A 57,671-nucleotide genomic window follows, 5' to 3' on the forward strand; every position below is an offset into this window, starting at 1 on the left:
ACATCGATATCAAGGTTTGCGTAATCTTCACGAATACGTTCGCCCAGCTTTTTACCCATTTCAACGCGAGCACTGTATACCGAAATTTTATCGATGAACGAATCTGGACGAGCAAAGTACACGAACTCGAAAATACAAGGGTTCAGCTTAGGATTATCTGCACACTGCTTCGTGTAAAGCTCACCGTCAAACGTTGCGTAAATCGCTTCACCAGGTGCAACATCACGGACGAAATCAAAACCGACCGCATCCAATGCCACCGATTCAGACGCAACCATGTACTCTGCTCTGCCGTTAACTTCACGCTTACCTAAACAGAGCGGGCGAATACCGTGTGGGTCACGAAATGCAATCATACCATGACCAATGATCATGGCGGTCACAGCATAAGCACCGCGAATTGTGCGATGAACATTGGTAACTGCGCGGAATACGTCTTCGGTCGTGACATTTCCTTTTACTGAGTCAATTTCGTGCGCCAGTACATTTAGTAATACTTCAGAGTCTGAAGTGGTATTGATATGACGGCGATCTTTTTCAAACAGCTTCTGACGAACTTCGTTAGCGTTAGTCAAGTTACCGTTGTGGGCAAGTGTAATACCGAAAGGAGAGTTTACGTAGAAAGGTTGAGCTTCTGAAGCGCTTGAACTGCCTGCTGTAGGGTAACGAACATGACCAATTCCGACCTCGCCTTGCAGGCGTTGCATGTGTCTTGCTTCAAATACATCCTTGACTAAACCGTTCGCCTTACGCAGACGAAAACGATTGCTTTCTATGGTACAAATACCAGCGGCATCTTGGCCACGATGCTGTAACACCGTTAACGCGTCATAAATAGACTGGTTTACAGGCGTTGTGCCCACGATTCCAACAATACCACACATGTCCTAATCCTCGATTTGCGACAGTAGCTGGCACTACTAGATAGTGCCAGACAGAAAACTTGATGTTGCTTGTAAATGCTCGAAGAATGGGGCGATGATACGGCTGAACTCAGGGATCAACTGTGAATCTTTCCACCAATCCGAGCTTGGGAATGCAGTAAACGCATCCATAAAAAACAGCACCGCAGAAACAATTAAGACTCCGCGTAGACCACCAAATACAATCCCGAGAATTCGGTCCGTACCTGATAGCCCTGTTTTTTGTACCAGTTGACCAATGACGTAATTCACCACTGCACCAACTACCAAGGTTGCGACAAATAACGCCGCGATCGCCGCTCCGTTACGAAACATATCATCTTCGATGTTGGTGAAGTACACCGCCAATTTGGCATAGTAATTACTGGAGATAAAAAACGCTCCGAACCAAATCACCAAAGACAAAGCTTCTTTAGCAAAACCGCGAACTAAACTGATCAGAGCTGAAAATCCGATCACACCTAAAATGATAAAATCTATCCAATTCATCTTTTCTTCATCTTAAGTTGGCGCGCATTTTAACAGAAAAAATGCTGACGCAAACGTTTTCTTATGGATTTAATGGCTTAAATTTAAGCAATTGACCTTTTGAACCTGTAATTTTTTGTAATTCTTGAACTTGTCGTTCAAGTTTACTTTTTGACACATCAGGGCCAACAATCACTCTCGTAAACTCGTTTTCTTTCTTTGTGTGAGCTTGATAACCACGCTTTTGCAAATCCGCGACAAGCGCGACAGCATTTTCGTGATTCTTAAGTGCCATCAACTGAATGATCCAAGCTGAATCTTCATATTGATTTTTCTCTTGAACAGGACGAGTGACGACCTCAACTTGCTCTGGTTGTTTGATGACCTCAGGTTTAGATGTTGGCACTGGCTCGGGCTCAGAAACGGCTACTTGAGCATCCTCACGTTCTTGCACTACAGCTTCAACCGGAGAATCCGGTAACGTAATGTCGTCTTCCACTGGCTCTAGTATTTCGAAGTTTTCCACATCACTATCAAGTTCTGGTTTGATAGGAATACTGGCAAATTCTTCTTTGTAGTGCAGTTTCTTACCATCTAGCACATCGGGAAGAACAATGACTCCGACTGCGACTAGAATGATGGTGCCGACTAAACGACTTTGGAATTTACTTGCCATCAAAATACCTTTACTTATTTATTATTTGATTGCCAATGTTCCAATACCTCTCCGACGGTATGGAATGAGCCAACCACCAGAATAACGTCTCCTGTCTTTGCGTGGCTTCTCGCACTCTCGAAGGCGTCAACAGGGTTTTCAAAATGAACTTGCCCATCAGGTAAGTATTGGCACAATTCATCAGCGGTCGCCGCTCTCGGTCCAGTAAGCGACGCTGGATACCATTGTGTTGCAACTGGAGTTAGAGCTTCAATGGTTGCTTTAATGTCCTTGTCATGCAGCATTGCAACCACAATATGGATATTCTTACCCAGATATTGTTGCTTCACTCTCTCTACCAAATACTCAGCAGAGTGCGGGTTATGAGCGACATCAAGGACTATTTCAGGTTCGTGATGCAGTACTTGCATACGCCCCGCCAAACGCGCATTATTCAAGCCATTGACAATATTTATGTCAGTGATTTGCAATTCCGAAGCCCCTAGTGCCATCAGTGCAGTGGCTGCATTTTGTAATGGTAGCGATGGGATTGGTAAATCCTCTAACTCAAATGCCCCACTGCTCCATTTCCAACCATTATCAGTTAGTTGGTAATCGTACTGAATACCTACTTGGAAGAACTCAGAACCAATATCGTCAGCATGAGCCGCCACGGTCGCTGGTGGCGTCGGTTGACCACAAATTGCTGGCTTCCCTGAACGGTAAATGCCCGCTTTTTCAAAACCAATAACATTGATGTCATCACCAAGCCAATCCACATGATCGATCGCTAAGCTCGTAATAACAGAAACATCATGGTCAACAACGTTAGTGGCGTCTAGACGGCCGCCAAGTCCTACTTCAAGTAAGACAACATCAACTTTCTCTACTTGGAAAATACGTAGCGCAGCAAGCGTACCGAATTCAAAGAGGCTAAGGCTAACATCACCACGCTGCTTTTCTACATAATCGAATGCTTTACAGTGCTTTGCATCTACAACGTCAACGCCATTAATGCGTACACGCTCGTTGTAACGAATCAGGTGCGGAGAACTGTAAACACCGACTGAATAGCCAGCATCAAGTAAAATGGCTTCCATTAACGCACACGTTGAGCCTTTGCCATTGGTTCCGGCAACGGTGATTACGGTTGGAGCTGGTTTGGTAAGATTGGCTTTGTTTGCTACCGCTTGGACACGGTCTAAGCCTAGATCAATTGCTGAGGAATGAATATTTGCTAAATAATCAAGCCACATCTCTAATGAAGATGTGGCTTGAGGAGTTGGGTTTTGGGTCATCTAACTTTAACCATTAAATTCTTTGGTTTTTATGTTAGTTGATACTTTACCCTTTTTCGTCCGCTTCTGGTACAGAATATGGCTCTTCATTTGGAGATTCGTTAACCGAAACCACCAAAGGAGACTTGTGGTTAGTCATCTTAGCGATAAGACCACCCACACGCTGACGCATTTCACGACGGTCAACGATCATATCAATAGCACCGTGATCAAGTAGGAACTCACTACGCTGGAAACCTTCAGGAAGATCTTCACGTACAGTTTGCTCGATTACACGACGACCAGCAAAGCCAATGAGGGCCTTAGGTTCACCGATGTTGATATCACCCAACATAGCCAAACTTGCTGATACACCACCCATTGTAGGGTCAGTTAGAACAGAAATAAACGGCAGACCTTTTTCTGATAAACGCTCAAGCGCAGCACTGGTTTTTGCCATTTGCATAAGAGACATTAAAGCCTCTTGCATACGAGCACCACCACTTGCTGAGAAACAAACAAGCGCACAGTTATTTTCAATGGCTGCATCCACTGCTTTCACAAAGCGAGCACCAACGACTGAACCCATTGAACCACCCATGAAGGAGAATTCAAACGCACACGCCACAAGCGGCAGACCAAGCAATTCACCCTGCATCACAACTAGCGCATCTTTCTCACCGCTGTTTTTTTGTGCAGCAGAGATACGCTCTTTGTATCGCTTAGAATCTTTAAATTTCAGTTTATCCTGTGGCTCAAGTTCAGAACCTAATTCAACTCGATTACCTTCATCTAAAAATGTTTCCAAACGACGACGCGCTTTCATACGCATGTGATGGTTACACTTTGGACAAACTTCTAAGTTACGCTCTAGCTCTGCATGGTATAAAACCTGTTCACAAGAGGTACATTTAGTCCACACACCTTCTGGGATAGAAGCTTTGCGTGAACTTACTAGATTGCTTTTCTCTAAAATCTTTTCAAGCCAACTCATGGAAGACCTTTTCTCTCAACTCTTCCGCTTCATTGCGAAAGATATAAATTCGACATAATACCGACGGATTAAACCATATCTTGCAGCTACTGTAGATAAAAAACTGGTTGTACCTATTTTTGATATCGTAAATAGCGTATGTTTTCCGTTCACATTCAATGTAAACACTACCGATATTTTGAAATAAGTTTGTAAAATTAGTTCAAATTATCTGGTAAAAACAGTGGACCGATCGGCACTTCAGGTAACCCAAACTCTTCTGGGTAGTCTACATCTACCAGGTACAGACCTTCCGCTTTCGCTGTCGCACCCGCTAGTTTGCGATCTTTGGCGTCTAATAACCACTTGATCCATTCTGGACTCTCTTCGCCACGTCCAACTTTTATCAAGCTACCCGTGATATTACGAACCATATGATGCACGAACGCATTGGCTTTAATATCAATAACCACATAGTTTCCATGGCGCGTAACGTTCAGATGCATCAAGTTTCGAAATGGACTGCGAGACTGACAATGCGCCGCGCGAAACGACGTAAAATCATTTTCGCCGAGTAGGAACTGCCCTGCTTCATGCATTTTTTTCTCGTCGAGCTCACCATGATAGTGACTAACCCCCGAGTTTAAGATGCCTGGACGTAAAGCATGATTGAAAATAATGTAACGATAACGGCGCGCTGTCGCTGAGAATCTTGCATGGAAATCATCTGAAACTTCTTGAGCCCAACGAACCGCTATATCGCTCGGCATGTTCGCGTTTGCGCCCATGGTCCAAGCTACCATTTTTCGAGTAACGTTGGTATCAAAGTGCACAACTTGTCCCGTGCCATGCACGCCTGCGTCTGTCCGACCAGCGCACTGAACTTCAACTGGGTGATTAGCGACGACGGACAATGCTTTCTCTAGCTCTTCTTGGACACTTTTCACTTCTCTTTGGCGCTGCCAACCAAAGTAGTTTGTACCGTTGTACTCGATACCTAATGCGATTCTCATCTTAACCTTCGAACTCTAAAATGGGGCGGGAAGTATATACTCAAGTCACCTCAAGTTGCCAGCTTCACCAAGGGTGACATAAAGGTAGCATCATACTAACGGGACACAAAAAGGGTAGCAAACGCTACCCTTTTGTTTCGGTTTATCGGCCATTAATGGCGTCAATCAGGCTTTTTGCTTCGCGGCGAATATCATCCTCACCGTAAACAATCGCCTCTTCTAGTAGTTTAATCGCCCCTTGAGAATCGTTCATCTCGAGATAGATTTTAGCCAAATCCAGTTTCCCAGCCGCTTCAGCATTGCTATCTACGTCAATATCGCCGATCTCACCGATAACATCTGGAAACTCGTTCAATCCGACATCGAGCTTAAGGTCTTCTTCTTCGAACTCACCACCTTCTCTGTCGACCTGAGCCATCAATTCATCAATCGTCATAAATTGATTTTTCTTCGGGTCGAAGTCATCCAAGTCGCTTTGCTCTGCCCAGTTTTCTTGCGCGATCTCTGGCTGACTTAGTGCATCACTCGAATTCCAAACATCACGCTGGTCCTCAGGCACTTCTTCAGTAGAACTTACGTTATCAGCAGCGGGTTTAAAGCCATCCCAATCATCTCCAACATCAAGCATGGTTTCAAAATCCATACCTGCACTTGCGATGGTGTCACTGTCTAGTTTACCTTCAAATACTTCTGAGTTTGCGTCTTCCGCAAGAAGGTTAGCCATTGATGATTCATCATCCAAATTACTGAGCGGCTCACCCTCTGTCGCTGTTGGCTGCACTTTTGGGTCAGTATCAAAGCCGTTTTGCTGCGCAAATACTTCAAACAAAGCATCATGATCGTTATCGGCTTGAATAGCTGGTCTCGATGTCTCTGCTTCAACCTTAGGGCTCTCTGGCGCACCCTCGTTCATTGACGCGAGAACATCTTCCTCATTGAACTCTGGAAGATCTTGGTCGTCAAAACTTAACTCTTCATCCTCACCGGAGATTGGTTCTATATCTGCAGTCTCAGAGCTCGGTAATTCTGGCTCTTCTTCCATCGACGCCAAGGCATCTTCTTCGCTGAACTCTGGCAAATCGAGCTCATCAAAATTGAACTCTTCTTCGGACTCAGCTGGCAAGTCGGCTTCAACCTGTTCTGGCTCAACGGACTCGGACGTTTCTAACGCAGGTTCGCCAGCCATAGACGCCAGTGCATCTTCTTCACTGAACTCTGGCAAATCGAGCTCATCAAAATTGAACTCTTCTTCGGACTCAGTTGGCAAGTCGGCTTCAACTTGTTCTGGCTCAACGGACTCGGACGTTTCTAACGCAGGTTCGCCAGCCATAGACGCCAATGCGTCGTCTTCACTAAACTCAGGAAGATCCAGCTCGTCAAAATTGAACTCTTCTTCGGACTCAGCTGACAAGTCGGCTTCAACTTGTTCTGGCTTAACGGACTCGGACGTTTCTAACGTAGGTTCGCCAGCCATAGACGCCAGTGCATCTTCTTCACTGAACTCTGGCAAATCGAGCTCATCAAAATTGAACTCTTTTTCGGACTCGGTTGGTAAGTCAGCTTCGACTTGATCTGGTTTAACGGACTCGGACGTTTCTAACGCAGGTTCGCCAGCCATGGACGCCAGGGCATCTTCTTCACTGAATTCTGGAAGATCCAGCTCGTCAAAATTGAACTCTTCTTCGGACTCAGCTGGCAAGTCGGCTTCAATTTGTTCTGGTTCAACGGACTCGGACGTTTCTAACGCAGGTTCGCCAGCCATAGATGCTAGAGCATCTTCTTCGCTGAATTCTGGAAGATCTAGCTCATCAAAATTGAATTCTTCTTCTGAATCGTTGGTCGACTCAGTTTCCGGCTCCAATTCAGGCTCATCCAGTAGCCAATCTTCTTCTTGTGGAACACCGAATTCATTTTCTATTGTATTTGGTGTCGGCGTGAAGGCTGGAATGTCTTCCTCTTGCTCAACGTGAGGCTGTACCTCAGCACCGGACTCCACGGATGGTTCTTGTGTTGAATCAGTATCGGTAGCCTCTTGTTGTAGTGATGAAGCTTCCTCTATCTCCGTTTGTGTTTTTTCAACTTGCTGCGGTAAATCGTCTTCACTATCAAATAGAGCGTCAAGTTCAGCAGAAAAATCCGCTTTTTCTTGTTCTGTTGGCAGAAGTTCTTCACTGTCTGACTCAAATAGGTCGTCTAGCTCGCTCATTAAAGGATCATTCTCTGGTGAGAGGTCCTCTAAATCACCAAGAAATTCATCGCTGCTAAATGGCTCTGAAGCAGCCTCTGGCTCGGTTAATGGTTGCTCTTTTGCAGCTTGTTGCGTGTCTGGTTGGCTTTCACTTAATAAAGCGTCGATGTCCAATCCAGACTCAATGTCCTGATCTTCATGAGTTTGTTCTGACTCAACTACGGAAGATGGCTTTTCGTCGGCGTCTGGCTCACCAAAACCAAGTGATTTCAGTAACTCTTCCTCTTCCGATTTATTCTGCTCTGGGCTCTCGTCCTCTCGAATCAGATCATCAAACGGATCTAAATCAGCTTCAGTCTCTTCATCAAGTTCAGAGGTAACATCATCAATGAGTTCATCCAGTAAGTCTGTGCTATCTGCGTCTAACTCTTCGATCGAGTCATCACCTTCAAAACCAGAGATTGCTTCTAGCTCGTTTAGTGGATCAAACTCGTCTGTGTCATCTTCATCAAAATCAATGAGTTCATCGAGTAGCTCTGTACTGTTTTCATCTAGAACAGGACCTTCATTGGCGTCAGCTTCTCGAACTTCCGATTCGCTAGCCGGTTGTTCATACTGGGCCAATAGCTTATCGATATCGTCGTCAGATGCCTCTCCTACACTAAAGTCATCATCCGACACAGGCTGTTTTAACTCAGGCTCATCAGTATCTAAATCGAAGTCATCGTTGCCAAGTTCAGCAAACAAGTCATCAAGCATATCCTGGTCGACAGTGTCACTTGGTAACTCTTCTGACGGCTCATCGGCTGCAAGTAACTCGGCAAATGCGTCGTCTGAAAGCGAGTCTGATTTCTCATTCGTATCATCCGAAAGATCGAAGCCAGACTCATCGTCATCGAGCACTTCTAGTTCTGGAGCAACCTCATCTAAGGCTCGCTCCATTTCTTCTAAACCAAGCGCTTTTTCTTCGCCGTTGACTTGGATACCATTGTTCGATGATTCAAACTCATCCAGACCAACATCTAGGTCGCCGTCATCGCCAATATCTGCAAATGGGTCATCGTCCCCTTCCAGATTGAAATCAAGTTCTTCATCGTCGAGGTTAGCAAAGACGTCTTCTTCTAAATCTGACTTCTCTTCTTGTAAAGACTGTGTGTTGATATCTTCATCTGCAAACAATTCATCATCAAGCGTGAGCTCTTCATCAAGCTCATCCGCCGCCGCTAAACCGATTGGCGCCGCAAGAGGATCAACGTTTTGCTGTTCCTGTGCAGCCGCATCTTCCTCTTTCGCTTTAGAGCGTCGACCAAGAAGCATAACAACTAGCAACGCAATCAAAGCACCAGGAATTAATGCCGCAAGACCAACAAGCCAACCATTCGACAAAATTTTGTCCATGGTGCTTGGTTGCATGCGTTGTTGTTCAGCAAGGCGCTGGCGTTCTTCAGCAAGCAGCTTCTCGACTTCTGAGCGAATGCGTTCTTCGTCATTCAGCTCGCTTTTCAAAGTTTCGACTTCGCTTTGCACTTCTGACAGCATCAATCGAAGACGATGGTTCTTCTCTTCTAATGAGTCTAATTCACTTTGTGAGCCTTGAAGTTTGTCCTTTAGCGCACTGACCTGCTTTTCACCCTGCGGAGAGGTGGTTACTGGTGGCGCAGGGATGACGGGTATTGTTTTCGGAGTTGGTTTTGGCTCCTTTGCTGCCACTGTCTCTGGCTTAGTCGCAGGCTTGGGTTCTACTTTAATTTGTGGCTTTGGTTGTTCGGTGACTCGTTGTGCTGGCGTCGCTCTATTTGTCGGCTTCGGCTGTTTTAACTTAGCTTCATGCGCCTTCATAATCGCAACAGCTTGCGCTGTGGTCGCGCTTTGCACTTGCTCTAGAGAAGGTACTCGTAGCCGACTCCCTGGGATCAATTCATGAATGTTTTGGTTCTCAAACGCTTGAGGGTTAATTCGGTAAATGGCAAGAAGCGTTTGTTGAACGGTAACACCGCGTGAAGGTCGTAATTCTGAAGCGATCGACCATAGTGTTTGATTTTCACCAGTCGGACCAAAGAAACGTGCCGGTTGAGTATTCGCAGGAGGAGCAGGTAATGCTCGCTCAATATCTTCAGCATAGCTTGGAGATGATTGCACTTCACCAGACGGTCCAACAAGACGAATTCCTTCGGCTTGAACCACTGATGATGTCTGAGTCGCGCTCATCAACACAAGGGCTGCTAACAAACGCTTATAATTTTGACGCATAGAAGGCTCAGTTTTGTGCTAGATACAATTTGAAATGGTGATCGGTTAAATATATCGGATATCGCATGCAAAACTATAGCGTTGAGAATAAAAAATGTGTGGCTCTCGCCATATTCGTACTAATCTCACACTATTTTGTTTCGTTCGTACAAAAAAGCCTCGCACTGTGCGAGGCTTTGAAATGAACTGTAAGCGACTTAGTAGTAATCGCGGATCAGAACTTCTGCGATTTGCACCGCGTTAGTTGCCGCGCCTTTACGCACGTTATCAGCAACAACCCACAGGTTTACGCCGCTATGATGGCTGATATCGTTACGGATACGGCCAACCATTACATGGTCTTTACCGCCCGCATCGCGAACTTGTGTAGGGAAGTCTTCACCGTGGAACACTTCGATACCGTCTGTTTGCTCAAGCAAGTTAACAACTTCTTGTGCATCGATAGGTGAACGAGTCTCAATGTGAAGTGCTTCTGCGTGACCGTAGAATACAGGAACACGTACACACGTTGGATTGACTGTGATTGATGGATCGTTAAAGATCTTCTGTGTTTCCCACACCATTTTCATTTCTTCTTTGGTGTAGCCGTTTTCCATCATCTGATCGATTTGTGGAATACAGTTAAACGCGATCTGTTGAGAGAATTGCTTCTTGTCAGCTGGCAGACCATTTAGCAACTTAGCGGTTTGACCAGCCAACTCATCAATGCCCGCTTTACCCGCACCTGATACCGATTGATAAGTTGAAACGTTGATACGCTCAATACCGACAGCATCGTGGATTGGTTTAAGTGCGACTAACATTTGGATAGTCGAACAGTTTGGGTTGGCGATGATGTTACGGTTACGGAACTCTGCAATCGCTTCTGGGTTTACTTCTGGCACAACAAGAGGAATGTCGTACTCATAACGGAAGTGTGATGTGTTGTCGATAACAATCACGCCTTCATCAGCGGCAATTGGAGCCCACTTGGCTGATAGCTCACCACCAGCAGAAAACAGTGCGATATGCGCTTGAGACCAATCGAACTCTTCTACGTTTTGAACGCGTACCGTTTTACCATTGAAGCGGTAAGTCTTGCCTTCGCTGCGCTCACTCGCGAGTAGGAAGATTTCGCCTACTGGGAATTTGCGCTCTTGAAGCACATCCAAAATTGTTTCACCGACCGCACCGGTCGCACCTAAAATGGCAACATTATATTGCTGGCTCATTGACTTACCTCAATCTGAAAACCTAGTTCTGCTAATGGAACAAGGTTACATGTTTTGTTACCCACTAGCGTGACAGCGCTGTATTCACGGCGATCCCAGTAGTTTTTACGCATCAGGTCAAAAGCGCCTGGCTTACTGATTTCACGGCGGAAAAGAGCGTCATCTCTACGCACATCATAGATTAACTGCGTGATGTTATGCAGTGTTGCTTCGTCCCAAGCTCTGTCCAATACCATAGTAGGAACAGGCGCGGTTGGCAGTAAATCGCTGGCATGCGCACGTAATTCGTTATTTAAGAACTCACAGTAGCTGTTGAAAATCATCGTTGTACCGCGAGCTTTCCCTTCCAAGCCGTAGCCTGCAACGTGAGGGGTTGCGAATGCTAGCAGAGGCAGAAGCTCCATATCAACCTCTGGTTCAAATTCAAATACGTCGAGTGCCGCTGTAAAGCCATCATTTTTCAAAAGACGTTGTTTCAAAGCAGCGTTGTCAACGATGGGACCTCGAGCCGCGTTAATCAAAATTTGATCGCTGCGGAGACCATTTAATACCTTCTCATCAATCAAATGATGCGTTGGGTATGGGCCACCTTTGGTGATTGGCGTATGTAGTGTAATGATGTCTGAGCTTTCAATCAGTTCTGTCAACGGAGTAAAGCTACGAGGATCACCAGCCTCTTGTTTGAATGGGTCATTGATGAGAACTTCAATACCCATGCCTTTCAAACATTTCTCTAGGTAGCTACCTACTTGGCCTGCACCAATAATACCTACCGTCTTGTCAAATACCGAGAAACCTTGTTGCTGAGCGAGCACCATCATCACGCTGAACGCGTATTCCGCCACACCCACTTTGTTACACCCTGGCGCCGCAGTGAAGAAAATGCCTTTCTCTTTTAAGAGTGCTTGGTCAACATGATCCATGCCTGCCGTGGCCGTACCAACAAACTTCAGCTTGTTTGCTTTGCTGATCAGGTCAGCATTCACTTTGGTGACTGAGCGAATCATTAGGGCATCAACATCCACTAAATCATCGGCGGTCAGTGTACGACCTGGTTTTAGAATTACGTTACCGAGTTGGCTGAATAGTTCTTCAGCATACGGCATATTTTCATCAACAATAATTTTCATAGCGCCAGCGTTCTAACATCCATTTGTAAGAGTTCGTTTATTCGCAAGATGCGAAACTAAAGCGATTGTGCCCTTTTCCCGAAAAATCTCAAGATATAACACCAATAAACCTCAAGGAGGTAACTCCTATAGAATCAATTGACGGGAAGCCTAGAGAAAAGCAGAAACAGAGAAAAGAAAAAGCCCGGCTAAATAGCCGGGCAAAGTTCCAGAACAAAAGGATCCTATCCCGCTCTCCATGGGATAGAGTCTGCGTCTGTTCGATCAGTGTGACTGATCAAGCTCTGGAAACTGGATTGTTGGCGTTTACAGTACTCTCGCAAGGCGCCAACAAATTCAGTTAACCTTGGTACTTTTTAATAACCAAAGTTGCGTTTGTGCCGCCAAAGCCAAAGCTGTTTGACATTACGGTCGTTAGCTCTGCATCACGTGCTTCTGTCACGATGTCCAGACCTTGTGCTGCTTCGTCCAAGTTTGAAATATTGATGCTTGGAGCAATGAAGTTTTTGTCTAGCATAAGTGTTGAGTAAATTGCTTCGTGCACGCCCGCTGCGCCGAGTGCGTGGCCAGTCATTGCTTTTGTTGCAGAGATTGCAGGGCTGTTCTCACCAAACAATTGTTGGATAGCACCAAGCTCTTTCACGTCACCAACTGGTGTCGATGTGCCGTGCGTGTTGATGTAATCCACACCATCAACGTCTTGCATCGCCATCTTCATACAACGAATTGCGCCTTCACCTGATGGCGCTACCATGTCGTAGCCATCTGATGTCGCACCGTAACCTACGATTTCACCGTAGATTTTCGCACCACGTGCCAGTGCGTGCTCTAGTTCTTCAATAACCAGCATGCCGCCGCCGCCCGAGATAACAAAACCGTCACGGTCTGCATCGTATGTACGAGATGCTTTGTCTGGCGTGTCATTGTATTTGGTTGACAGTGCGCCCATCGCATCAAACATCATAGTTTGAGACCAATCTAGCTCTTCGCCGCCACCAGCAAAAACAATATCTTGTTTGCCTAGTTGAATAAGCTCCATAGCATGGCCGATACAGTGTGCAGATGTTGCACATGCAGAGCTCATTGAGTAGTTCACGCCACGAATCTTAAATGGCGTAGCAAGACAGGCAGAAACAGTAGAAGACATAGTACGAGGAACCATGTAAGGACCAACTCGCTTTACGCCTTTGGCGCGCATCGTGTCTGTCGCTACCGTTTGATTGTATGCAGAAGCACCGCCAGAACCTGCAACGATACCGGTACGATCGTTTGAAACCTGTTCTTCTGTAAGACCAGCGTCTGCGATTGCCTGCTCCATTGATAGGTATGCATAAGCAGCCGCATCACCCATAAAGCGCATCTGCTTACGGTCGATGTGTTCCGCCGGGTTGATTTTTAGGTCACCCCATACTTGCGAACGAAGACCGTGTTCTTTGAACTGCTCAGATGCAGTGATGCCAGATTTGCCCGCTTTAAGAGACGCTAGAACTTCTTCGACGTTGTTACCGATACTTGAAACAATACCCATACCGGTGATTACGACTCGTTTCATTATGACATTCCTATAATTCAAAAATCCGCTAGATGATAACTAAGATAGTCAACAAAAGTGGTCAGCTTTCCCATAAATTCGTACAATCGCCCCATTCTTACCGCGCCAAATCACAAATTTGCACCATTATGACTTCAATAAAAAACGCAGAACTTGGTTGGAACGAAGCTGGTACTCCGGTTTCAGACCAATTTGATGATGTTTACTTCTCTAACGTAAACGGTCTTGAAGAGACACGCTACGTTTTCTTAAACCAAAATCATCTCCCAGAAAGATGGCAGGAATTTGACCAAAGACGTTTTGTCATTGGTGAAACAGGATTTGGCACGGGATTAAACTTCTTAGCAGTATGCCAGTGGTTTAGTGAGTTTCGTCGTCAGCATCCGGACGCAACATTGAAAGAGCTGCATTTTATTAGCTTTGAAAAATACCCATTAAGCAAAGCCGATTTAAAGAAGGCGCATGAAGCTTGGCCTGAGCTAGCTGAGTACGCGGAAAAGTTACAAAAGCACTACCCTGCCGCTGTGCCGGAGTGTCATCGCATTGTTTTAGAAGACGGCGCAATCACACTCGACCTTTGGTTTGGTGACATTAAAGACTGCATGCCGCAAGTTCCATACAACGAACAAGGTTTGATTGATGCTTGGTTCTTAGATGGATTCGCGCCAAGCAAAAACCCAGAAATGTGGAACCAAGGCCTGTTCAACAACATGGCAAAGCTAGCCAAGCAAGATTGTACAGTTGCCACGTTTACCGCAGCAGGCTTTGTACGTCGTGGTTTGAACGAAGCTGGCTTTACAATGAAAAAGGTGAAAGGTTTCGGCACTAAGCGAGAAATGATCGCCGGCTCTATGGAGCAACGTGAAAAGCAGTCGAACCATCTCCCTTGGTTCAATCGCTCAGCATCTAGCAATCTTGATTCGATTGCCATCATTGGTGGTGGTATAGCTAGCGCGGCGTTAGCGAAAACGTTAGTTCGTCGTGGCCAAAACGTCACCCTTTACTGTAAAGACAAACAACCAGCCAAAGGAGCTTCAGGCAATCGACAAGGAGCCGTTTATCCACTGCTTAATGGCCCGCACACGGGTGTTTCACGAGTGTTTGCTCCTGCATTTTTGTTCGCACGTCAGTTTGTTGAACAAGCAGCACAAGAGATCGATTTTGATCATGACTGGTGTGGCGTAACTCAGTTGATGTGGGATGACAAATCCACAGACAAACTGGAGAAAATGCTTGCGGGTAACTTCACTCCAGAGCTCATTCACAAGCTGTCCGCCGAGGAGACTGCGAACACTATCGGGTTACCTATTGATATGGCGTCTGTGCACTACCCAATGGGAGGGTGGCTGTGCCCTGCCGAGTTAACTCGCGGGTTAATTAAACAATTGGAGAAGACGTCGTTACTCTCAACGAAGTTTGAACACCATGTTGAGGCATTAGATTGGGATGAAAAGCGTCAGTTCTGGCTACTAACGGCGAGTGGTCAAACATTTGAGCACTCAACGGTTGTAATTGCGAACGGCCATGAGTTCCAGACATTGAGTCAAACCGCTTCCCTACCAATGGGACAAGTGAAAGGACAAGTCAGTCATGCGCCAGCAACAGAAACGCTGAGTCAGCTGAAAACGGTGTTGTGTTACGACGGTTACATGACACCTGTTAACCCAAGTAATCAACACTTGTGTATCGGTGCAAGCTACGACCGCAGTCACCTTGACTACGAATTTGATGAAAACGCCCAAAAAGATAATGCGGAAAAGCTAGTGAAATGTGTACCGAATCAAACATGGGCAAAAGAGGTAGATATCACTGATAATCAATCTCGCCAAGGTATTCGTTGTGTTAGCCGAGATCACTTACCATTTGTCGGGAATGTGGGTGACTTTGAGACGATCAAAACGCAATACGCCAACTTACAAAATCAAAAAGCAGAAGAGGTAGAAACCATTCATCAGTACCCTAACCTATTCTGCTTCTTAGGTTTAGGATCTCGTGGACTGAGCTCTGCACCATTATTAGCTGAAGTGTTGGCCTCCCAGATCTGTGGGGACCCGCTGCCATTACCGGTTGATGTATTGACCGAACTTCACCCAAGTCGAATGTGGGTTCGTAAACTAAGAAAAGGCAAAGCCATTACCGAGCTGTAAGAGTATTCTCTCGTTTTAATTCCCGACACAGATACGTGTCGGGAATCGCTAACTCACTAAGTTGCTCGTACTGAGATTACTTCAGCAGTGCAACTGCCTGTTTCACTTGCTCTGCCACTTCTGGGTTTACAACCTTACCCGATTCCACGTCAAAATTTTCGTAGAAGCTCGGCACAGATAACGATGCCTTTACATCCGCGCCAAAAAATTGAGCAGAACCTGTCGCCGCCGCAAGAACACTTTGTGCACCACCGGGACCTGGGGAAGTTGCTAAATAAACGACAGGTTTGTTTTGAAATACATTACGCTCAATGCGCGTCGCCCAATCGAACAAGTTTTTATAGGCCGCTGGGTACGAACCGTTATGCTCTGCGAAGGAAACAACGAGAGCGTCAGCCTCCGCCAAGTCACGTAAAAACGCGACAGCCCCTTCAGCTTGACCTATTTCTTTCTCTTTGTCCTCGCTAAACATTGGCGCTTGATAATCGTTTAAGTCTAGAACATTCACTTGAGCGCCTTCGACTTGATTTGCTGCGTATGTAGCAAGTAGTTTGTTGATTGAGGTAGAGCTGGTAGATGCACCAAATGCGACAATTTTCATGGTTGTAATCCTTTGTTCACGTTTTATGCTGATCAGAATAAAAGTTGAACAGTTTCGCTACAACCACAAAAATTTTATTGAGAGGTTCGAATTTTTCGAAGTAGTAAATGACTAGGATTAAATAAAGGGAGAACGCTGCTTAGGGATTAAGCCTGAGCCTGGAGCTCTTGCCACAAGTCACTGACAATCACGCGATCGGCCGGGCTTAACTCGGTACGCGAATCTTCTAAGCTGCTCTCAATGCGTGACTTCAGCTCAGCAATATCGCTAATCCCTTCTTCTTCACAAGACGCCGCGGATAAAGAGATGTGACCACGTAAATAACCACCAGCAAACAATTCATCGTCAGATGCTGTTTCAATTCGAGCATCAATCAGTTCCAGTAGTTTTTCTTCAAATTCAATAATCATGGTGTATCTCTGAGGTTATTAGTGGTTATTTAACGCAAAAGTCCGACGCTTCCAGTGGCTTAGTTTGATAAAATGCGCGCAGGGCATCAGAAAGCATTTTCACTCGCAAAGGCAAGCCAACGTCCAAAATACCTAGCACTTCTTTATGCACTTTTTTCATAAAGCCGAGCCTATCTGGTTCAAAATCGCCGTGTAGATTGTCACAACTCACCGTAAAAGGGAAGCCAGCGCTTTGTGCCAGAATCCATTCATAAGCTTGAGGTCGCACTTCAACTTTCTCAAACTCCGCTTGAACTTCTGCTGTTCGCCCATCAGGTTCATACCAATAACCAAAATCTTCCAGCAAACGACGCTCTGGACCAGCCACACACCAATGCGAGATCTCGTGTAAAGCAGAGGCGTAAAAACCCCGAGCAAAAATAATCCGATGATGAGGGTGTTCATCATCAGCAGGAAGATAAATAGGCTCATCACCACCTAACTCTAATTTCGTATTAAATTGTTCTAAAAAGGTGTCATTAAAAATGGTGATTAAGTCTTGGTATTCGTGGGTCATCGTCGAGTTTGTACTTCAGTTTGACATGCGCTGCATATTGTCGCTGTTTTTAGCTATGAGGTAAAGGCAACCCCACATTTTTGGTTATTAGTTGAATTTATCTGAACATCGCTTTCTCCATACAATTTCTCATTCGTCAGCGTACTTATTTACCACTACACTCTCGCCTTATTTTGATGCCGTTCAAACCGCTATTTTTAAGCCGTTTGATTACAAGCATGTTGCTGGTTTTAATCACTTTTTAAGAGAGATAGAACCGTTTGTAAGTGTTGTTACTTCGCCTACGCTGATTCTCGTAGAACGTAGTGACTTTTTACGTTGAGTGTTTCCCTATGTTGCTAAGTGTGTTGTATATCATTGGTATCACGGCTGAAGCCATGACAGGTGCGTTAAGTGCTGGTAGAAGAAAGATGGACTGGTTTGGTGTTATGTTGGTGGCCAGCGCAACGGCCATTGGTGGTGGCACCGTACGTGACATTCTATTAGGCCACTACCCTCTTGGTTGGGTAAAAAACCCAGAGTTCCTTGCAATTACGTGTGTTGCAGGTGTGCTAACAACAGGTTTAGCGAAATGGGTGATTAAGCTGAAAGGTCTGTTCATTCGCCTCGATGCATTAGGTTTAATCGTGTTTAGTATCATCGGAACAAAAATTGCGATGGGCATGGGCTTGCACCCTGGTATTTGTATGGTTTCAGCGTTAGTAACTGGTGTATTCGGTGGGCTACTTCGCGACTTAATCTGTCGCCAAACACCATTGGTACTGCATGAAGAGCTTTACGCTTCTGTCGCGCTTATCGCATCAGGAATGTACTTAGCGCTATTAGAATTCAATGTTCCCGATGTCACTGCCACTATTATTACACTGGTTACTGGTTACATGTTGCGTATGGCTGCGGTACGCTTTAAGTGGCGTCTGCCTTCTTTCCATTTGGAAACCGAAGGCTCGATTCATTAAGCAAAAACTACTTAAACAAAAAAGGTTGCCTGATAAAATTGTGCCACCCGCGATTCAGTGAGTGGCATAATTTTATATTCAGTCATCCTGAACAGCGACGAAGGAGCATGATTCAGGATCTATTATCCGAGCACTCTGTTGTCAGAGATGTTTCTTTCTCTTTTCATCGTGCTGAAATTAGATTCCTAGTCTCGCTATAGCTCGCTGGAATGACACAAAGCTCTTAAATCTTCGGTGTTTCAGTTGTTACGCCATGGTTTTGACCACGGTGGCGTAGTAAATGATCCATCACCACAATAGCCAGCATCGCTTCTGCGATAGGCACAGCACGAATACCCACACATGGGTCATGACGACCTTTGGTGATCAACTGAGTTGGTTCACCTTCTTTTGTGATGGTCTCACCCGGCACAGTGATACTTGATGTTGGCTTAAGCGCAATGTTTGCGACAATGTCTTGACCAGTCGAGATACCACCAAGAATGCCACCCGCATGATTACTACCAAAACCTTCAGGAGCAAGCGTATCACGGTGCTGACTGCCTTTTTGGTTTACCACCTCGAAACCGTCTCCGATTTCTACGCCTTTCACCGCGTTGATGCTCATTAGTGCGTGCGCGATGTCTGCATCCAGACGGTCAAATACGGGTTCCCCGAGACCAACAGGCACGTTAGTTGCCACAACCTGGATTTTTGCGCCAATAGAGTCGCCTTCTTTTTTCAGGTCACGGATAAGTTGGTCAAATGCTTCTACTTTGTCAGCATCAGGGCAGAAGAATGCATTGTTCTCGATTTCGCTCCAATCTACCTTGTCGATAGATACATCACCCATTTGTGACAAGTAAGCACGAATCTCAACACCAAACTCATCTTTTAAGTATTTCTTCGCGATTGCACCAGCCGCCACACGCATTGCGGTTTCACGAGCTGAAGAACGGCCGCCACCGCGATAGTCGCGGATGCCGTATTTTTGGTGGTAAGTGTAATCAGCATGACCCGGTCTGAACTTATCTTTGATGTCAGAGTAGTCTTTTGAGCGCTGATCGGTGTTTTCAATTAGCAAACCGATCGATGTGCCCGTGGTTTTGCCTTCAAAAACGCCAGAAAGAATTTTAACTTCATCCGGTTCACGACGTTGTGTGGTGTAACGTGATGTGCCTGGACGACGGCGGTCGAGATCGATTTGTAGATCTGCTTCTGTAATTTCCAACCCCGGAGGACATCCGTCTACGATACATCCCAGTGCGATACCGTGACTTTCCCCGAATGTCGTCACTCGGAAATGTTGTCCGATACTGTTTCCTGCCATTACTTCCTCAAGTTTTTATCGCCACGCTCTCTCAAAACAGAGCATAGCTGCTTTCCAATTCTTCGTGGATTCATAGTGGCTTTATTACGTTTTGATGTAAAGAGTTAATATCGGCGAGGTATGCATAAAAAAAACACCGAGCATAAAGCTCGGTGTTTTGATGTTTAGTGCAAGACTCTATTAGTCTTTGTACAGTTTAAACTCTTCTGCACACTCAACCAGCTGGTCACGCGTTAGCATAAATACGCCATGACCGCCGTTCTCGAACTCAATCCAAGTAAATGGAATCTCTGGATACTGTTCCATCATATGAATCATTGAGTTGCCGACTTCGCAAATAAGAATGCCGTTATCTGTTAGATAATCTGGCGCGTTAGCAAGAATACGACGCACTAGTTTTAGACCATCCGTACCCGCAGCTAGCCCAAGCTCAGGCTCATGCGTGAACTCATCTGGCAGGCTGTTCATGTCTTCTTCATCCACATATGGTGGGTTGGACACGATTAGATTGTATTTCTCTTTTGGAAGATCACGGAACAAATCAGAGCGAATTGGGAACACTTGCTGCTCCATGCCATGATCTTGTACGTTTTGCTCAGCCACTTGTAGAGCATCTGTAGAGATGTCGATCGCATCCACTTCTGCTTCAGGGAAAGCGTGCGCACAAGCAATCGCGATACAACCAGAACCCGTACATAGGTCCATGATGCGCGTAGGCTCTTCCACCAACCAAGGTTGGAATTCCGCTTGAATCAACTCACCGATTGGAGAGCGTGGTACAAGTACACGCTCATCAACGAAGAACTCAAGACCGCAGAACCATGCTTTGTTGGTTAGGTATGCTGTTGGCGTACGCTCGTTGATGCGTTTTACTACGCGCCCAACAATACGCAGACGCTCGCTTGTCGTTAGGCGAGAGTTCAATACGTGCGGAGGCACATCAATCGGCAAGTATAAGGTTGGCAGGATAAGCTGAACTGCTTCATCCCACGCATTATCAGTACCATGACCGTAAAACAGGTTCGCTGCATTAAAGCGGCTTACCGTCCAACGAATCATATCTTGAAGGGTATGCAGCTCCGATACCGCTTCTTCTACAAAAATCTTATCCAAAATTGCCTCCGAAAAGCGCTACAATACTGCCAATAAAGTTTATTAATGAAATTGTTTACCTAATGAGCAAAAAAGACACCGAGAACGATGACGATTTCGCCTTGTTTCAGGAAGCAGTACAGGGCGTAAAAAAGTTGCGACAGGATACCATAATCCAGCAACCAAAAAAAAATACTAAGCAAAAAGAAATCAAGCGCTCCAACCGTGAAGCGAGTGACTCTGAATTTTACTTTTCAGACGAGTTTGTCCCTCTATTAAACGATGAAGGTCCAACTCGTTATGTACGTGACGACGTCTCCACTTATGAAGTCAAACGTCTACGTCGTGGCGTGTATGTACCGGACGTGTTCCTCGATATGCACGGCATGACACAGCAAGAAGCAAAACGCGAGCTTGGTGCGATGATAGCCTATTGCATCAAAAACGAGATTCATTGTGCGTGTGTGCAACATGGTATTGGGAAACACATCCTGAAACAGAAAGCCCCACTTTGGTTAGCACAGCATCCTGACGTTATGGCTTTTCACCAAGCGCCACTAGAATTTGGTGGTGATGGTGCGTTGTTAGTGTTGCTTTCAATTCCTGAAAAGTAACAAGCTTGCTGTAGACACGACGAAACGAAAAGGCAGGGATCTCCTGCCTTTCTTATTCGGTCTCTAATTTGCAAACGCTTATTTTGGTTTAGACACTTATGGCGTAATATGCCATAGCACTTCACCATTTTGTGTTTGTAAATCATATTCAATACACACTAGGCCTGATGTAGGAAACATCGGAGGTGTCATGTCTTTTACAAACTCTGAAGTCAGATAACCGACCAAAGGCAAATGCGATACGAACAAAAGCGAGTCCAATTGTTCGACTTCGATTAACGCACTTGCGAAATCGAAGACATGCTCGGACTGGCCATAAGGTGTAATATCTTCACAAGTTTCAATGCTTTTTGCAGAGAAATACGCACTGATCTCTTGCCAAGTTTGTTGAGCTCTAATGTACGGACTCACCAACACTTTATCGAATTGCGCAAAACCCTGTTCTTTACAGGCTCTAGCAACCGCTTCTGATTCGACTCTGCCTCTTGGGGTCAATTGTCGTGCTGCGTCTGAATCTGCAAAATGCTCGGCTTCACCGTGACGCATGATGAATATTTTCATGTTATTTCCTAGGGATAGCTAACGCTACCAAAAGGTTGACTGCTATCTTTATTAGATAGACGGGGCTAACTTTAACAATGACGAAACAAAAATACTGATATAATTATCTGTTCATTATACCAATTCGCTTGTTAAAGATAGCGACTTTCTTAACAATCTATTAAAAGAATGTACTCAGTTCATCACACTATTTAACTGTGCAATGAGTTCAGAGCATTCACTCAAACAGTTCTTCCCCATACGCAAACGCGATGGGCCTGTGCAGAAGTCTACGAATAACAAAAATACGGCAAGCAGTATTTGTCGAAACGCAAACTTTGCGCCCCCCGCGAGGGGAGCCTAAATTACTGTAATGCGAAATCTGGAGACGCATCGTGCATCTAAGTCCTAACGATTCAAATCAATACCGCTACATTACCTTGAGCAATGAACTGCGTGTACTGCTGATTCATTCCGATACAGCTCAACAGTCGGCAGCTGCTCTGGCAGTGAACGTTGGACACTTCGACGACCCAAACGATCGCCAAGGTCTGGCACACTATTTAGAACACATGCTTTTTTTGGGTACGGAAAAATACCCTAAAGTGGGCGAGTTTCAAAGCTATATTAGCCAACACGGTGGAACAAACAACGCTTGGACTGGTACAGAGCACACTTGTTTCTTTTTCAATATTGCTCCAAATGCCTTTGAAAGTGCCTTAGATCGGTTTAGCCAATTCTTTACCGCACCTTTGTTTAACGAAGAAGCATTAGACAAAGAGCGACAGGCTGTCGACTCCGAATACAAGCTCAAACTTAATGATGATTCTCGTCGCCTGTATCAAGTTAACAAAGAAGTCATCAATCCAGAGCACCCGTTTTCAAAATTCTCTGTCGGAAACTTAGATACTCTTGGCGACCGAGATGGTAAATCCATCCGCGACGAAATTGTGGAGTTTCACCACTCTCAGTATTCCGCCGATTTGATGACACTGACTCTATTTGGGCCACAGTCGCTCGATGAACAGCAAGCTTGGGTAGAAACCATGTTTGCCGACATCCCAAATCACCACCTTCGTGGAAAATCGATTGATGTACCGATAGGCACTGAGGAAAGCACGGGCATTTTGGTTCAAGTCGAGCCGCTCAAAGAGTTCCGTAAACTGATTCTCACATTCCCCATGCCGGGAATGGATGCGCATTATAGCGTGAAGCCACTCTCCTACTTTGCTCACCTGTTGGGTTATGAAGGAGAAGGCAGTTTGATGCTTCAACTCAAAGAAAAAGGCTGGATTACTTCTCTCTCAGCGGGCGGCGGCGCGAGTGGCAGTAACTACCGAGACTTTACCGTAAGCTGCACCCTGACGCCAAACGGCTTAGATCATGTTGATGATATCGTTCAAGCAGTTTTTCAATACCTCTCGATGATCAAACAAGACGGGTTAGATGAATGGCGCTATCTCGAAAAACAAGCGGTATTAGAATCGGCTTTTCGCTTCCAAGAGCCATCGCGCCCAATGGATCTCGTCAGCCATCTGGTGATCAACATGCAGCACTATCAACCGGAAGACACGGTTTATGGTGACTACAAAATGACGGGCTACGATGAGGAGTTACAGCGTTCATTGCTGCGATACTTAACCATCGATAATGTACGCGTCACTTTGATTGCTAAAGGCCTGGAATACAACCGTACTGCCGAATGGTACTTTACCCCGTACTCCGTCACACCTTTTAGTGAAGACCAACGTCGTTTCTATCAACAAATCGACCCAAGCTGGCAATTCGTCTTACCGGAAAAGAACCCTTATATTTGCTACGACCTCGACCCCATGCCACTCGAAAATGGTGACTCGCTGCCAGAGTTGATTGAGGATCTCGAAGGGTTTCGGCTGTGGCATTTGCAAGATGACGAATTTCGCGTGCCTAAAGGTGTCGTTTATGTCGCTATCGACAGCTCTCATGCCGTTGCATCACCAAAGAACATCGTCAAAACGCGCTTATGTGTAGAGATGTTCCTCGATTCGCTAGCAAAAGAAACCTATCAAGCAGAAATCGCAGGGATGGGTTACAACATGTACGCTCACCAAGGTGGCGTGACCTTAACCCTCTCTGGGTTCAGTCAAAAGCTGCCTCAGTTGCTGGAAATGATTCTGCACCGTTTTGCTTCTCGAGATTTCAGCCCTGCTCGCTTTGAAACCATCAAACAACAACTGTTACGAAACTGGAGAAATGCTTCACAAGATCGCCCTATTTCGCAGCTGTTTAACGCACTTACTGGGTTACTTCAACCCAATAACCCGCCTTTCGCAACCTTAGTCGAAGCGCTAGAAGAAATCGAAGTCGATGAACTCTCGGTATTCGTAGAATCCATTCTTGCAGAACTGCACGTTGAAATGTTTGTTTACGGAGACTGGCAACGCCAGCAAGCCCATGACATGGCTACGACCTTGAAGGATGCTCTAAGAGTTAACGAGCAACGTTATGAAGAGGCACTTCGTCCGCTCATTATGCTAGGTAAAAATGGCAGTTTTCAACGTGAGGTGCATTGTAACCAGCAAGATTCCGCGGTCGTTATTTACCACCAGTGCGAGGATATTGAGCCTCGTAGTATCGCGCTATACTCATTGGCCAATCACCTTATGTCGGCAACGTTTTTCCATGAAATCCGTACCAAGCAGCAATTAGGTTACATGGTAGGCACTGGCAATATGCCGCTAAATCGTCACCCTGGTATTGTACTGTATGTGCAGTCACCTAATGCAGCACCGGCCGAGCTGGTTACCTCAATCGATGAGTTTTTAAATGCCTTTTATATGGTGCTGTTAGAGTTAAACGATTACCAATGGCACAGCAGTAAGCGCGGCTTGTGGAACCAAATAGCAACGCCGGACACCACACTTCGAGGACGGGCTCAACGTCTTTGGGTTGCGATAGGAAATAAGGACACTGAGTTTAACCAACGTGACAAGGTACTGGCGGAGTTGAAGAAGCTGACGCGCGCAGACATGATTCGCTTCGTTGTGAACGAATTGAAACCTCGTACTGCAAATCGTTTGATCATGCACTCTCAAGGTCAAGCGCATTCGGAGGCTCCGCGCATCCATCTAGGACAAGAAATTGGATCAATTGAAGAGTTCCAACTTCGGCCAAAAGATTGCGGCTTGGGGTGATCTAGTTGCGCAGAAATAAAATTGTCGAATACTAAGTATGTACCTAGAGCCCAGTGAGATTGTCGGTCTCATAGATTGAATCGGCACCATAATTAGCAGAAAATTGAAATTACGCCATTACGGCTTATGCTCTAATTCCCCGCACTAAAAATAACTTAATGAGGTAGTCATGAAAAAAGCACTTTTACTTGTGGCTCTTATACTGCCATTGGCATCTGCTCACGCTGAAATCTCAGTCAAAGGCGATGGCTTCGAATTAAGTGACGACTGTGTGCGCCTTAGCGGAGACAATGTATCCATCAAATCAGATGATTGCTCTTCAAAGCAGTGGAATGATAAAGACAAAAAAGGTAACAGCAGCGTTCACGGGGACGACAACCCAGGTAAAGGCCACAATAAAGATAAGAAAGACAAGAAGAAGTAACCATTTCTTCTTTATGAAAAAGGCTTGCCACTGGCAAGCCTTTTTCTCTACCGAAGCAACGTTTAATAGAACGTTGTCCCTTCACCAGCTCGAGTAAGCAAACCATCACATGGCGCGTAACGATCGCCATACTTCGATGCAAACTCATTCATTTTCTCTACGAGCTCTTTAATGCCAAATTGGTCCATGTAACGGAACGGACCACCCAAGAACGGTGGGAAACCAATACCAAATATCGCGCCAATATCACCGTCACGTGGCGAGCGAATGATGCCATCATCCAAACAACGTACCGCTTCATTCAACATTGGCAGCACACAGCGCAACGCAATATCGTTATCGCTTAGCTTAGATTCAGGGTCGAGCTTAAGCAGTTTGTAAACCGATTTGTCGACATCTTTCTTCTTGCCCTTGTAAGTGTAAAACCCCTTACCACTCTTGCGTCCTTTACGTCCATCATTTAACAAGATATCAAACACATCCGGCCCTTTGAATCGGTCACCTAACTCGTTAACCAGAATCGGCATAATTTTCGCGCCAATGTCGACACCAACTTCATCCAACAAGGTAATCGGGCCAACAGGGAAACCAAAATCAAGCAACGCCGTATCAATCTTTTCGATCGGTTCGTTAGCCAGCAGAATATGCGCCGCTTCGTTCATGTATGGCGCAAGAATGCGGTTCACGTAAAAGCCCGCTTTGTCTTTCACTACGATCGGGGTTTTACCTTGCTTTTTAGCAAGTGCAACGACTGTTGAAATGGTTTCATCTGACGTCGTTTCATGCGGAATCACTTCCACCAACGGCATTTTTTCTACCGGGCTGAAGTAATGCAAACCCACTACGTTTTCTGGACGCTCCGCTTTTTCTGCAATTTTGTGGATAGGCAACGAAGAAGTATTGGTCGCAAAGATAGTTTCTGTCTTAGCGTTTGCTTCAATGTCCGCCACCATTTTTTGCTTAAGATCTAAGTCTTCAAAAACGGCTTCAATTACGACATCAATATGATTAAAACTGGTAAAATCGACACCACCAGACAGTTGCAGCATTTTCGCTTGCAGATCGGCCTTGGATAGAATGCGACGTTTGCGCTGTTTCTCAAATAACTTGTAGTTGTAGTTGAGCGCATTTAAAACGCCATCGTTGCTAACGTCTTTGATGCGAACAGGTACTTTTGCTTTTGCAACAGACACATGGCTGATTCCGGCGCCCATCAGACCACCACCAAGCACACCAACTTTATGAACTGGTGCTGGTTTCGCATCCGTGCCATTCTCTTTCTTCATTTCTGTTGTGGCAAAGAAGATCGAACGGAGCGCTTTTGACTCTGAGCTCATTACAAGCTCACCGAAGCGCTTCGCTTCAAGTTCTTGGCCTTTAGCGAAGCCTTTCTCTAAGCCATGTTGAATAACTTCTAGAATTGCAACCGTTGCTGGATAGTTACCACGGGTTTTTTGATTCGTTTTCTTCGCAGCTTGCTCAAATACAAACTTGCGCCCTAGCCCGCTACCAGACATCACCTTTTCTTTCGTCGATAGCTTTTTCGTACCCTTGTTTTTACCTTTGTCGATAAACTGTTTTGCTACGTCGAGCAAAATGGTGTCAGGCACACAGGCGTCCACAACGCCCAGTTTTTTAGCTTTCTTCGCACGAAGTTGTTTACCCGTCAGGATCAAGTCCAACGATGGTAACAGGCCAATCAAACGTGGCAGACGCTGAGTACCACCAGAACCTGGCAATAAACCAAGTTGTACTTCTGGCAGACCTAAACGCGTTTTGTCAGAATCCGTACAAACACGATAATCACATGCAAGAGCCAGTTCTAAACCACCGCCCAAACATGGGCCATGAATAGCCGCAACGACAGGATACGGTAAGTCCGATAGCTGCTGGAACAACTCCTGACCCTGCCTTGCTAAGGCTTCCGCTTCACTTGCTGTGGTGTATGCTTCTAGCATTCTAACATCTGCGCCCGCAACAAAATTGTCCGGTTTTAGGGAGTGGATGATCATCCCTTTAATACCACTGGAGTCTTTTAGCTGAGCAAAAATTTCTTTCATTTCGTCAGCAAAAGCCGCCTGCAGCGTATTCATTTTTTCATTAGGAACATCGATGGCTAACCAAGCAATATTTTGCTCATCAACCTTTAGACTAAATGCTTTTTGCTCGCTCATTACTCAACCTCCAGAATCATTGCCGCACCAAGACCACCAGCAGCACATGCGGTATTCAATGCAATACCACCGCCACGGCGTTTTAGCTCTCGTAGGGTTTGCGTCATCATACGCGCACCAGTCGCAGCAAATGGGTGACCATAAGCAATTGATCCGCCAAGCACGTTGAACTTATCCATGTCAATTTCACCAATCGCTTTTGAGCGACCAAGGTTTTCTTGAGCAAACTTATCGGAAGCAAACATCTTCACATTCGCCAATGCTTGAGCAGCAAAGGCTTCGTGCATGTCGATCAACGTCAGGTCTGACAGTTCCAAGCCTGTATTTTCAAGCACTTTCGCTGTGGCATAAGTCGGCCCCATCAGCATGTCCTTTTCCACACCGATAGCAGAGAATGCATAACCTCGGATGTAACCAAGGATCTCCATTCCGAGCTCTTTCGCTTTACCTTCTCGCATCAACATCACTGCCGCACCACCATCAGTCAATGGCGTACTGTTCGCAGCCGTAACACTGCCATACTGACGATCAAACGCAGGTCGCAATTTCGCGTATCCCTCAACCGTTGAGTCATGACGGATATTGTTGTCTTCCGAAATCCACTTTTTGTATGGTTCAGGGAAAGCCGTCATCACTTCATCTTGGATTTTTCCTTCTTTCCAAGCTTGAGAAGCCAGCGTATGAGAACGATGTGCAAGCGCATCCTGTTCTGCGCGAGAAATACCATGTGTTTTAGCCATTTGCTCTGCAGTTTGTCCCATGGATAAACCCGTAGAGTACTCTGCTACTGCTGGTGGCACTGGCATCAGGTCTTTAAAGCTCAAGTTTTTGAGGATACTAAGCTTCTGACCCATTGTTTTTGTCTTACTAAGAGCAAGCAGATTAGCGGCCAATTTCTTTGATACGCCAATAGGCAGGACGGAAGAAGAGTCTGCACCGCCAGCAATACCAATATCGATGGTTCCCGCCATGATGCTTTCTGCGACATTAACCGCCGCTTGAAAACTCGTTGCACACGCTCGAGTCACACTGTAAGCATCAGTATGGATGTTCATACCGGTGCCTAACACGATTTCTCGTGCGATGTTTGGCGCTTCAGGCATTTGTACTACTTGTCCAAATACCACTTGTTCGATTAGCTTCGGATCAATATCTGTTCGAGCAAGCATTTCGCTTACTACCATTTTCCCTAAATCGACCGCTGGCACTTGGCTAAATTCCGTGCTTTGACGAGCAAAGGGAGTTCGAAGCCCCGCGACAATAGCGACACGCTCACCATTGCGTGTTTTTACTTCCTGCTTGCCCATTGTTTCTCCTTAAATACAAGAGGTCTGACCTGATGCATTGTAATGAATTTGTTAAATTTATCAAACGTGCGTTTAAATAAACGTGAAGCAAGTAGTTCAATTACTCTACTTCTTTGATTCTTATGCGATTACTAATGGTTAACTATAGAGAGTTAAAACGGTAAGAGGTATACGGAAAGTAAAATCGAAGCAAAAAAAAACCACACATAACTGTGTGGTCGGAATATCTATAAAACAATTAACTTACGCCAATTGAAAAGTAATCAGTTTCCTGATTAGGAGAAAGTAAAGTCAGCCTTCAAAAGGAAGTGTCATCTTGCTCAACATGTTAGTCGCAATGACTAACGAGATGACAAGGTGTACTATAACCCCTTCACTGCTTGATATTTTGAAATAGATCAATTTTATAGTGATTTTACGAGTTTTAAGCTCACCTAGAGCGATTATTGATTCAAAACAATTCAAGAATCCACCATCAGAAGTCCCTTTTAATGCTCCATCGAGTGAACTTATCCAAGCCATTGATTACTAATGATGATATTGTTAACAATATATATCAATTCGTGTTCGATGATATCTGACATTTGCGTATACACTTTTAGGTAACCACATGGCTTATTGTGTCAAAGGGGTTGCATGACAAATCCTGCAACCAAAACCGCTAGGCGATGAAGCAAGTAAAGTCATGCTCAGAACAAATAAGAAACTCACAGAGCGAGGATGGAGGCTCCTGTGGCCATATTAAAAATGTTTGGAAAGAAAAATTCCAACAGTCCGGTCAACTCTGATATGGACAAGCAAAGAAAATACGAAGCGCTCGTCCGAGGGTATCATCGTGACTTGTACCGCTACGCATATTGGTTGTGCAAAGATAAAGCGGTCGCGGAAGATCTAGTTCAGGAAACCTGTCTTAGAGCTTGGAAGTCACTCGATAGCCTCCAGGACGAAAAAGCTGCCAAGTCTTGGCTCATCACAATATTGAGACGAGAAAATGCGCGCCGCTTCGAACGTAAACAATTTGATTTAGTTGATATCGATGATTACGGCAATGATGCTAAAGTCAGCGATGACTCACATCATCAGCAAGAATGGCTGCAGGCACAGATCATGAAGCTCGATGTTGAATACCGTGAGCCTTTATTTCTCCAAGTTGTCGGTGGTTTCAGTGGAGAAGAAATTGGCGACATTCTTGATTTAAATAAAAACACAGTGATGACTCGACTATTTCGCGCTCGTAATCAACTTAAAGAGATGTTGGATTCTCAAGATACTAAGAGAGGACAAAAGAATGGATGATTTAGAATTTCGTCGTCGTATTTTGTCGGATCCAAAACAAAAGGATGAAGAGATTCTGCAAGCTTTAGCTGGTAGCGACGCCAACAATAAGTTTGTTGATGACGTTTTGGATCTCGATGTAAAAATTAAACAAGCCATGAATGTGGATGTACCCGAAGATCTCGCAGATAAGATTTTATTTAGCCAGACGTCGAGTGCACTTGATGAAGAGAAGGTCGTAAGACCAAACTTTGTCCGCAAAGCAATGGCACTTGCCGCTTCTATTGCGTTCACCGCAGGGTTATTAGTAGGTCAAGTAAACTGGGGAAATGTTTTGGTGTCTCCAGCACAAGCCAGTTTAGCGGATACCGCGATGAAACACGTTATTCATGAAGAACCGTTTGTTCGTCATCTTGATGAGGATGTACCGAGCTCGCAAATTAATGCGAAAATGTCGCCATTTCATTACCAGTTTAGTGAAAATTTTCCATATCACGTTTACTACCTAAACCACTGCGGTTTTGGCGAATCCAATGCGGTGCATATGGTGTTCCAAGGTCCAAAAGGTAAAGTAACGTTATTTATTACTGGTATTCCAAGCGAACAAAGTACCGACTTTAATAAGGATGGCATGACCGGAATCGTTCAGCCTGTCGGGAGTTCAAGCCTGATTTTAGTCGGGGAAGAAGGTGAAAATATTGATGCGATCGCTACGACTCTTGCATCAATGATTAAGCCGATGTAACAACTTCGACGATTTCCAGCCTTCAAAAGGTTAAATGCCGCTAAATGATCTTATTTAGCGGCATTTTTGTATAAATAGAACACAAAACATTCACCACCCATATCGCATTTAGAGCTTAAACTCTAAATTATGCATTTTAAGTGCAATTTCCCGTCTTTTAGACATCATTTCTGCAATTTTTATTCAATTTTATCCAATGGTCGGATTTGTCCAAGCAACTATTGATACTACTATCTGCGCCACTGAGCAAAAGCTCAATTTATCGTCCAAAGAGACGAATCTAATAAGGAAAAACAAATGACTCAGAACACGCGTCTGTTTAAAAAGACTCTCCTAGCAGTAACGGTAGCTTTTACCTCAGGTCAATCGATGGCAGCGGGTTTCCAAATCAACGCTCAATCAGCAACTGGCATCGGCCGTGCATTTGCTGGTGACGCGGTAATCGCAGATAATGCAGCAGTAATGGCTCGTAACCCAGCAGCAATGGCTCTGTTTGATAAAATGGAACTGTCGCTAGGTTTCGAAAGCATTACTTCAATGATTGAAGTGAAAGATGCGAAATATAACGTTAATACTCCTTTGGGCTCCAGTACTGTAAATGTTGCTGACACTGATGATGTGGGTGATACGTCAATAGCTCCAAACATTCACCTAATCGTTCCAGTAAATGACAAGTTTGCATGGGGCGTAAACGCATACTCTAATTTCGGCACTAAAACTGAATTTTCAGATAACTACACCGCAACCGAGTACGGTGGTCTTACGGATGTAAAAAGCTTCAACTTTGGATTTGCGGGTTCTTACCGTTTAAACGAACAATGGAGCTTTGGTGCAGGTTTAGATTTAATCTACGGCCAAGGCACAATGAAGCGTACAACTAGCTCTTCAGTCCCAGGGGTTGGCGGTCAAAAAATTCTGGACGTAGATAAAGCTGATGGTTGGGCTGTTGGTTTCAACGTTGGTACTGTGTACGAACTAGATGAAAACAACCGTTTTGGTCTAGCGTATCGTTACAGCCCTGAATTTACGGCGAAAGACGACAAAGGTCAGGAAATCACGCTACCTCTACCAGATATGGCCGAGTTTTCCGGTTTCCACAAAATCCAAGACACTAAGTTTGCTGTACACTACAGCATCCAATACATCGGTTGGAAAGATTTCGACCAAATTGATTTTGAGAACCTAAATCAGGGTTTACTTAAAGGTGGTTACTCGAAAGACTATCAATGGCAAGATGGCTGGCACTACGCAATTGGTGGTACTTACTACCTAAACAACAACTGGACACTTCGTGCTGGTTACATGTACGACACAAGCGCTCAAGATAAAGTAACGTCTATCTCGGTACCAGACTCTGATCGCCAGTGGTTCTCCACAGGTTTCTCTTACCATATTGATAATAGCTCAAACATCGATTTTGGCTTCACGTACTTGTTAGGTGAAGATGTAAAAGTTAATGAGAATACTCAATTATCTCCTGTTCTTTCTACCGGTGTAACAGCAACAACTCATGCTGATGCAATTCTATTCGGCTTACAATACAGCCGTAGCTTCTAAACGCTTCGCTGTTAGTTAGTAGAAAAATACTTTATATAAAAGGCTGGATTTCCAGCCTTTTTTCATATCTGCGATTTATTGCCCACTCAATTTGAGTGAACACGTGTATCTAAATCTCACAATTAGGACGCACAGCTGTTCGCTGAATTCCGTTTACAAGCCTTTCACAGTTAGATTATTAAACCGCACAAATAACATTTAAAAGCATAATATTCCAAATGACCACTTACGCTGGATTTTCATTTCTAAAGTAAAAACTCTACCTTTAAACTTTTGTCCCACGTTATAAACAAATCAGCGAACATTCGAATGAAAACCAACAAGACTCTTCTATCAACAGCAGTGGCATTAAGCCTACTTGGCGCAACGGGCATGGCTAACGCAGCAGGTTTCCAACTTGCTGAATATTCTGCAACAGGCCTAGGTCGAGCATATGCTGGTGAAGCTGCAATGGCTGACAACGCAAGTGCACAATGGCGTAACCCAGCAATGCTAACTTATTTGGAAGGCACTCAAGTGTCCGTTGGTGCAATCTATGTGAACCCAAATATTGATATTGAAGGTGATGTAAACTTCCACGGTAGCACTTCTTCTGCATCTTCAGATGACTTCGCACATGATGCAATCATTCCAAACTTCTACCTATCACACCAATATAATGAGAAATTCGCGATTGGTTTGGCATTTGGCACCAACTACGGCATGGAAACCGATTTAGGTAAAGGCTTTGGTGCCTCGCACTTCGGTAACGAAGCAAGCGTAACGACAATGGAAGCGAACTTGAACGCAGCTTACAAAGTCAATGAATCAATCAGCGTTGGTGGTGGTATCCGTTACATCATCGGCGAAGGCAGCTTTGGCGCAGCAGCTCCTAAGAATAACGTTGTAGGGTTAAATCCTGAAACTAATCAACCAATCAGTGTTCCTCAAGGTACTGCTCTAAAATACATGGAAGGTGACGATACCGCTTGGGGCTGGCAAGTTGGTACAGCATGGCAGATCAATGAAAATAACCGTATCGGCTTCGCGTACAAATCTGAAGTTGAACTAAAGCTTGAAGGCCATGCTGAAGGTCTTGGTTTTGGCTTCGGTACTTCTGAACGCGACAACGGCTACATGTATCTAAACCTGCCTGCAACGGCTGAATTGGCAAGCTTCCACCAAGTAACAGACCAACTTGCGTTACACGCAAGCGTTAACTGGACGGATTGGAGCTCTTTCGAGAAATTGGAAGCACGTCTAAATACTGCTGGCACGCATATGGTTAAAGTAGAAAACTGGGAAGACAACTATCGCTTTGCTGTTGGTGCTACTTACCAGCTTGATCCTAAGCTAGCGCTACGCACTGGTATTGCATACGATACTTCAGCGGTAAGCGACAAAAACCGCACGATTACTATTCCAGAAACTGACCGCACTTGGCTAAGTATTGGCGCAACGTACGATTGGACGAAAGACTTCAGCCTAGACGCTGGCTTCACCTATATTTTTGCGAAAGACGCACCAATCGTTGAGTCTCGTGGTTACAAGTCAGACGACACTGCAGAACAAGTCGGCGGCCAATTCGTAGGCGAAACTACGGGTAATGTTTGGCTAATCGGTGTTCAAGCAAACTACCGTTTCTAACCAAGCTGCAAAATACAAAAAAGGCTTAGTATCAGCTAAGCCTTTTTTCATTTCTCGATTATGAAGAACAACGCTTAAAAGTCTTCTAGATATTCATCTAAATACTCTTCTTCTTCGATGTTAACTTCTTCTACCGTTTCAACTTCTGCTTTAAAGTTTTGACGCTGTATATAAACATCGCGAGTTAGAATATATGGATCCGGCGACGAGTCTAGCTGCGCTTCTTGCGGTACTAATAAAGCACGCTTCTCCATTCCTTCAAACGCCCACTTACCCAAACTCGCCCAGAAGTTGAGATAAGAGAGGGGTAAATACGTACTATCTACGGTATCTGTCACTTCACGTAAGGTATACGGACCATAACCTGGAACCATGAAGTAAGGACCATTTCCAACACCATAGTGGCCTACTGCATCACTGAACGCTTTCTCGTCGTACTTCGTAATACCCGCGGCACTTGCAATATCGAATAAACCGAAAATACCGAACGTCGAGTTAATCCAAAAACGGTTAAAGTGGTCCACAGCTTTCGTACCATTACCCATGATTAAGTTATTAACCATGCTTGCTGGCTCATCTAAGTTCGATAAGAAGTTAGCGATACCAGAACGAATAGGAACTGGCGTGTATTCTACATACGCAAGTGATACAGGACGAACCAAATACGGATCTAAATATTCGTAGTTGAGTTCCCACATGGTTCGGTTAAAGCCTTCCAACGGGTCATACACATCAGAAGTCGTTTGATTTGTTTCTTGTCCTGTTACTGCTTCATCAGGCGCACTTGAACAGCCAACCAGTCCAACGGCTAACAGCAACAAGAAGGTAGATTTACCCTTGTTATACATTTTATTTTCCATAACGACTATTAATGTACCTAAGTCACCCCGATTAACCATTGTACGTATGTTGAGCAGGATACATAGTAAAGATGACTCAGATATGGGAATAAATAAAGGCCAGCAATCGCTGGCCTTCGGTATTCTACTCGATCGTTTAGAGTCATACCACTAAAGGCAACTGACTCTACCTCGTTGTCATGTTTCAGAGACAGATGTTAACAATTAATACTGCTGATCAATGGTCACTTCTACTGGTGCGCCAAATTCAACGACGTCACTTTCTCCGTGCCAATCTTGATCACGCGTTGCTACGTTACCGTCAGAATCTACACGCACACGGACGATGAGCTTATCGAGTGTAGATAACTTTTGCCCTTGCATCATGGCATTGCCATCATCTAATACGACTGTGCGAGGGAAAGTACCTAGCGGATAACGAGCAGCAGCCACAGGCATTGGGGAGCCATCTGAACGATGTACTGACACAATCAGAACTGCGTTTGGATCCAACTGAGCATTTGGTGCCACATTAATTGTCACAGCTACACTCTTATCCGGTGAAACCGCTTCGCCCATTTGCTTACGAGCACTCTCAATACTGCGTGACAACATCTCGTAGCGACTATCTTCTGGACCAATCATTTGCTGCATGATTCCCCAGTACTTGATGGCTGCCGGGAAGTCTTGACGCTCAAACGCATCGAACGCTAACAAAGAAAACACACGCAGATCGACATAGTCTTGCTGCATCAGCTTGCCGAGTAATGAGCGAGCCGTCGCTTGATCCATTTCCTCTTGAGACAGCATCAGAGCTTGTGCATAACCCAACATCACATCTGGGTCTTTGGGCTCTAGGCGGTACGATTTTTCCATCGCATCGATAGCTGTGGTGACATCACGATTTGCTAACGCAATACGACCTAGCAGTAACCAACCTGTCGAGTCTTCCGGCTGGTAATGTAAGCGAGTTCGAAGGGCAAGGGTCAAATCCGCCATTTCATCGTCACTCAGCGGCTCAGAAGAAGCCGACATCAGCTTTTTCGATAACTCAGGTAGATTTGCAGACACTTCTTGCCATTGAACAATATCGTCTGACGCGCCAAATTTATAATACAAACCATAGCTCAGCACCACCGTCAGAATTACCGATGGAACTAAAACCGCGATTGGAGAAACCTTAGTTTCTTTTTGCGCTTTATCACCAGGGATATCGTCAAGCAGTGATTGCTTTAGATCAGAAATCAGTTCGTCTTCACTTTCAACTAGACCTTCGTCAGTTTCTTCTGCAAGCTCAGATAGTCGGTCTTTATAAAATGCCTTGTTAAGCTCATCGCGTAACACATCATCATTGTTCGCTTTTTGTTTAAGCAGCGGCAAAGCCACCAGCGCACAAGCAATAAGCGTGAGAACAACGGTGGAAATCCAAAATAGTGTCATTACTTCTTATCTCCGTTGTTCTCTTCTTCAAGCAATGCTTTTAAACGAGCTTCTTTTTGCTCATCCCATTGCTCGTCACTGCTCGCTTTTGCCTTAACTTTAGATTTACGGCTACGCAGTACAATCAAACCAAAACCACCCAGTACTACAGCGAGTGGCCCTAGCCACAAAATCGCAGTCGCGACCGTAAATGGTGGGTTGTAAGTCACGAAGTTACCGTAACGGGCGATCATGTAATCAACAATCTCATCTTTGGACTTACCTTCTTTGGTCATTTCGTACACCTTATGGCGTAAGTCCTGAGCAAGTTCAGCGTTAGAATCCGAGATCGTGTTGTTCTGACATTTAGGGCAACGGAGCGTATGGCTTAACTCTTTGAACTGCTGTTCTTGTTCCAAATTATCAAACTCGTACACTTCAATGGCCGCATGAGCAGCAAGAGATAATGTCATCGCAGCAAAAACGGCAAGAATTAGCTTTCTCATTGCTTCGCCTCCTCAACCAATTTGTTGTAAAGCGGCTCCAGTGTTTCTGACCAATTACGTGGGTTTACATCCCCTACATGGCGATAGCGAATCACACCATTTGCATCAATAATGAATGTTTCTGGAGCACCATAAACACCAAGGTCAAGGCCAAGCATACCACTGCCATCAAATAGGCTGATCAAGTACGGGTTGCCGAGATCATTCAGCCAACCTATTGCTTTATTACGATCATCTTTGTAATTCATACCGATGATCTTAACGCCCTTACCCGCCAATTCGTTTAGGTATTTATGCTCTGCATAACACGTTGGGCACCACGTTGCCCAAACGTTCAAGAGCAACGGTTCACCTTTAAAAATTGATTGGTCGTACTGTTTTCCAGGCTCAGCCAGATCTTCTAAATGAAATTCAGGAACTGGCTTACCAACCAAAACCGACTCCAATTTAGTTGGATCATCGCCCTCTTGGTTACGCATTAATTGGGTTGCGAAAATGCCCGCTAGAATCATGAAAGCGACAAGCGGAATAAATAAGATTTTCTTATTCATGTTATGCCTCCTGCTCTTTTGACTTCGCGTTTTTCTTCGGCGATTTACGGAAGCGGTAGCGTTTATCAGAAATCGCTAGTGCGCCGCCTAATGCCATAATCAAAGAGCCAGCCCAAATCCAACGAACGAACGGTTTATAGTAAATACGAACAGCCCAAGATCGGTTGTCGTCTAAACGTTCACCCATTGCAATGTATAGGTCGCGGCTAATACCACGGTCAATGGCTGCTTCAGTCATCATAGACTTAGCCGTACGGTAGAAGCGCTTCTCTGCGTGAAGCGTATTCACGTATTTGCCATTGTGTGTGATCTCAAAGTCTGCGATGTAGCCATCGTAGTTTGGACCATCTTTATCACGCAAGCCTGAGAAGTAGAAATCATAACCTTGAATTTGGAAGTGTTCGCCAGGTGCTAAACGTACATCTCGCTCGATGCTGTAGTTCTGTACCATCGCAATACCGATAACAGATACCGCCAGACCAACATGACCCAACATCATTGCCCAGTGGCTACGTTGCAGCTTGCGAACACCTTCACTAAAGCTATGACGGTGCGTTGCTCGCTCGTACAATTCAAAGCCATGCATCGCAATAATCCAAATCGCCATCACCCAACCAATGTAAGCCATGGTTGAGAAGAAATTGGCAAACAGGTACACGCATAGCGCGGCCAAAGCGAAAGCAAGCACACCTGAAACGAGCATTGGTTTCACAAGTTTAGATAAACTGTCTCGCTTCCAGCGAATAAGAGGACCAATACCAAGCAGAAAAGCAAATGGCATCATTAACCACGCAAATAGCATGTCAAAGAATGGCGCACCGATAGAGACCGACCCCAAACCAAGCTGCTTGTGTACGAGCGGCAACAGTGTCCCCACTAACACCACAACAAGAGCGGCGATAAGTAATACGTTGTTGGCTAAGAGCGCATTTTCACGTGAGACTAAGTCGAAGTTACCTCGTACACGCACTGCTGCCCCTTTTACGGCAAACAGCAATAAAGAGCCACCGATAACGAAAACGAGGAAGCCTAGAATAAACATACCGCGCGACGGGTCAGACGCGAACGCGTGCACCGATACTAAAATACCGGAACGGACTAAGAAGGTGCCCAACAAACTCAACGAAAATGCAGAGATTGCCAATAGTACCGTCCACGCTTTAAATGTGCCGCGTTTTTCTGTCACGGCAAGAGAGTGCATTAATGCGGTACCCGCTAACCAAGGCATGAATGATGCGTTTTCTACTGGGTCCCAGAACCACCAGCCACCCCAGCCAAGTTCGTAGTAAGCCCACCAAGAACCCAGTGCGATACCAAGTGTTAAAAATACCCATGCAGCGGTTGTCCAAGGACGAGACCAACGAGCCCAAGCCGTATCAAGGCGTCCGGTCATTAGGGATGCGATCGCAAAAGAGAATGCAACCGAGAAACCAACATAGCCCATGTAAAGCATTGGCGGGTGAACAATCAAACCAGGGTCTTGAAGCAGAGGGTTCAAGTCACGTCCGTCAACCGGGAAGAACGGTAACGTACGTAGGAATGGGTTCGACGTTAGGATGATAAACAGTAGGAAACCCACTGAGATCATGCCCATAACAGCAAGTACACGTGCAACCGACTCTTGCGGCATACCACGACTAAACGTCGCTACAGCGACAGTCCAAGCAGCTTGGATTAAAACCCATAGCAACAGTGAACCTTCGTGCGCACCCCATACTGCGGTTAAACGGTAGTACCAAGGAAGCTGACTATTCGAGTTGCTCGCTACATACTGTAACGTGAAGTCGTTGGTATAAAATCCCCAACATAAAATGGCGAAAGAGAACAACAGCATCAGGAACATAGACCAAGATAGCGGTCGCGCTGTGTTCATGAGCATGGTGTTATTATTCGATGCTCCCCACAATGGCAATACGCTCAACAGCACTGCCATTGCAAGCGAAAGAATGAGAGCAAAGTGACCGATTTCAGCAATCATTGGCCGCTTCCTTGTTTCTGTTCGGTGCTGTATTGAAGCGGTTCATGCGTTTTCTTCATCGCTTCTGCAATTTCTGGTGGCATGTATTCTTCATCGTGCTTCGCTAGGACCTCAAATGCCTCAACTGTTGTGGCATCTTTCAGTACACCTTGAGCAACAATACCCTGCCCTTCACGGAACAAGTCAGGAAGAATACCGTCATAGGTAATCGTCACTTTCGGACCGACATCGTGCAGGTCAAAACTCACTTTCAAAGAATTAGGATCTCGACGAACTGAGCCCACAACCACCATTCCACCGATACGCAGACGCTGGCCTACTTCTGGCTTGGTGCCATCTGGCTTACCATTAACCAATTCCGTTGGAGTGTAGAAAAGGTCCATATTTTGGTTAAGCGCATAAAGTATCAAACCAATGGTGGCACTAATACCGATAAAGATCGCTAGTACAATACCTAGCCTCTTTTTACGTCTCGGGTTCATAAGGTGTTCTCCATGTTCTTCGCTGCGTCGATACGAGCTTGACGGTCAATTTTTGCTTTCACTTCTTTCAATAATGCATCACCGCGGCGAAGGCTAGTGATCAGAAGAATCAGCATGGATAAGAAAGTAATACCAAACGCACTCCATACGTATGATGCATAGCCACCCATGGCAAAAAAGTCGCTCAGAGATTCAAAATGCATAATCAGTTACCTCACTGAGTTTGTTCTGTTGCGAGTTTGCGCACCCAAGGGCGGTGACTTTCTTTACTGATGATTTCGTTACGGAAACGGACCATCGTCACGGCACCAAAGAAGAACGCAAAGCCAAAGATGTTCAGCAATAACGGCCAAAGCATGTCGGATGAAATAGAAGGTTGTTCAAATTTCGTGATCGTCGCACCTTGATGAAGCGTGTTCCACCATTCCACGGAAAAGTGAATGATAGGTAGGTTTACTACGCCTACGATCGCTAAGATACCAGCGGCTTTTGCAGCGGTTTTTTGATCGTCAAACGCATGGTAAAGCGCAATCACACCAAGGTAGAGAAATAGAAGAATCAATTCAGATGTAAGACGGGCATCCCATACCCACCAAGTGCCCCACATAGGCTTGCCCCAAACAGCACCTGTAAGTAGAGCAATAAAAGTAAATACTGCACCAATCGGAGCCATCGCAAGTGCCGCCATATCAGATAGGCGAACTTGCCATACTAGGCCAATAAATGCAGCGATCGCCATCGACATATAAACGCCCATAGACCAAATAGCTGATGGGACATGAATGTAGATGATTCGGAAACTGTCACCTTGTTGGTAATCTGAAGGCGCAAATGCAAGCCCCCAAACCGTACCAACCGATAAGCATACGAGGGCCAATACAGAAAACCAAGGCAGAAACTTACCACTCAAACGATAAGCTGCTTCTGGCTTGGCATAAGGATGTAGCCATTTCCACATGTTTTGTTCTCACTCTTACTTCAGGGACACTGTCTAAAGGGTTGAGACCGTAGCAGTGCTTTAATAATAATTCTTTGATCAAGCGCCGCTTCATTGGCACTTTATTGAGTTAGTTAACACTAACTCGCAATGCGGCACTGATGGCAAAAGGCGTTAATGTCATCGCCCCCATTAGCATCGCACCTAAAATCGCTAGTTGACCGTTATACGCCATACCGAGTGCGGCAGCATCAATTGCCGATGTTGCGAAAATCAAAATTGGGATGTAGAGCGGAAGAATAAGCAAACTCAAAAGAACGCCACCCTTTTGCAACCCAACAGTCAACGCCACACCAATGGCGCCAATAAAACTTAGTGTTGGTGTACCGATCATCAAGGTTAATACAACCGATAGCCAAGTATTGAAGTCGAGCGAAAGTAAAACCGCCAATAATGGGCTAATTAAAATCAGAGGTAACCCTGTTAACAACCAATGTGCTATGACCTTTGAAACCACTACAAGTTGCAATGGAATCGGCATTAGCATCATTTGTTCTAGTGCACCGTCTTGAAAATCATCACGAAATAGACGCTCTAATGATAATAAGGCGGACAGCAATGCGGCAACCCAAACGATGCCCGCTGCAATACGTGCTAACAAATTAGGTTCTGGTCCAATACTCAGAGGAAAGAGAGTAATGACAATAATAAAGAACCACAGCGGGTTTAGAATGTCTGCCTGACGGCGAAATGCGATTAGGAGCTCACGACGAATGATGGTGGTCATCGAGGAAATCATATCAGTCACCCAGCTTTATTTTTCTAAGTTTCGGGCTGTCCGCAAACATATCTTGATGCGTCGTCAACACAACAATACCGCCATTATCAGCATGACTTGCGAACAAAGATTCAAGCACCTTGACGCCTTGCTTATCAATGGCAGTCAACGGCTCATCTAAAATCCATAAAATTTGCTTACTGAGCCATAACCTTGCCAATGCGACTCGTCGTTGCTGACCTGCGGAAAGTTGTGCTACAGGCACATCTTCTCGACCAGCTAATCCTACTTGAGTCAAAGCGATAAAGATTTCTTCGTCTGAAGAGCGATTATTTTGAATAGATTGATAAAAACGTAAGTTTTCTAATGCGGTAAGCTCTCGTTTCACTCCTGTTTGATGTCCTAAGAAAAGCAGATCTTGATGGAAAACATCACGAGATTTTTCAACCTCTTCGCCTTTCCATTTAATGACACCTTCTTCTCTATCACCTAACCCTGTCACAATCCGTAGCAATGTAGTTTTACCAGTACCATTACGCCCTTCGATCTGGACCAATTCACCAGGCTTAATTTCAAACTGCAGGTTTTCAAACAGAACCCTTTCATCACGGATTGCTGTCAGGTTAGACACTTCTAACATAGAGCTTCAACTAAAAAATGAACGAGCCGCTATATTAGCACAGCTTAGTTATGACAAAACAGGATAAGAGGGCTAGGTTACATGTAAGTTCATGTATTTTTGTTAATTAATCATCACACTTTAATAAAATTAACTATAAGTAGTTATAAGCGCTCATTTTGAATTTGAGAGGCCAGAGCTAAGAGCAAGAACGACTGAAGGTTATCTAGGGTTGTATTGAAGAAGAGCATTAGCGGCTAAAAACAAAAAAAGAGGCGTAATAACGCCTCTTTTTTATCGCTTGATAACCTTTAGCGTCGACGACGTCCACGCGTTGGATATTCTGCATCATCTGATGGCTGACCACTTAATGGTGGAATCTTCTCTTTCCCCGCCAGTTTCTTCTGCAGTGAAAGCATCAACTCAGCTTCGGCTTTTGGTAGTTCGCACTCTTCAATCAGCTCGTTGATATCAGCGCCAAGCTGTACCATTTTAGAAGCGCGACTGTACAAGCGACCATCAGTATCAGCGTGTTCGAGTTCGCGAATTCTCTCGTTTAAGTGCTGAATAATGTCTTGTTGCTCCGTCACTTTTTGTCCAAGACCAACGACAACCGAGCGCACTTCGAGTAACTGCTTACTCAACTTTTGCACTTCTTTATCTGCGTGTCGAGATTGAGCTCGTTGTTGGTCTAACTGCTTTTGTAACCCAGAGCGAATCCGCAGTTGCAAAACAACCAAAACTAACACAATAAAAGCGACGCCACCCGCAAGGAATGGAGCAGATAAAAGAGTCTCTTCAGCCATCATCATTCAGCCATTAAAGGTGAGCCATCTCGTCCCACTCGTCATCTGTTAGCAGCTTGTTCAAATCCACAAGGATAAGAAGCTTGCCGTCACGGTTGCTCACACCCTGGATGAACTTCGCACTCTCGTCGGTACCAACAGAAGGCGTCGTATCAATTTCAGAAGAACGCAGATAAACGACTTCTGCCACGCTATCTACTAAGATACCAATCACTTGACGCTCTGACTCGATCACAATAATACGAGTGTTGTCGGTGACTTCGCCTTCCATCAGGCCAAAACGTGAACGTGTATCGATAACAGTAACTACATTACCGCGTAGGTTGATGATACCAAGTACATAATCTGGTGCACCTGGAACAGGGGCAATTTCAGTATAACGAAGTACTTCACGAACTTGCATTACGTTGATGCCGTACGTTTCTTCTTCTAGCTGGAACGTCACCCACTGAAGAACTTCGTCATTCGATGCATCTTTCTTCACTTCTACTTCAAAAGCTTGAGACATAGTTAATCCTCGTTAATGTCGTTCCCGACTTAAATCTAATTCAGTGATTTGACATCTAAACCGGCGTTTAGCATGTCAATGAGCGCCTGGACATGAATTAAGGCACACATTTTTTCTTTTACCATGCCCGCTAGCCAAGGGCGTTTACCCGCCTGCTCACGCCAGCGAACCTTGTCGATATTAAGCGTTTCAGTCCCCATTAATTGATTACTGGCCAACCCCCACATGCTCTCACCAAGCATGACGACATATTGGTAGTTATCTTTATAGCTATCATCACGAAGCTTATCTGCCATCACCCATTTCGCGGTATCGACGACATCAAACTGTTGCTCGCGATTTGTTTGTAGCCCCAAATACCAGGCGGGTTTTCCTATCAAATGGTTAAGCTCGCTAATGCGATGAATACCACCTAACTCATCAAGAGGTACAGCAAACGTGACACCATTCACATCAAAGTAAAGAACTTGGAAGTCCTCACTTCGCTTCGTGCTTTCCCAGACCGTTGGTATATCGGAATCTGCTTGTGTTTCGAGTTCAGTATCGACGTTCGATTCTATATTGATACTTTGTTCGATCACTGCGTGAGGTTCATCCACCTCTGGTTGAGCTTCCTCAAAAACTGGCTCATCAATCACCCAGTCCTGTATTTCCTCAACACCCTGAAGCTCAGGCACCTCACTAAAGGTTTGTACCTCAGGCTCAGCCGCTTTTATCTCTGCTGCAATATCAATCGTATTTTGTTCAAGAATACTATCAATATCCAACTCAGCCACTGGGTTGCTTGCTTCAAGCTGACTTAATAGCCTTTGAACATCTTCCAGGTTTGGAGCTTCCAACTCTGGCGGATATGTTTCTTGAAACTGGTACGTTTCTGGCTCCGAGTATTGTAGCTGCAATTCTGGCTCTGGCTCTGGCTCTGGCTCTGGCTCTGGCTCTGGCTCTGCAGATGATACCTCTTGAGCCAATAGGTCAAGGTCTTCCTCAAGAGTCGTTATTTCAGTTTCATCATCCAGTAATGCATTAAAGTAGTCATCAAGTGCTTGTTCACTGGACAGCACATCATTACTGCTCATCGAACGCCAACCTCTCCAGATAAATCAGTAGCTGTTTATAGGCAAACACACCACGACTACCAGATGCAAAATGCGACGCTGGCAAGTGCTTTAAACTGGCATCGCGGAACTTGGTATCAATAGGCACCGCTGAGGTCCACACTTGATTTGGGTAATCTTTTTTCAGTTGCATCAATGTCTGCAATGACGCTTTCGTGCGCTTATCGTACATGGTTGGGACGATAGTCACTTTGAAACCGCCCGGGCGAGATTTTTGCATAATGGTTAGCGTACGCATCATGCGCTCTAGACCTTTCATCGCCAAAAACTCTGTTTGAACAGGAATCAAAATTCGGTCACTGGCTGCCAACGCGTTCACCATCATCACGCCAAGGATTGGCGGACAGTCAATCAACACATAGTCATAGTCTTGTGAGACAGTTTGCAGCGCCCGTTTTAAGATTAATCCCATACCACTGCGATTACCCATTACGCGATCAAGCGTGGCAAGGGACATATGCGCGGGAATGATATCCATTCCTTCCAGCTCTGTTTCTAAAATCAACGGCTTAACCGTCTCACGAGAAAACGTCTTCAACTGGAATAAATCAAATAGGCTCGAAGTTACTGCATCAGGATCATAACCGAGATAAGTAGTCAGTGAGGCGTGAGGATCAGTATCAACCATCAATACTCGATGGCCTTTCTGGCTCAATAAGCCCGCCAATGTCACTGTTGAGGTGGTTTTACCCACGCCTCCTTTCTGGTTAGCTACACTCCAAACAATCATGATGAATCCTAAGCTAGGCCAACTTCCACCAACATGCGTTCAGCAATGCGGTCAAGCGGTAAATCTTCTGAAGAAATGCCTGCTTTAGCAACCGCTTGGGGCATGCCATAAACAACACAACTTTCTTCATCTTGTGCCCAAATTGTTGAGCCTGAAGACTTCAACATGCGAGCGCCCTCACGACCGTCTGCACCCATGCCTGTCAACACTAAAGAGAGCACTTTGTCGCCATATACTTTTGCGGCAGAACCAAAAGTCACATCCACACATGGTTTGTAGTTCATGCGGTCGCCGCCATCAATAATGCGAAGACGAGCAGCGCCCGCTCGTCCATCCACCATCATTTGTTTCCCACCTGGTGCAAGGTATGCCACACCGGGCTGTAACACATCGCCATCTTGTGCTTCTTTCACTTGAATCTTACACAAGGTGTTCAAACGACTGGCAAACGCAGCAGTAAACGTTGCTGGCATGTGTTGAATCAATACAATCGGATGCGGATAGTTCATCGGCAAACGCGTCAGAATTTTTTGTAGAGCAACGGGGCCACCTGTTGATGTTCCAATTGCCGTCAGTTGATACTTCTTACCAGAAGCACGGTACTTTGTCGCAGCAGGTCGAGTTGGTGTTGGAGTCACAGGTGAAGCCGTTCTTGAACCTAATGGTCGAGTAGTCGTGCTGGTACTCGCTGTTGGGCGAGCGATAGGTCGACGCATGAAAGCGCGCTTCGAGGCAATCTGAATCACACGCTGTTGAAGTAATGACACCGCTTCTTCACGGTTACGCGCAATGTCCTCAAACTTTTTCGGTAAGAAGTCCAATGCGCCCGCATCTAGCGCATCAAGCGTAGCTTTCGCCCCGTCGTGGGTCAGGGACGAAAACATTAGAATTGGCGTTGGAGCAGCGGCCATTATTTCACGTACAGCTGTAATGCCATCCATCACTGGCATTTCAATATCCATCGTGATGACGTCAGGTTTGAGAGATTTGGCTTTCTCAACCGCCTCTCTACCATTTACCGCAACGTCAATCACTTCTAGGCGCGATTCTGAGTTGATGATTTCGCTCACGCGACGTCGGAAAAAACTCGAATCATCAACGACTAGTACTTTAATCGCCATCTTATTCCTTTTAATAACGTCAGCTTTGCTTAAAGGCGTGAAGCCGCAGCATATCGCTTAAGTAAATCAGGCACATCTAGAATTAATGCAATATGGCCATCGCTAGTAATTGTCGCACCAGCCATACCTGGAGTGCCCTGTAATAGATTATCGAGTGGCTTAATAACCACTTCTTCTTGACCAATAAGCGTATCCACAACAAAACCAACGCGCTGGTTACCAATCTGTACAATCACCACGTGACCGTGACCAGTACGCTCTTGGACGTTTTGCGATTTGGATGCCAACCAGTTTTGTAAGTAAAATAGTGGGATAGATTTCTCACGCACAATAATCGTCAGCTGACCATCTACCACGTTTGTACGACTAAGATCCAAGTGGAAAATTTCACTCACCGAAGCCAGTGGTAGAGCAAAAGGATGACCGCCAACACCAACCATCAGAGTCGGTAAAATCGCTAACGTTAGTGGTACTTTGATCGTAATCTTAGTGCCCTTGCCTAGCTCAGAATCGATATCGATTGAACCGTTTAAGGTATTGATCGCCGTCTTAACCACGTCCATACCCACACCACGACCAGAGATGTCAGAAATTTTATCTTTACTTGAGAAACCAGGTGCGAAGATAAGGTTGAAGCACTCTTTATCTGTTAAACGTGCCGCCGCATCTTCATCCATCATGCCACGCTTCACCGCGATGCCACGCAGTTTGTTCGGGTCCATACCGCCACCATCATCTACGATGGATAGTTCAATATGGTCCCCTTCTTGCGATGCTGACAAAATCACTTTACCTGTGCGTGATTTGCCGGCCTTCGCGCGTGCGTCTGGCATTTCAATACCGTGATCAACCGAGTTACGTACCAAGTGAATCAACGGATCGGCCAATGCTTCTACAAGGTTCTTATCGAGATCGGTTTCTTCACCGCGCATTTCTAGCACGATGTCTTTATTTAGGTTACGAGCCAAGTCACGAACAACGCGTGGGAAGCGGCCAAACACTTTCTTAATTGGCTGCATACGCGTTTTCATTACCGCGCCTTGTAGATCCGCAGTTACCACGTCAAGGTTAGCGACCGCTTTGGACATCTCTTCGTTGTCGCTATTCAAACCAAGGCTTAATAGGCGGTTTCGAACCAATACGAGCTCACCCACCATGTTCATGATGGTATCAAGTGTCGAGGTATCAACACGAACGGTTGCTTCAGCCTGAGGTTTTTTAACCGCTGGTGCTTTGGCTTCTTCTTTTACCGCGACTGGTTTAGATTCTGGTTTTGGTGCTGGCGCTGCTTGAACGGGTGCTGGCTTAGCAACAGGCTCAGGTTTCGCAGGGCTTTGCTCTACGTTTGCTGACGCTGGCTTCGTTGCCATATCCAATTCTTCTAGCGTTGGACCTTTACCTGAACCATGTAGCTCATCGAGTAACTTTTCGAACTCTTCGTCCGTCATTAAGTCACTGTCTTGATTTGATGAAGATGCCACTGGAGCGGAAGGCTCTGCCGCTTTAGGTGGCTCTACTGGTACGGATGCAGATGCAGCAGCCTCTGCCGTAGAAGGGCTTTTTCCTACACCGTGCAGTTCATCGAGTAAACGTTCAAACTCATCATCAGTGATATCACCACTTTCAACTGATGGTGCACTCGATTGAGGCGGTTCAGATGGCGTTGTAGGTGTCGCAGACATTGAGGTGCCTGGCGCTGAACCTTTACCATGAAGCTCATCAAGTAGCTTTTCGAATTCGTCTTGGGTAATTTCATCAACAGAGCCGACACTTGATGGTGCTGACGGCGCAGCAGGTTCTTCGATGATAGGCTCGGGAATAATAGGCTCTGGAGTAGCCACTGGTTCTTCAACTACGGTTGCCGCTACTTCATCTTCTGACTCAGGTTTGCATAGACGATGAAGTTCTTCAAGAAGCTCAGGGTCCGCAGCTTCTAACGGCTCACGATCTTGAACAGCCTGGAACTGGGTATTAACCGTATCCAAGGCTTTTAGCATCGTATCCATTAAGTTTTGCGTTACCGTGCGTTGACCGTTTCGTAAAACGTCGAACACGTTCTCCGCACCATGACAAGTATCGACTAGCTCTGCCAATGAAAGGAAGCCGGCACCGCCTTTTACGGTATGAAACCCGCGGAAAATAGCATTAAGTAAGTCTTTGTCTTCTGGGTTATTTTCCAATTCAACCAACTGCTCAGAAAGCAGCTCGAGAATTTCCCCAGCCTCAATGAGAAAGTCCTGAAGAATATCTTCGTCTAAATCGTAGCTCATACGTTACCTTTAAAATCCAAGACTGGACAACAAGTCATCGACTTCGTCCTGCGATGAAACCGCATCTTCTCTCAGTTCTGGATGAAGAATCGGGCCTTCGGCTTCGCTTGTTTGTGTATTCTTTTTATCTGCCGGTTCTGACAAAACTTGAATGTGTTCTTCAAGTTTATTTCCAGAGAATACGGTTAGGATTTCCACTAAGCGGCCTTCAACTTCATTAACCAACGTAATTACGCGGCGAATGATTTGGCCAGTTAGGTCTTGGAAGTCTTGCGCCATGAGAATTTCGGTCAATTGGCCGCGCAATTCAGTGCTGTCACCTTCGACTTGCACTAATAGCCCGTCAATTCGGTGGCACAGTGCTTTAAATTCGCTTAATTCTATGCGCCCGTGCATGAGTTCATTCCATTGAGGACGAACTTTTAGAAGGCAATCATGCAGGTTATCAGCGATAGGAAGGCAGCAGTCGACCGCATCCATTGTTTTGTTGGCTGCAAGCTCTGTCTTCTCGATCACATAATTGAGACGATCCCTAGCGTTAGGGATTTCGTCTTTCGCAATTTCGGTCATGCGCTGATCGAGACTGAACTGCTTGAGTGATTCGTGAAGGTCTCGAGTTAACGCTCCAATTTCTTGCAGCATTGGGTTATCGGCACCTTCGTAGATCGAGGCAACAAGCATATTGGCTTGGTCTTGTTCCCCGTTTTCTAGCATTTGAACGAGTGACTTCGCCTGCTCTAGTGAGATCATTCTGAATAGACCCTTTTACGTTTAGTTCTTCTTATCACTTTGAAAACGCTAAACGAGTCATTTAATAGGTATTTAATAATTGGTATGAATGACTCGAATAACAAAGAGAAAGAGAGAGTTATAAACGCTCGAAAATTTTATCTAATTTTTCTTTTAATGTTGCAGCAGTAAATGGCTTAACAATGTAGCCGTTTACACCTGCTTGAGCAGCTTCAATGATCTGCTCACGCTTCGCTTCAGCCGTGATCATTAGAACTGGCAGATGCTTAAGTTCTGCATCCGCGCGGATGTGTTTAAGCAAATCGATGCCTTGCATACCTGGCATGTTCCAGTCAGTTACAACAAAATCGAAGTCACCTTTTTTCAGCATTGGTAATGCGGTTAAACCATCGTCCGCTTCTTGAGTGTTATTGAAACCCAAGTCACGAAGCAGGTTTTTAACAATACGGCGCATTGTTGAGAAATCATCAACAATAAGGATCTTCATGTTTTTATTCAAAATTGCCTCCACTGAATCGTAAAATCAGTGTTTTTAGTCATTTTGTGTCCACGCACTGAGCTTGGTACGTAAACGTTGCATCGCTTGACTCAGTATTTGACTTACGCGAGATTCGCTTACGCCTAACACATCGCCAATTTCTTTCAAATTGAGTTCTTCATCATAATAAAGCGAAAGAACCAAAGCTTCACGCTCTGGAAGCTGTTTTATTGATTCAACCAGTGCTTTTCGAAATGATTCATCAACTACCCCTTTGAATGGGTTGCTGTCATCGGTTTCATCCGCCGGTGAAATCACATCATCAGAAACGCCTAAATCTTCAATACCGACTAATTTTGAGCAGTTGATATCGGTAAGAGCACTATGATATTGATCCAGTGTCATCCCGAGATGCGTGGCTACTTCAGAATCAGTAGGATCTCGATTTAATTCGCCTTCCAGCTCCGCAATCGCTTGGTTAATCTCTCGATTATTTTTATGAACAGAACGCGGTACCCAATCGCCTTTACGCATGTCATCTAACATTGCGCCACGAATACGGATACCTGCATAAGTTTCAAAGCTCGCACCTTTAGAACCATCATAATTCTGCTGAGCTTCGATAAGACCGATCATGCCGGCCTGAATTAAATCCTCTACCTGAACACTCGGCGGTAAACGGCCTAGTAGGTGGTGAGCAATGCGCTTAACCAACACTGAATAACGTTCAATGAACGCCTGCTGGCTATTAAATTTGCCATGTTGGTCATAGGTTATCGCTTTATTCACCAAAAGGGTCCTCTGCGAATTCGGTACGATTTAGCAACCTTTCCACAAAAAATTCCAAGTGTCCACTTGGTGTTTTCGGTAGTGGCCACGTCAACGCTTTGTTTGCTAGTGAGCTGATAGCTAAAGCGGCAGGCGAGCGTGGGAACGCATCAACGACAATTTTTTGTCTTTTTACAGCCTGTCGTACTTTATCATCTAATGGAATACATGCTACGAGTTCAAGGCTAACATTCAAGAATCGCTCTGTGACTAGTGTCAACTTTGCAAACAATTCTCGCCCTTCACGGTAGCTTCTGACCATATTTGCTACAACTTTAAAGCGTTGAACTTGGTGTTCTTTACTCAACAGCTTGATTAATGCATAGGCATCTGTGATTGACGTCGGTTCATCACACACAACTACAACCACATCTTGAGCTGCTCGCGAAAAACTGATTACCATGTCAGAGATACCAGCAGCGGTATCAATCAGCAGGACATCCATTTCGTCTTCAAGACTACCAAATGCTCGAATGAGTCCAGCATGCTGAGCGTGAGAAAGCTCTGTCATGCTCTGTGTGCCAGAAGTTGCAGGAATTATCTTTATACCATAAGGCCCTTCGACAATCGCATCTTTTAGCTCACATTCACCCGCTAAGACATGTCCTAGATTACGTTTTGCACGAATTCCGAGCATCACGTCCACATTGGCCAGACCTAAATCAGCGTCGAAAACCATCACCTTCTTGCCTTGGCGAGCCATACAAATCGCCAGACCCAGTGTTACGTTTGATTTCCCCACACCACCTTTGCCGCCAGTAACAGCAATCACTTTGGTCAACGATGGTTGTGTTAAGCGACGGAGGCCGCTTGCTTGATCGTGTATCATATTCTCAGTCATAGTAGTCCGCCGCCTTAGAGTCCTTCACTGTCACTGTTCCAAAAGTGAGGTTCGTTCTCTGTCGACTTCTCTAACAGTTCATTTGCTTTCGCAAGCATATATTTTGGTTGCGCTATCACAATGTCTTCTGGTACGCGCTGACCATTAGCGATGTAAGCTACTGGCATTGCGTTTTGAATCACTACACTGATGAATTCGCCTAGGCTTAATGACTCATCAAGCTTCGTCATAATACAACCCGAAAGTGGTATACGTCGGAAGTGATCCAGCGTTTCTTGTAGAACACGACGTTGTGCGGTAGCCGGCAAAACAAGGTAGCTGTGAATCACTTCTCCGCTCTCTTGCATTAGAGTGTCGAGCTGCTCGGAAAGCCTCACATCTCGTTGCCCCATCCCTGCCGTATCGACCAAAATCAGTCTTCTGTTTCTTAGCTGATATATAACATCGGCTAACTCGTTAGAATCTTTAGCAACTCTTACGGGACAACCCATGATTCTTCCGTAAATTGAGAGTTGCTCATGTGCACCTATGCGATATGTATCTGTTGTCACAAGGGCCACATTGTCGGCACCGTATTCCATGGCTGCGCGTGCTGCGAGTTTCGCTACGGTTGTTGTTTTCCCAACCCCCGTCGGACCCAACAATGCGACTACGCCACCACGTTTTAAAATGTCCTGTTTAGGAATATTGATTTGATCCGCCACCAGCGACAATAACGCTTTCCACGCTCGCGCTGGCTTTGTATCTTCCGGGATATAACAGGCCATCTGGTCTGCTAACTCCGGAGAAACGCCCATTCGCTCTAAGCGCTTAATCAGCATAGCTCTTAGCGGCTCACGGCGTTCTACTTCTTGCCACATCAGGCCAGAAACTTGGTGCTCCAACAGACGACGAATTGACGTCATCTCTTCGCGCATGCTTTCTAGCTCATCGGCCGATTCGTCACGCTCATCACTTGGGCGACGTCGGTCATAGCGCGTCGGGTCCAGCTTGGGCGTCGGACGTTCAAATCGATTGTCCTGTGCGATTAGCTTCGCCAAAGGTGAATCTGGTTGATATGGCGCTGGCTTTTCTTGGTTGTAGCCGTCGCGATGCTTATTTTGGCGTTGCAGCAAAGCAGAGAGCGAATCTTCATTTTCTGCTACGTGATCGTCAGCATCTGCTGCACCACCGCTATATTGCTTAAGCATATTAGCGAATCGCTGCGTCATTGAGCCTGTTTTTTCATTGTTACTGTTATTACTGTTCAGGCTAATTTTATCTTCATCTAAATGACGATCTTGGTAACGATCAGCAGAAGACGATGACATTTGACGATGTTCGTTATAGCGATTCGATTGAGAAGCACCGCGATTTTGCTGTGACGCTGCGCTTGCTTGAGACGGATTAGATTCACTATCTATCGCCGCAACAATCGCTACTCCACCAGCCACTTTCTTGTTTGACATGATCACCGCTTCCGCGCCTAAGTCCTCTTTCACTTGGAGCAGCGCCGTTCTCATGTCTTTGGCAAAAAATCGCTTTATTTTCAAACTATGAATCCATTAATGATGCGTGAGATCAGTTACCCACGGCTTGCACAATTCTGATCTGTTTTTCATCCGGGATTTCTTGGTAAGACAGTACCCGGAGATTAGGTATTGTGTTCTTCACAAATTTCGCCAACGTCGAGCGTAATACACCGGAAGTAAGCAGAACGGCAGGTTCGCCTTTCAGTTCTTGTTCCTGTGTCGCTTGGCTTAGTGAAGACTGCAATCGCTCAGCGAGTCCCGGTTCAATCCCCGCGGATTCGCCTCCTGATGCTTGCATAGTTTGATGCAATATTTGTTCCAGTTCGGGTATCAAGGTGATCACTGGTAACTCAGGCTCTATACCATTGATTTCTTGAACAATTAGACGTTTAAGACTAATTCGAACTGCTGCCGTCAATATGTCAGCTTCTTGACTCTTACTTGAGTACTCAGCCAAAGTTTGAACAATCGTGCGAATATCGCGGATTGGAATGGCCTCGTTTAACAAGTTTTGTAGGACTTTCACCACCACACCTAATGGTAATTGGTCAGGAACAAAGTTCTCGACCAACTTAGGCGCGCTGCGTCCCAACATTTCTAATAAATTCTCTACTTCTTCATGGCCAATTAGCTGTGACGCGTTGTTGGTCAATAGCTGGCTTAGGTGCGTCGCTAATACCGTTGATGAATCAACAACCGTATAACCCAGAGCCTGCGCGTGCTCACGCTGATCTTCTCGGATCCATACGGCTTCCAGTCCAAAAGCAGGGTCAATGGTTGGTTCACCATCAATCATGCCATACACCTGACCTGGGTTAATCGCTAGCTCTTGATCCGGACGAATCTCTGCTTCGCCCACCGCAACCCCCATCAATGTAATTCGGTAACTGTTTGGGGTCAGCTCAAGATTGTCACGAATATGAACCGCTGGAATTAGGAACCCAAAATCTTGCGATAACTTTTTACGCACGCCTTTTACGCGCTCTAGCAGTTCCCCACCTTGGTCTCTGTCCACCAAAGGGATTAAGCGATAACCGACTTCCAAGCCAATAATATCGACTGGCTGGACGTCATCCCAAGACAGTTCGCGCTGTGAGGAAGGTTCTGTACCTTCGTCTGCTGTTGCTGGTAAAGCGGGCTCTTTCGCTTTATGCTTCTGCCGTTTGTCGATGAAATATGCCGCTGCACCGGCCGCGACTGCCAGGCTCAAAAACGCAAAGTGTGGCATGCCCGGTACGATGCCCATCACACCAAGAATAGCCGCAGTAATCATCAGCGCTTTTGGGTTGTCGAACATCTGGAAGACCAGTTGTTCCCCCATGTCTTCATCGGTGTTTTGGCGCGTCACCATCATTGCCGCTGCAATCGACAGCAATAGCGATGGGATTTGTGCGACCAAACCATCACCGATTGTCAGTAAGGTATAGATTTCAATCGCTTCACCGAAACCCAATCCATACTGCGCCATACCGATCGACAGACCGCCGACGATGTTGATAAACAGAATCAAAATACCGGCAATCGCGTCACCTTTTACGAACTTCGAGGCACCATCCATCGAGCCATAGAAATCCGCTTCTTTGGTCACTTCAAAACGACGAACTCTTGCCTGCTCTTGGTCTATCAATCCGGCATTCAAGTCGGCATCAATCGCCATTTGCTTACCCGGCAACGCATCAAGCGTAAAGCGAGCACTTACCTCAGAGATACGACCCGCACCTTTGGTCACCACCATAAAGTTGATGATCATTAAGATGAGGAAAACCACTAGGCCGACCGCGTAGTTACCACCAATAACGACGTTACCGAACGCCTCAATTACGTTACCTGCCGCATTACCGCCTTCATGACCATGCAGTAAGACGACACGAGTCGAGGCAACGTTCAAAGCCAAGCGGAGCAACGTGGCGATCAGCAATACCGTTGGAAAAGCAGCGAAGTCCAAAGGGCGACGTGTGTAAACGGTCACTAACAACACCACCATCGACAGCGCGATGTTAAAGGTGAAGAACATATCCAGCAAAAATGCTGGAATCGGCAGTACCACCATCGCTAGGGTGGCCAAAACCATCACCGGAGCACCAATAGCTGGCATTTCACGTTGAGGGATTCGTGGCAATTTATCTGCAAACGGCAGGCTTAACTTCATACTGCGAGAGATCTCAATCGATTGAAGCGTCACGTAAGCTCTTACTATTAATACGCGACCGCTTTAGCCTAAAAGTTTAGGTAGGGTTGATAATTAAAGCGTTTTAAGCAATCTATGTACCATAATTAGCGCCAAAATAATGACTAAACACTCAAATAGAGCTTAGCTTTTGATCAAACGAGCTTTTTTAAGGCTTTACCGCTTTTCGTATCAATGACGGTGCTCGGGCGGGATTGGCAAATCATAATCTTGAATTTTCGGGCGCTGTCCACCTCGTTTTCGGTATTGCTTCAATTGGAATACAAATGCCAAAACCTGAGCGACGGCAGTAAATAACCCATCGGGGATCTCTTGCTCGAGCTCTGTCGTGTGGTACAACGCACGAGCCAAAGGTGGTGCGGGCACAATCGTAATGTCATGTTCGCGGGCGACTTCTCGAATCTTCATCGCCATGTGGTCAGTACCTTTAGCGATCACGACTGGCGCACGGTCTGTCTTCTGTTTATAACGAAGCGCTACCGAGAAGTGCTCTGGGTTAGTAACAATAACATCAGCTTGAGGAACGTCCGCCATCATTCGACGTTGAGCCGCTTCCCTTTGCAACATACGAATACGGCCTTTCACTTCCGGCTTACCTTCAGTCTCTTTGTATTCGTCTTTGACTTCTTGCTTGGTCATTTTTAACTGATCGGCGTGCTGCCAAATTTGAAATGGAATATCGATGGCAACCACAATCAATAGCGAGCAACTGATCAGCAAAATAAAGTTCAGCAAAATATCTAAAGCATGGAAGATGTTTTGCGGATACACATCCATGCTCAATTGAATCAGATCGGCCTGCGATGCTTGGATCAAATAGATGGCGACACCAGTGACCAGAACCACTTTAAGGATTGATTTGATCAACTCTACCCAGCTTTGCATGCCAACCATTCGCTTTAAGCCGCTAAGTGGATTCATTTTCGACAGCTTGGGCATGGCCGCTTGGGCAGAAAAACTGATTCCTCCCACACCTGCTGCTCCAATCATGGCGGCGGTAAACAATGTCGCTAACACCAAAAATAGTGGGAACAACAAATCACTCATCGCGCCCAAAGCGATATCAAACAGTTTTGCAGTATCGAAAATCTCTTCTCGTTGAAGATCAAATAAACGGCTCATGATGGAAAACAATGAACGTGCTAACGCCTCGCCAAACCACATCAATGAAATGGCGCCAACGATCAGCACAGATGCTGATGCAAGCTCTTTAGATCGAGCGACCTGCCCCTTTTCTCTGGCTTGTTGTAACCGTCGGGGCGTGGCTTCTTCGGTGCGTTCCTGACCGTCTGATTCTGCCAAATCTTAGCACTCCAAGCGAATGAGCCGACAAATCTGCGCCTCACCCACTGTCCAGAACATTTCATAATGACTGTATAGACCAGCCAGTATGTACCAACAAAGTAATAGACCCACCATCAAAGCAAAAGCAAAACCAAGCGAGAAGATATTCAGCTGTGGTGCGGCACGGGTCATTACACCAAACGACAAGTTAATGGTCAGTAGTGCAATAATGCCGGATAGAGACATACTCAATGCAGTTTGGAACATAATACCAAGCCAGCCTGCCATTTCACGGAAATCAACCGCGTTGAGCGAGCCGGAGCCAATCGGCAAAGTTTTAAAACTGAACACCACCAATTGCAGCATTTTTAAGTGTCCATCGGTGGCAAGGAAAAACATTGTCGTTAAGAACATGAATAACTGGCCAAGCAATGGCGTGTTCTGACCATTTGCGGGATCAACCATAGAAGCAAAGCCCAAACTTGATTGCATACCCAATATTTGACCAAGTAGGACAAAGGTTTGAATCATAAATTGAGTAACCATACCCATCGCTATGCCGATGATCATTTGCTCGGCAATGGTCATGAAGCCACGAAACGAGAGTAGCTCAATGTCCTGAGGTACGGCGGGGATGGCTGGCATGACAGCGAAAGTGATGGCTAAACCGAGGTAAAGGCGGATTCTTGGCGAAACAAATCGGGCCCCGGTTACTGTCATCACCATCAACATGGATGAGATACGAACATAGGGCCAGAAGTAGTTTGCGATCCAATCTAAGACAACGCTAGTGGGGTACTCCATAGGCGCCTCTAATAAAGCACCTGAGGTAAGCGTTCAATCAAGCCATAGAAATATTCCATCAACATTTGCGTCATCCAATGCCCAAACAGCATCAGGGCCAAAAGCGTGACAATCAAACGCGGTAAGAAGCTCAATGTTTGTTCGTTGATGGATGTCGCAGCTTGAAAAATCGCAACTACAAG

52 protein-coding genes (2 of these 52 running past the window's edge) are annotated in these 57,671 nt (G+C 45.5%); 9 read left to right on the top strand and 43 right to left on the bottom strand.

Translation table 11 applies throughout. The annotated features are described in order from the left end of the window. The 10 genes from purF to fabB all read right to left on the bottom strand — a co-directional run. Window positions 1-884, bottom strand: partial view of an amidophosphoribosyltransferase gene (gene purF / locus R7044_RS16150; protein WP_005380592.1) — the 5' portion only. 631 nt of this gene lie to the left of the window's left edge; the window shows 884 of its 1,515 coding nt (coding positions 1-884); the start codon lies at window positions 882-884; its stop codon lies off the left edge, out of view. Window positions 885-920: 36 nt separating this feature from the next. Further along, complete coding sequence (locus R7044_RS16155; RefSeq protein WP_005380590.1) at window positions 921-1,412, bottom strand: CvpA family protein; 492 nt, start codon at window positions 1,410-1,412, stop codon at window positions 921-923. 61 nt (window positions 1,413-1,473) lie between these two features. After that, window positions 1,474-2,067, bottom strand: coding sequence for an SPOR domain-containing protein (locus tag R7044_RS16160; protein WP_005380588.1), 594 nt, complete (start codon window positions 2,065-2,067; stop codon window positions 1,474-1,476). Between the two features lie 14 nt (window positions 2,068-2,081). Then, window positions 2,082-3,344 carry a bifunctional tetrahydrofolate synthase/dihydrofolate synthase gene (gene folC / locus R7044_RS16165; protein ID WP_033907364.1) on the bottom strand — a complete coding sequence of 421 codons (1,263 nt, stop codon included), beginning with the start codon at window positions 3,342-3,344 and terminating at the stop codon, window positions 2,082-2,084. Window positions 3,345-3,390: 46 nt separating this feature from the next. Next, entirely contained in the window at window positions 3,391-4,317 is a 927-nt protein-coding gene (gene accD / locus R7044_RS16170; protein ID WP_005380583.1) for an acetyl-CoA carboxylase, carboxyltransferase subunit beta, read from the bottom strand. 197 nt (window positions 4,318-4,514) lie between these two features. Then, window positions 4,515-5,309 (bottom strand): tRNA pseudouridine(38-40) synthase TruA, encoded by a 795-nt coding sequence (truA, locus tag R7044_RS16175; RefSeq protein WP_033907367.1) that lies wholly within the window; start codon window positions 5,307-5,309, stop codon window positions 4,515-4,517. A 142-nt stretch (window positions 5,310-5,451) separates the two neighbouring features. Further along, window positions 5,452-9,747 carry a FimV/HubP family polar landmark protein gene (locus tag R7044_RS16180; protein WP_225455680.1) on the bottom strand — a complete coding sequence of 1,432 codons (4,296 nt, stop codon included), beginning with the start codon at window positions 9,745-9,747 and terminating at the stop codon, window positions 5,452-5,454. Window positions 9,748-9,944: 197 nt separating this feature from the next. Further along, window positions 9,945-10,958: an aspartate-semialdehyde dehydrogenase gene (locus tag R7044_RS16185; protein WP_005380562.1), complete on the bottom strand. Its 1,014-nt coding sequence runs from the start codon at window positions 10,956-10,958 to the stop codon at window positions 9,945-9,947. Beyond that, window positions 10,955-12,088 (bottom strand): 4-phosphoerythronate dehydrogenase, encoded by a 1,134-nt coding sequence (locus R7044_RS16190; RefSeq protein WP_225455681.1) that lies wholly within the window; start codon window positions 12,086-12,088, stop codon window positions 10,955-10,957. The genes R7044_RS16185 and R7044_RS16190 overlap by 4 nt, the downstream gene beginning before the upstream one ends. Window positions 12,089-12,428: 340 nt before the next feature. After that, the gene (gene fabB, locus R7044_RS16195) at window positions 12,429-13,640 is read right to left on the bottom strand and encodes a beta-ketoacyl-ACP synthase I (RefSeq protein WP_005380557.1); all 1,212 of its coding nucleotides are present in this window, start codon (window positions 13,638-13,640) and stop codon (window positions 12,429-12,431) included. Between the two features lie 128 nt (window positions 13,641-13,768). On the opposite strand from fabB, the gene mnmC reads away from it, so the two are divergent. After that, window positions 13,769-15,787: a bifunctional tRNA (5-methylaminomethyl-2-thiouridine)(34)-methyltransferase MnmD/FAD-dependent 5-carboxymethylaminomethyl-2-thiouridine(34) oxidoreductase MnmC gene (mnmC, locus tag R7044_RS16200; protein ID WP_033907372.1), complete on the top strand. Its 2,019-nt coding sequence runs from the start codon at window positions 13,769-13,771 to the stop codon at window positions 15,785-15,787. Window positions 15,788-15,863: 76 nt separating this feature from the next. Here the strand turns inward: mnmC and R7044_RS16205 are convergent, their stop codons facing one another. The 3 genes from R7044_RS16205 to R7044_RS16215 form a co-directional block, all read right to left on the bottom strand. After that, the gene (locus R7044_RS16205; protein WP_005380552.1) at window positions 15,864-16,388 is read right to left on the bottom strand and encodes an NADPH-dependent FMN reductase; all 525 of its coding nucleotides are present in this window, start codon (window positions 16,386-16,388) and stop codon (window positions 15,864-15,866) included. 146 nt (window positions 16,389-16,534) lie between these two features. Beyond that, window positions 16,535-16,798 (bottom strand): YfcL family protein, encoded by a 264-nt coding sequence (locus R7044_RS16210; RefSeq protein ID WP_033907374.1) that lies wholly within the window; start codon window positions 16,796-16,798, stop codon window positions 16,535-16,537. 25 nt (window positions 16,799-16,823) lie between these two features. Then, window positions 16,824-17,354, bottom strand: a complete 531-nt coding sequence (locus tag R7044_RS16215; protein WP_005380546.1) for an elongation factor P hydroxylase — start codon at window positions 17,352-17,354, stop codon at window positions 16,824-16,826. A gap of 332 nt (window positions 17,355-17,686) precedes the next feature. Between R7044_RS16215 and R7044_RS16220 the strand changes: the two genes are divergently transcribed. Beyond that, entirely contained in the window at window positions 17,687-18,310 is a 624-nt protein-coding gene (locus tag R7044_RS16220) for a trimeric intracellular cation channel family protein (RefSeq protein WP_005380544.1), read from the top strand. Between the two features lie 223 nt (window positions 18,311-18,533). Here R7044_RS16220 and aroC read toward each other — a convergent pair whose 3' ends face one another. Both aroC and prmB read right to left on the bottom strand, forming a co-directional pair. Then, on the bottom strand, window positions 18,534-19,619 hold the full coding sequence (aroC, locus tag R7044_RS16225; protein ID WP_033907375.1) for a chorismate synthase: 1,086 nt from the start codon (window positions 19,617-19,619) through the stop codon (window positions 18,534-18,536). Between the two features lie 180 nt (window positions 19,620-19,799). Next, window positions 19,800-20,732 carry a 50S ribosomal protein L3 N(5)-glutamine methyltransferase gene (prmB, locus tag R7044_RS16230; protein WP_225455682.1) on the bottom strand — a complete coding sequence of 311 codons (933 nt, stop codon included), beginning with the start codon at window positions 20,730-20,732 and terminating at the stop codon, window positions 19,800-19,802. 62 nt (window positions 20,733-20,794) lie between these two features. Between prmB and smrB the strand changes: the two genes are divergently transcribed. Then, window positions 20,795-21,325 carry an endonuclease SmrB gene (smrB, locus tag R7044_RS16235; protein WP_225455683.1) on the top strand — a complete coding sequence of 177 codons (531 nt, stop codon included), beginning with the start codon at window positions 20,795-20,797 and terminating at the stop codon, window positions 21,323-21,325. 96 nt (window positions 21,326-21,421) lie between these two features. Here the strand turns inward: smrB and sixA are convergent, their stop codons facing one another. Further along, window positions 21,422-21,886, bottom strand: a complete 465-nt coding sequence (gene sixA / locus R7044_RS16240) for a phosphohistidine phosphatase SixA (RefSeq protein WP_005380537.1) — start codon at window positions 21,884-21,886, stop codon at window positions 21,422-21,424. Window positions 21,887-22,260: 374 nt separating this feature from the next. Here sixA and R7044_RS16245 point away from each other — a divergent pair, with 374 nt between their 5' ends. Together R7044_RS16245 and R7044_RS16250 are read left to right on the top strand one after the other, a co-directional pair. Then, window positions 22,261-25,038, top strand: coding sequence for an insulinase family protein (locus R7044_RS16245; RefSeq protein ID WP_053349554.1), 2,778 nt, complete (start codon window positions 22,261-22,263; stop codon window positions 25,036-25,038). A gap of 169 nt (window positions 25,039-25,207) precedes the next feature. After that, window positions 25,208-25,462: a hypothetical protein gene (locus R7044_RS16250; RefSeq protein ID WP_005384444.1), complete on the top strand. Its 255-nt coding sequence runs from the start codon at window positions 25,208-25,210 to the stop codon at window positions 25,460-25,462. 62 nt (window positions 25,463-25,524) lie between these two features. On the opposite strand, the gene fadJ is transcribed toward R7044_RS16250, so the two are convergent. After that, a complete protein-coding gene (gene fadJ, locus R7044_RS16255) occupies window positions 25,525-27,636 on the bottom strand; it encodes a fatty acid oxidation complex subunit alpha FadJ (protein ID WP_225455684.1) in 2,112 nt (703 codons plus the stop codon). Continuing rightward, window positions 27,636-28,943, bottom strand: a complete 1,308-nt coding sequence (gene fadI, locus R7044_RS16260) for an acetyl-CoA C-acyltransferase FadI (RefSeq protein ID WP_005384447.1) — start codon at window positions 28,941-28,943, stop codon at window positions 27,636-27,638. Before fadI ends, fadJ begins: the two co-directional genes overlap by 1 nt. A 720-nt stretch (window positions 28,944-29,663) precedes the next feature. On the opposite strand from fadI, the gene R7044_RS16265 reads away from it, so the two are divergent. The 4 genes from R7044_RS16265 to R7044_RS16280 all read left to right on the top strand — a co-directional run bounded on the left by R7044_RS16265 (window position 29,664) and on the right by R7044_RS16280 (window position 34,146). Then, entirely contained in the window at window positions 29,664-30,239 is a 576-nt protein-coding gene (locus R7044_RS16265) for a sigma-70 family RNA polymerase sigma factor (RefSeq protein ID WP_005380528.1), read from the top strand. Beyond that, the gene (locus R7044_RS16270; protein WP_005380527.1) at window positions 30,232-30,963 is read left to right on the top strand and encodes a DUF3379 domain-containing protein; all 732 of its coding nucleotides are present in this window, start codon (window positions 30,232-30,234) and stop codon (window positions 30,961-30,963) included. Before R7044_RS16265 ends, R7044_RS16270 begins: the two co-directional genes overlap by 8 nt. A 297-nt stretch (window positions 30,964-31,260) precedes the next feature. Further along, entirely contained in the window at window positions 31,261-32,520 is a 1,260-nt protein-coding gene (locus R7044_RS16275; RefSeq protein ID WP_225455685.1) for an outer membrane protein transport protein, read from the top strand. Between the two features lie 309 nt (window positions 32,521-32,829). Then, complete coding sequence (locus tag R7044_RS16280) at window positions 32,830-34,146, top strand: outer membrane protein transport protein (protein ID WP_054576273.1); 1,317 nt, start codon at window positions 32,830-32,832, stop codon at window positions 34,144-34,146. Window positions 34,147-34,220: 74 nt separating this feature from the next. Here R7044_RS16280 and R7044_RS16285 read toward each other — a convergent pair whose 3' ends face one another. The 25 genes from R7044_RS16285 to fliQ all read right to left on the bottom strand — a co-directional run. Further along, a complete protein-coding gene (locus R7044_RS16285; RefSeq protein ID WP_005380523.1) occupies window positions 34,221-34,994 on the bottom strand; it encodes a VacJ family lipoprotein in 774 nt (257 codons plus the stop codon). Between the two features lie 216 nt (window positions 34,995-35,210). Next, window positions 35,211-36,425 carry a c-type cytochrome biogenesis protein CcmI gene (gene ccmI / locus R7044_RS16290; RefSeq protein ID WP_054575506.1) on the bottom strand — a complete coding sequence of 405 codons (1,215 nt, stop codon included), beginning with the start codon at window positions 36,423-36,425 and terminating at the stop codon, window positions 35,211-35,213. Continuing rightward, a complete protein-coding gene (locus tag R7044_RS16295; RefSeq protein ID WP_005380519.1) occupies window positions 36,425-36,910 on the bottom strand; it encodes a cytochrome c-type biogenesis protein in 486 nt (161 codons plus the stop codon). Before R7044_RS16295 ends, ccmI begins: the two co-directional genes overlap by 1 nt. Continuing rightward, window positions 36,907-37,461 (bottom strand): DsbE family thiol:disulfide interchange protein, encoded by a 555-nt coding sequence (locus R7044_RS16300; RefSeq protein WP_005380518.1) that lies wholly within the window; start codon window positions 37,459-37,461, stop codon window positions 36,907-36,909. Before R7044_RS16300 ends, R7044_RS16295 begins: the two co-directional genes overlap by 4 nt. Before the next feature lies 1 nt (window position 37,462). Next, window positions 37,463-39,439, bottom strand: coding sequence for a heme lyase CcmF/NrfE family subunit (locus tag R7044_RS16305; RefSeq protein WP_225455686.1), 1,977 nt, complete (start codon window positions 39,437-39,439; stop codon window positions 37,463-37,465). After that, window positions 39,436-39,921 carry a cytochrome c maturation protein CcmE gene (gene ccmE, locus R7044_RS16310; RefSeq protein WP_005380516.1) on the bottom strand — a complete coding sequence of 162 codons (486 nt, stop codon included), beginning with the start codon at window positions 39,919-39,921 and terminating at the stop codon, window positions 39,436-39,438. The genes R7044_RS16305 and ccmE overlap by 4 nt, the downstream gene beginning before the upstream one ends. Beyond that, the gene (gene ccmD / locus R7044_RS16315; RefSeq protein WP_005380515.1) at window positions 39,918-40,124 is read right to left on the bottom strand and encodes a heme exporter protein CcmD; all 207 of its coding nucleotides are present in this window, start codon (window positions 40,122-40,124) and stop codon (window positions 39,918-39,920) included. Before ccmD ends, ccmE begins: the two co-directional genes overlap by 4 nt. 11 nt (window positions 40,125-40,135) lie before the next feature. Beyond that, the gene (locus tag R7044_RS16320; protein WP_005380513.1) at window positions 40,136-40,879 is read right to left on the bottom strand and encodes a heme ABC transporter permease; all 744 of its coding nucleotides are present in this window, start codon (window positions 40,877-40,879) and stop codon (window positions 40,136-40,138) included. Between the two features lie 109 nt (window positions 40,880-40,988). Continuing rightward, window positions 40,989-41,657, bottom strand: coding sequence for a heme exporter protein CcmB (ccmB, locus tag R7044_RS16325; RefSeq protein ID WP_005380512.1), 669 nt, complete (start codon window positions 41,655-41,657; stop codon window positions 40,989-40,991). A 1-nt stretch (window position 41,658) separates the two neighbouring features. Further along, the gene (ccmA, locus tag R7044_RS16330) at window positions 41,659-42,276 is read right to left on the bottom strand and encodes a cytochrome c biogenesis heme-transporting ATPase CcmA (protein ID WP_005380511.1); all 618 of its coding nucleotides are present in this window, start codon (window positions 42,274-42,276) and stop codon (window positions 41,659-41,661) included. Between the two features lie 290 nt (window positions 42,277-42,566). Continuing rightward, a complete protein-coding gene (locus R7044_RS16335) occupies window positions 42,567-43,061 on the bottom strand; it encodes a DUF2802 domain-containing protein (RefSeq protein ID WP_031777229.1) in 495 nt (164 codons plus the stop codon). Window positions 43,062-43,074: 13 nt separating this feature from the next. Beyond that, window positions 43,075-43,569, bottom strand: a complete 495-nt coding sequence (locus tag R7044_RS16340; RefSeq protein WP_005380507.1) for a chemotaxis protein CheW — start codon at window positions 43,567-43,569, stop codon at window positions 43,075-43,077. A 35-nt stretch (window positions 43,570-43,604) separates the two neighbouring features. Next, complete coding sequence (locus R7044_RS16345; protein ID WP_182016282.1) at window positions 43,605-44,645, bottom strand: chemotaxis protein CheW; 1,041 nt, start codon at window positions 44,643-44,645, stop codon at window positions 43,605-43,607. Beyond that, on the bottom strand, window positions 44,635-45,414 hold the full coding sequence (locus R7044_RS16350; protein WP_005380505.1) for a ParA family protein: 780 nt from the start codon (window positions 45,412-45,414) through the stop codon (window positions 44,635-44,637). Before R7044_RS16350 ends, R7044_RS16345 begins: the two co-directional genes overlap by 11 nt. A gap of 8 nt (window positions 45,415-45,422) precedes the next feature. Then, window positions 45,423-46,535 (bottom strand): protein-glutamate methylesterase/protein-glutamine glutaminase, encoded by a 1,113-nt coding sequence (locus R7044_RS16355; RefSeq protein ID WP_005384458.1) that lies wholly within the window; start codon window positions 46,533-46,535, stop codon window positions 45,423-45,425. Between the two features lie 29 nt (window positions 46,536-46,564). Then, on the bottom strand, window positions 46,565-48,805 hold the full coding sequence (locus tag R7044_RS16360) for a chemotaxis protein CheA (RefSeq protein ID WP_005384459.1): 2,241 nt from the start codon (window positions 48,803-48,805) through the stop codon (window positions 46,565-46,567). Between the two features lie 9 nt (window positions 48,806-48,814). Beyond that, a complete protein-coding gene (locus R7044_RS16365) occupies window positions 48,815-49,555 on the bottom strand; it encodes a protein phosphatase CheZ (RefSeq protein ID WP_005380502.1) in 741 nt (246 codons plus the stop codon). Between the two features lie 118 nt (window positions 49,556-49,673). Beyond that, entirely contained in the window at window positions 49,674-50,042 is a 369-nt protein-coding gene (gene cheY / locus R7044_RS16370; RefSeq protein WP_017635949.1) for a chemotaxis response regulator CheY, read from the bottom strand. Between the two features lie 45 nt (window positions 50,043-50,087). Next, window positions 50,088-50,822 carry an RNA polymerase sigma factor FliA gene (locus R7044_RS16375; protein ID WP_005380499.1) on the bottom strand — a complete coding sequence of 245 codons (735 nt, stop codon included), beginning with the start codon at window positions 50,820-50,822 and terminating at the stop codon, window positions 50,088-50,090. Further along, window positions 50,815-51,702 (bottom strand): MinD/ParA family protein, encoded by an 888-nt coding sequence (locus R7044_RS16380; RefSeq protein ID WP_225455687.1) that lies wholly within the window; start codon window positions 51,700-51,702, stop codon window positions 50,815-50,817. The genes R7044_RS16375 and R7044_RS16380 overlap by 8 nt, the downstream gene beginning before the upstream one ends. Window positions 51,703-51,716: 14 nt before the next feature. Next, the gene (gene flhF, locus R7044_RS16385) at window positions 51,717-53,234 is read right to left on the bottom strand and encodes a flagellar biosynthesis protein FlhF (RefSeq protein WP_085569739.1); all 1,518 of its coding nucleotides are present in this window, start codon (window positions 53,232-53,234) and stop codon (window positions 51,717-51,719) included. Between the two features lie 28 nt (window positions 53,235-53,262). Continuing rightward, the gene (gene flhA / locus R7044_RS16390) at window positions 53,263-55,362 is read right to left on the bottom strand and encodes a flagellar biosynthesis protein FlhA (RefSeq protein WP_085569806.1); all 2,100 of its coding nucleotides are present in this window, start codon (window positions 55,360-55,362) and stop codon (window positions 53,263-53,265) included. Between the two features lie 210 nt (window positions 55,363-55,572). Then, on the bottom strand, window positions 55,573-56,703 hold the full coding sequence (gene flhB, locus R7044_RS16395) for a flagellar biosynthesis protein FlhB (RefSeq protein WP_005380490.1): 1,131 nt from the start codon (window positions 56,701-56,703) through the stop codon (window positions 55,573-55,575). Window positions 56,704-56,706: 3 nt separating this feature from the next. Then, entirely contained in the window at window positions 56,707-57,489 is a 783-nt protein-coding gene (fliR, locus tag R7044_RS16400; RefSeq protein ID WP_005384463.1) for a flagellar biosynthetic protein FliR, read from the bottom strand. A gap of 8 nt (window positions 57,490-57,497) precedes the next feature. After that, window positions 57,498-57,671, bottom strand: the 3' portion of a protein-coding gene (gene fliQ / locus R7044_RS16405) for a flagellar biosynthesis protein FliQ (protein WP_005380488.1). The gene runs 96 nt beyond the window's last position; 174 of the gene's 270 nt are visible here — the last part of the coding sequence; the start codon falls outside the window, past its right edge — the gene reads right to left on this strand; it ends in the stop codon at window positions 57,498-57,500.

It is taken from the genome of Vibrio sp. 1402 (assembly GCF_033340275.1).

What these genes read in the sequence shown, in the direction of transcription:
- R7044_RS16155 (WP_005380590.1), bottom strand. Translation starts at nt 1,412, where the DNA reads ATGAATTGGATAGATTTTATCATTTTAGGTGTGATCGGATTTTCAGCT.
- R7044_RS16160 (WP_005380588.1), bottom strand. Translation starts at nt 2,067, where the DNA reads ATGGCAAGTAAATTCCAAAGTCGTTTAGTCGGCACCATCATTCTAGTC.
- folC (WP_033907364.1), bottom strand. Translation starts at nt 3,344, where the DNA reads ATGACCCAAAACCCAACTCCTCAAGCCACATCTTCATTAGAGATGTGG.
- accD (WP_005380583.1), bottom strand. Translation starts at nt 4,317, where the DNA reads ATGAGTTGGCTTGAAAAGATTTTAGAGAAAAGCAATCTAGTAAGTTCA.
- truA (WP_033907367.1), bottom strand. Translation starts at nt 5,309, where the DNA reads ATGAGAATCGCATTAGGTATCGAGTACAACGGTACAAACTACTTTGGT.
- R7044_RS16180 (WP_225455680.1), bottom strand. Translation starts at nt 9,747, where the DNA reads ATGCGTCAAAATTATAAGCGTTTGTTAGCAGCCCTTGTGTTGATGAGC.
- R7044_RS16185 (WP_005380562.1), bottom strand. Translation starts at nt 10,958, where the DNA reads ATGAGCCAGCAATATAATGTTGCCATTTTAGGTGCGACCGGTGCGGTC.
- R7044_RS16190 (WP_225455681.1), bottom strand. Translation starts at nt 12,088, where the DNA reads ATGAAAATTATTGTTGATGAAAATATGCCGTATGCTGAAGAACTATTC.
- fabB (WP_005380557.1), bottom strand. Translation starts at nt 13,640, where the DNA reads ATGAAACGAGTCGTAATCACCGGTATGGGTATTGTTTCAAGTATCGGT.
- mnmC (WP_033907372.1), top strand. Translation starts at nt 13,769, where the DNA reads ATGACTTCAATAAAAAACGCAGAACTTGGTTGGAACGAAGCTGGTACT.
- R7044_RS16205 (WP_005380552.1), bottom strand. Translation starts at nt 16,388, where the DNA reads ATGAAAATTGTCGCATTTGGTGCATCTACCAGCTCTACCTCAATCAAC.
- R7044_RS16210 (WP_033907374.1), bottom strand. Translation starts at nt 16,798, where the DNA reads ATGATTATTGAATTTGAAGAAAAACTACTGGAACTGATTGATGCTCGA.
- R7044_RS16215 (WP_005380546.1), bottom strand. Translation starts at nt 17,354, where the DNA reads ATGACCCACGAATACCAAGACTTAATCACCATTTTTAATGACACCTTT.
- R7044_RS16220 (WP_005380544.1), top strand. Translation starts at nt 17,687, where the DNA reads ATGTTGCTAAGTGTGTTGTATATCATTGGTATCACGGCTGAAGCCATG.
- aroC (WP_033907375.1), bottom strand. Translation starts at nt 19,619, where the DNA reads ATGGCAGGAAACAGTATCGGACAACATTTCCGAGTGACGACATTCGGG.
- smrB (WP_225455683.1), top strand. Translation starts at nt 20,795, where the DNA reads ATGAGCAAAAAAGACACCGAGAACGATGACGATTTCGCCTTGTTTCAG.
- sixA (WP_005380537.1), bottom strand. Translation starts at nt 21,886, where the DNA reads ATGAAAATATTCATCATGCGTCACGGTGAAGCCGAGCATTTTGCAGAT.
- R7044_RS16250 (WP_005384444.1), top strand. Translation starts at nt 25,208, where the DNA reads ATGAAAAAAGCACTTTTACTTGTGGCTCTTATACTGCCATTGGCATCT.
- fadJ (WP_225455684.1), bottom strand. Translation starts at nt 27,636, where the DNA reads ATGAGCGAGCAAAAAGCATTTAGTCTAAAGGTTGATGAGCAAAATATT.
- fadI (WP_005384447.1), bottom strand. Translation starts at nt 28,943, where the DNA reads ATGGGCAAGCAGGAAGTAAAAACACGCAATGGTGAGCGTGTCGCTATT.
- R7044_RS16265 (WP_005380528.1), top strand. Translation starts at nt 29,664, where the DNA reads ATGGAGGCTCCTGTGGCCATATTAAAAATGTTTGGAAAGAAAAATTCC.
- R7044_RS16270 (WP_005380527.1), top strand. Translation starts at nt 30,232, where the DNA reads ATGGATGATTTAGAATTTCGTCGTCGTATTTTGTCGGATCCAAAACAA.
- R7044_RS16275 (WP_225455685.1), top strand. Translation starts at nt 31,261, where the DNA reads ATGACTCAGAACACGCGTCTGTTTAAAAAGACTCTCCTAGCAGTAACG.
- R7044_RS16280 (WP_054576273.1), top strand. Translation starts at nt 32,830, where the DNA reads ATGAAAACCAACAAGACTCTTCTATCAACAGCAGTGGCATTAAGCCTA.
- R7044_RS16285 (WP_005380523.1), bottom strand. Translation starts at nt 34,994, where the DNA reads ATGTATAACAAGGGTAAATCTACCTTCTTGTTGCTGTTAGCCGTTGGA.
- ccmI (WP_054575506.1), bottom strand. Translation starts at nt 36,425, where the DNA reads ATGACACTATTTTGGATTTCCACCGTTGTTCTCACGCTTATTGCTTGT.
- R7044_RS16295 (WP_005380519.1), bottom strand. Translation starts at nt 36,910, where the DNA reads ATGAGAAAGCTAATTCTTGCCGTTTTTGCTGCGATGACATTATCTCTT.
- R7044_RS16300 (WP_005380518.1), bottom strand. Translation starts at nt 37,461, where the DNA reads ATGAATAAGAAAATCTTATTTATTCCGCTTGTCGCTTTCATGATTCTA.
- R7044_RS16305 (WP_225455686.1), bottom strand. Translation starts at nt 39,439, where the DNA reads ATGATTGCTGAAATCGGTCACTTTGCTCTCATTCTTTCGCTTGCAATG.
- ccmE (WP_005380516.1), bottom strand. Translation starts at nt 39,921, where the DNA reads ATGAACCCGAGACGTAAAAAGAGGCTAGGTATTGTACTAGCGATCTTT.
- ccmD (WP_005380515.1), bottom strand. Translation starts at nt 40,124, where the DNA reads ATGCATTTTGAATCTCTGAGCGACTTTTTTGCCATGGGTGGCTATGCA.
- R7044_RS16320 (WP_005380513.1), bottom strand. Translation starts at nt 40,879, where the DNA reads ATGTGGAAATGGCTACATCCTTATGCCAAGCCAGAAGCAGCTTATCGT.
- ccmB (WP_005380512.1), bottom strand. Translation starts at nt 41,657, where the DNA reads ATGATTTCCTCGATGACCACCATCATTCGTCGTGAGCTCCTAATCGCA.
- ccmA (WP_005380511.1), bottom strand. Translation starts at nt 42,276, where the DNA reads ATGTTAGAAGTGTCTAACCTGACAGCAATCCGTGATGAAAGGGTTCTG.
- R7044_RS16335 (WP_031777229.1), bottom strand. Translation starts at nt 43,061, where the DNA reads ATGGCTGAAGAGACTCTTTTATCTGCTCCATTCCTTGCGGGTGGCGTC.
- R7044_RS16340 (WP_005380507.1), bottom strand. Translation starts at nt 43,569, where the DNA reads ATGTCTCAAGCTTTTGAAGTAGAAGTGAAGAAAGATGCATCGAATGAC.
- R7044_RS16345 (WP_182016282.1), bottom strand. Translation starts at nt 44,645, where the DNA reads ATGAGCAGTAATGATGTGCTGTCCAGTGAACAAGCACTTGATGACTAC.
- R7044_RS16350 (WP_005380505.1), bottom strand. Translation starts at nt 45,414, where the DNA reads ATGATTGTTTGGAGTGTAGCTAACCAGAAAGGAGGCGTGGGTAAAACC.
- R7044_RS16355 (WP_005384458.1), bottom strand. Translation starts at nt 46,535, where the DNA reads ATGGCGATTAAAGTACTAGTCGTTGATGATTCGAGTTTTTTCCGACGT.
- R7044_RS16360 (WP_005384459.1), bottom strand. Translation starts at nt 48,805, where the DNA reads ATGAGCTACGATTTAGACGAAGATATTCTTCAGGACTTTCTCATTGAG.
- R7044_RS16365 (WP_005380502.1), bottom strand. Translation starts at nt 49,555, where the DNA reads ATGATCTCACTAGAGCAGGCGAAGTCACTCGTTCAAATGCTAGAAAAC.
- cheY (WP_017635949.1), bottom strand. Translation starts at nt 50,042, where the DNA reads ATGAAGATCCTTATTGTTGATGATTTCTCAACAATGCGCCGTATTGTT.
- R7044_RS16380 (WP_225455687.1), bottom strand. Translation starts at nt 51,702, where the DNA reads ATGACTGAGAATATGATACACGATCAAGCAAGCGGCCTCCGTCGCTTA.
- flhA (WP_085569806.1), bottom strand. Translation starts at nt 55,362, where the DNA reads ATGAAGTTAAGCCTGCCGTTTGCAGATAAATTGCCACGAATCCCTCAA.
- fliR (WP_005384463.1), bottom strand. Translation starts at nt 57,489, where the DNA reads ATGGAGTACCCCACTAGCGTTGTCTTAGATTGGATCGCAAACTACTTC.